57 protein-coding genes and 1 pseudogene (1 of these 58 only partly in view) are annotated in these 56,262 nt (G+C 67.5%); 22 read left to right on the top strand and 36 right to left on the bottom strand.

The annotated features are described in order from the left end of the window. Positions 1-225, top strand: partial view of a M20/M25/M40 family metallo-hydrolase gene (locus IPK85_14100; protein ID MBK8248521.1) — the end only. Its footprint begins 711 nt before the window's first position; the window shows 225 of its 936 coding nt (coding positions 712-936); the start codon falls outside the window, past its left edge; its stop codon occupies positions 223-225. A 48-nt stretch (positions 226-273) separates the two neighbouring features. Here IPK85_14100 and IPK85_14095 read toward each other — a convergent pair whose 3' ends face one another. The 3 genes from IPK85_14095 to IPK85_14085 form a co-directional block, all read right to left on the bottom strand. Continuing rightward, positions 274-786: a hypothetical protein gene (locus tag IPK85_14095; GenBank protein ID MBK8248520.1), complete on the bottom strand. Its 513-nt coding sequence runs from the start codon at positions 784-786 to the stop codon at positions 274-276. Positions 787-946: 160 nt separating this feature from the next. Continuing rightward, on the bottom strand, positions 947-1,930 hold the full coding sequence (locus tag IPK85_14090; protein MBK8248519.1) for an electron transfer flavoprotein subunit alpha/FixB family protein: 984 nt from the start codon (positions 1,928-1,930) through the stop codon (positions 947-949). Then, a complete protein-coding gene (locus IPK85_14085; protein MBK8248518.1) occupies positions 1,930-2,682 on the bottom strand; it encodes an electron transfer flavoprotein subunit beta/FixA family protein in 753 nt (250 codons plus the stop codon). The genes IPK85_14090 and IPK85_14085 overlap by 1 nt, the downstream gene beginning before the upstream one ends. Before the next feature lie 271 nt (positions 2,683-2,953). On the opposite strand from IPK85_14085, the gene IPK85_14080 reads away from it, so the two are divergent. Genes IPK85_14080 through IPK85_14065 form a run of 4 tightly spaced genes read left to right on the top strand, consistent with a single transcriptional unit; the run spans position 2,954 to position 8,970 of the window. Continuing rightward, entirely contained in the window at positions 2,954-3,448 is a 495-nt protein-coding gene (locus IPK85_14080; protein ID MBK8248517.1) for an Hpt domain-containing protein, read from the top strand. Then, a complete protein-coding gene (locus IPK85_14075; protein MBK8248516.1) occupies positions 3,445-5,577 on the top strand; it encodes an EAL domain-containing protein in 2,133 nt (710 codons plus the stop codon). The genes IPK85_14080 and IPK85_14075 overlap by 4 nt, the downstream gene beginning before the upstream one ends. An 11-nt stretch (positions 5,578-5,588) precedes the next feature. Continuing rightward, on the top strand, positions 5,589-6,722 hold the full coding sequence (locus IPK85_14070; protein ID MBK8248515.1) for an FIST C-terminal domain-containing protein: 1,134 nt from the start codon (positions 5,589-5,591) through the stop codon (positions 6,720-6,722). Positions 6,723-6,726: 4 nt separating this feature from the next. Continuing rightward, on the top strand, positions 6,727-8,970 hold the full coding sequence (locus tag IPK85_14065; GenBank protein MBK8248514.1) for a response regulator: 2,244 nt from the start codon (positions 6,727-6,729) through the stop codon (positions 8,968-8,970). A gap of 93 nt (positions 8,971-9,063) precedes the next feature. On the opposite strand, the gene IPK85_14060 is transcribed toward IPK85_14065, so the two are convergent. From IPK85_14060 to IPK85_14045, 4 genes are all read right to left on the bottom strand, one after another. Beyond that, the gene (locus IPK85_14060; GenBank protein ID MBK8248513.1) at positions 9,064-10,230 is read right to left on the bottom strand and encodes an NAD-dependent epimerase/dehydratase family protein; all 1,167 of its coding nucleotides are present in this window, start codon (positions 10,228-10,230) and stop codon (positions 9,064-9,066) included. Between the two features lie 109 nt (positions 10,231-10,339). Beyond that, positions 10,340-10,744: a type II toxin-antitoxin system VapC family toxin gene (locus tag IPK85_14055; protein ID MBK8248512.1), complete on the bottom strand. Its 405-nt coding sequence runs from the start codon at positions 10,742-10,744 to the stop codon at positions 10,340-10,342. Further along, positions 10,741-11,034, bottom strand: coding sequence for an Arc family DNA-binding protein (locus IPK85_14050; GenBank protein ID MBK8248511.1), 294 nt, complete (start codon positions 11,032-11,034; stop codon positions 10,741-10,743). The genes IPK85_14055 and IPK85_14050 overlap by 4 nt, the downstream gene beginning before the upstream one ends. A 102-nt stretch (positions 11,035-11,136) precedes the next feature. Beyond that, the gene (locus IPK85_14045; GenBank protein MBK8248510.1) at positions 11,137-12,543 is read right to left on the bottom strand and encodes an aminopeptidase P family protein; all 1,407 of its coding nucleotides are present in this window, start codon (positions 12,541-12,543) and stop codon (positions 11,137-11,139) included. A 102-nt stretch (positions 12,544-12,645) separates the two neighbouring features. On the opposite strand from IPK85_14045, the gene IPK85_14040 reads away from it, so the two are divergent. The 7 genes from IPK85_14040 (at position 12,646) to IPK85_14010 (ending at position 19,705) form a co-directional block, all read left to right on the top strand. Next, positions 12,646-13,149: an L-2-amino-thiazoline-4-carboxylic acid hydrolase gene (locus IPK85_14040; GenBank protein MBK8248509.1), complete on the top strand. Its 504-nt coding sequence runs from the start codon at positions 12,646-12,648 to the stop codon at positions 13,147-13,149. After that, positions 13,146-13,934, top strand: a complete 789-nt coding sequence (locus IPK85_14035; protein MBK8248508.1) for an SDR family NAD(P)-dependent oxidoreductase — start codon at positions 13,146-13,148, stop codon at positions 13,932-13,934. Before IPK85_14040 ends, IPK85_14035 begins: the two co-directional genes overlap by 4 nt. Further along, positions 13,931-14,455, top strand: coding sequence for a GNAT family N-acetyltransferase (locus IPK85_14030; protein MBK8248507.1), 525 nt, complete (start codon positions 13,931-13,933; stop codon positions 14,453-14,455). Before IPK85_14035 ends, IPK85_14030 begins: the two co-directional genes overlap by 4 nt. 153 nt (positions 14,456-14,608) lie before the next feature. Then, on the top strand, positions 14,609-17,008 hold the full coding sequence (locus IPK85_14025; GenBank protein MBK8248506.1) for a TonB-dependent receptor: 2,400 nt from the start codon (positions 14,609-14,611) through the stop codon (positions 17,006-17,008). A gap of 11 nt (positions 17,009-17,019) precedes the next feature. Next, positions 17,020-17,865: a DUF4249 domain-containing protein gene (locus tag IPK85_14020; protein ID MBK8248505.1), complete on the top strand. Its 846-nt coding sequence runs from the start codon at positions 17,020-17,022 to the stop codon at positions 17,863-17,865. Between the two features lie 125 nt (positions 17,866-17,990). Further along, positions 17,991-18,968: a hypothetical protein gene (locus IPK85_14015; protein MBK8248504.1), complete on the top strand. Its 978-nt coding sequence runs from the start codon at positions 17,991-17,993 to the stop codon at positions 18,966-18,968. A gap of 2 nt (positions 18,969-18,970) precedes the next feature. Continuing rightward, a complete protein-coding gene (locus IPK85_14010) occupies positions 18,971-19,705 on the top strand; it encodes a hypothetical protein (GenBank protein MBK8248503.1) in 735 nt (244 codons plus the stop codon). 102 nt (positions 19,706-19,807) lie between these two features. Here IPK85_14010 and IPK85_14005 read toward each other — a convergent pair whose 3' ends face one another. Beyond that, positions 19,808-20,803 (bottom strand): hypothetical protein, encoded by a 996-nt coding sequence (locus IPK85_14005; protein ID MBK8248502.1) that lies wholly within the window; start codon positions 20,801-20,803, stop codon positions 19,808-19,810. A gap of 163 nt (positions 20,804-20,966) precedes the next feature. Here IPK85_14005 and IPK85_14000 point away from each other — a divergent pair, with 163 nt between their 5' ends. Beyond that, entirely contained in the window at positions 20,967-21,422 is a 456-nt protein-coding gene (locus tag IPK85_14000; GenBank protein MBK8248501.1) for a hypothetical protein, read from the top strand. Here the strand turns inward: IPK85_14000 and IPK85_13995 are convergent. The 7 genes and pseudogenes from IPK85_13995 to IPK85_13965 all read right to left on the bottom strand — a co-directional run bounded on the left by IPK85_13995 (position 21,419) and on the right by IPK85_13965 (position 29,076). Then, complete coding sequence (locus IPK85_13995) at positions 21,419-22,522, bottom strand: lipid A deacylase LpxR family protein (GenBank protein MBK8248500.1); 1,104 nt, start codon at positions 22,520-22,522, stop codon at positions 21,419-21,421. The genes IPK85_14000 and IPK85_13995 overlap by 4 nt on opposite strands. 42 nt (positions 22,523-22,564) lie before the next feature. Continuing rightward, positions 22,565-23,741 (bottom strand): annotated as a pseudogene (locus tag IPK85_13990) (acyl-CoA dehydrogenase family protein). A 15-nt stretch (positions 23,742-23,756) separates the two neighbouring features. Next, a complete protein-coding gene (locus IPK85_13985; GenBank protein ID MBK8248499.1) occupies positions 23,757-24,116 on the bottom strand; it encodes a hypothetical protein in 360 nt (119 codons plus the stop codon). Beyond that, complete coding sequence (locus tag IPK85_13980; protein MBK8248498.1) at positions 24,113-26,611, bottom strand: penicillin acylase family protein; 2,499 nt, start codon at positions 26,609-26,611, stop codon at positions 24,113-24,115. Before IPK85_13980 ends, IPK85_13985 begins: the two co-directional genes overlap by 4 nt. Positions 26,612-26,656: 45 nt before the next feature. Then, positions 26,657-27,343 carry a SprT-like domain-containing protein gene (locus IPK85_13975; protein MBK8248497.1) on the bottom strand — a complete coding sequence of 229 codons (687 nt, stop codon included), beginning with the start codon at positions 27,341-27,343 and terminating at the stop codon, positions 26,657-26,659. A gap of 49 nt (positions 27,344-27,392) precedes the next feature. Continuing rightward, complete coding sequence (locus IPK85_13970; protein MBK8248496.1) at positions 27,393-28,409, bottom strand: NAD-dependent isocitrate dehydrogenase; 1,017 nt, start codon at positions 28,407-28,409, stop codon at positions 27,393-27,395. 10 nt (positions 28,410-28,419) lie between these two features. Further along, positions 28,420-29,076, bottom strand: a complete 657-nt coding sequence (locus tag IPK85_13965; GenBank protein ID MBK8248495.1) for a hypothetical protein — start codon at positions 29,074-29,076, stop codon at positions 28,420-28,422. A 131-nt stretch (positions 29,077-29,207) separates the two neighbouring features. On the opposite strand from IPK85_13965, the gene IPK85_13960 reads away from it, so the two are divergent. The 4 genes from IPK85_13960 to IPK85_13945 all read left to right on the top strand — a co-directional run bounded on the left by IPK85_13960 (position 29,208) and on the right by IPK85_13945 (position 33,055). After that, complete coding sequence (locus IPK85_13960; GenBank protein MBK8248494.1) at positions 29,208-31,274, top strand: carbon starvation protein A; 2,067 nt, start codon at positions 29,208-29,210, stop codon at positions 31,272-31,274. 2 nt (positions 31,275-31,276) lie between these two features. Then, on the top strand, positions 31,277-31,480 hold the full coding sequence (locus IPK85_13955; protein MBK8248493.1) for a YbdD/YjiX family protein: 204 nt from the start codon (positions 31,277-31,279) through the stop codon (positions 31,478-31,480). 3 nt (positions 31,481-31,483) lie between these two features. Further along, the gene (locus IPK85_13950) at positions 31,484-32,083 is read left to right on the top strand and encodes a DinB family protein (GenBank protein MBK8248492.1); all 600 of its coding nucleotides are present in this window, start codon (positions 31,484-31,486) and stop codon (positions 32,081-32,083) included. Positions 32,084-32,200: 117 nt separating this feature from the next. Beyond that, on the top strand, positions 32,201-33,055 hold the full coding sequence (locus IPK85_13945) for an alpha/beta hydrolase (GenBank protein MBK8248491.1): 855 nt from the start codon (positions 32,201-32,203) through the stop codon (positions 33,053-33,055). Positions 33,056-33,062: 7 nt separating this feature from the next. Here IPK85_13945 and IPK85_13940 read toward each other — a convergent pair whose 3' ends face one another. Both IPK85_13940 and IPK85_13935 read right to left on the bottom strand, forming a co-directional pair. Beyond that, positions 33,063-33,560 carry a hypothetical protein gene (locus IPK85_13940; GenBank protein MBK8248490.1) on the bottom strand — a complete coding sequence of 166 codons (498 nt, stop codon included), beginning with the start codon at positions 33,558-33,560 and terminating at the stop codon, positions 33,063-33,065. Between the two features lie 100 nt (positions 33,561-33,660). Beyond that, positions 33,661-34,845, bottom strand: coding sequence for an MFS transporter (locus tag IPK85_13935; GenBank protein MBK8248489.1), 1,185 nt, complete (start codon positions 34,843-34,845; stop codon positions 33,661-33,663). 54 nt (positions 34,846-34,899) lie between these two features. Between IPK85_13935 and IPK85_13930 the strand changes: the two genes are divergently transcribed. Together IPK85_13930 and gluQRS are read left to right on the top strand one after the other, a co-directional pair. Continuing rightward, positions 34,900-36,075 (top strand): M20/M25/M40 family metallo-hydrolase, encoded by a 1,176-nt coding sequence (locus IPK85_13930; GenBank protein ID MBK8248488.1) that lies wholly within the window; start codon positions 34,900-34,902, stop codon positions 36,073-36,075. Beyond that, positions 36,072-36,902, top strand: coding sequence for a tRNA glutamyl-Q(34) synthetase GluQRS (gene gluQRS / locus IPK85_13925; GenBank protein MBK8248487.1), 831 nt, complete (start codon positions 36,072-36,074; stop codon positions 36,900-36,902). Before IPK85_13930 ends, gluQRS begins: the two co-directional genes overlap by 4 nt. Here gluQRS and IPK85_13920 read toward each other — a convergent pair. Genes IPK85_13920 through IPK85_13905 form a run of 4 tightly spaced genes read right to left on the bottom strand, consistent with a single transcriptional unit; the run spans position 36,899 to position 39,396 of the window. Next, on the bottom strand, positions 36,899-37,342 hold the full coding sequence (locus IPK85_13920) for an OsmC family protein (protein ID MBK8248486.1): 444 nt from the start codon (positions 37,340-37,342) through the stop codon (positions 36,899-36,901). The genes gluQRS and IPK85_13920 overlap by 4 nt on opposite strands. After that, the gene (locus IPK85_13915; GenBank protein MBK8248485.1) at positions 37,339-37,794 is read right to left on the bottom strand and encodes a DsrE/DsrF/DrsH-like family protein; all 456 of its coding nucleotides are present in this window, start codon (positions 37,792-37,794) and stop codon (positions 37,339-37,341) included. Before IPK85_13915 ends, IPK85_13920 begins: the two co-directional genes overlap by 4 nt. Before the next feature lie 12 nt (positions 37,795-37,806). Beyond that, entirely contained in the window at positions 37,807-38,121 is a 315-nt protein-coding gene (locus tag IPK85_13910; protein MBK8248484.1) for a TusE/DsrC/DsvC family sulfur relay protein, read from the bottom strand. Positions 38,122-38,136: 15 nt separating this feature from the next. After that, positions 38,137-39,396, bottom strand: a complete 1,260-nt coding sequence (locus IPK85_13905) for an NAD(P)/FAD-dependent oxidoreductase (GenBank protein MBK8248483.1) — start codon at positions 39,394-39,396, stop codon at positions 38,137-38,139. Between the two features lie 181 nt (positions 39,397-39,577). On the opposite strand from IPK85_13905, the gene IPK85_13900 reads away from it, so the two are divergent. After that, positions 39,578-40,429, top strand: a complete 852-nt coding sequence (locus IPK85_13900) for a tryptophan 2,3-dioxygenase (GenBank protein MBK8248482.1) — start codon at positions 39,578-39,580, stop codon at positions 40,427-40,429. A gap of 111 nt (positions 40,430-40,540) precedes the next feature. Here the strand turns inward: IPK85_13900 and IPK85_13895 are convergent, their stop codons facing one another. The 11 genes from IPK85_13895 to IPK85_13845 form a co-directional block, all read right to left on the bottom strand. Further along, complete coding sequence (locus IPK85_13895) at positions 40,541-42,781, bottom strand: hypothetical protein (protein MBK8248481.1); 2,241 nt, start codon at positions 42,779-42,781, stop codon at positions 40,541-40,543. A gap of 694 nt (positions 42,782-43,475) precedes the next feature. Further along, entirely contained in the window at positions 43,476-44,036 is a 561-nt protein-coding gene (locus tag IPK85_13890) for a DUF937 domain-containing protein (GenBank protein ID MBK8248480.1), read from the bottom strand. 87 nt (positions 44,037-44,123) lie between these two features. Then, complete coding sequence (locus IPK85_13885; GenBank protein ID MBK8248479.1) at positions 44,124-45,230, bottom strand: NAD(P)/FAD-dependent oxidoreductase; 1,107 nt, start codon at positions 45,228-45,230, stop codon at positions 44,124-44,126. Positions 45,231-45,342: 112 nt separating this feature from the next. Continuing rightward, positions 45,343-46,323 (bottom strand): NTP transferase domain-containing protein, encoded by a 981-nt coding sequence (locus IPK85_13880; protein MBK8248478.1) that lies wholly within the window; start codon positions 46,321-46,323, stop codon positions 45,343-45,345. Then, positions 46,320-46,697, bottom strand: a complete 378-nt coding sequence (locus IPK85_13875; GenBank protein MBK8248477.1) for a cupin domain-containing protein — start codon at positions 46,695-46,697, stop codon at positions 46,320-46,322. Before IPK85_13875 ends, IPK85_13880 begins: the two co-directional genes overlap by 4 nt. Before the next feature lie 85 nt (positions 46,698-46,782). Continuing rightward, positions 46,783-47,325 (bottom strand): F0F1 ATP synthase subunit delta, encoded by a 543-nt coding sequence (locus IPK85_13870; protein MBK8248476.1) that lies wholly within the window; start codon positions 47,323-47,325, stop codon positions 46,783-46,785. After that, positions 47,326-47,898: a F0F1 ATP synthase subunit B gene (gene atpF, locus IPK85_13865; protein ID MBK8248475.1), complete on the bottom strand. Its 573-nt coding sequence runs from the start codon at positions 47,896-47,898 to the stop codon at positions 47,326-47,328. Between the two features lie 93 nt (positions 47,899-47,991). After that, entirely contained in the window at positions 47,992-48,267 is a 276-nt protein-coding gene (gene atpE / locus IPK85_13860; protein MBK8248474.1) for an ATP synthase F0 subunit C, read from the bottom strand. Positions 48,268-48,428: 161 nt separating this feature from the next. Next, positions 48,429-49,391 carry a F0F1 ATP synthase subunit A gene (gene atpB, locus IPK85_13855; GenBank protein ID MBK8248473.1) on the bottom strand — a complete coding sequence of 321 codons (963 nt, stop codon included), beginning with the start codon at positions 49,389-49,391 and terminating at the stop codon, positions 48,429-48,431. Beyond that, positions 49,388-49,735 (bottom strand): hypothetical protein, encoded by a 348-nt coding sequence (locus IPK85_13850; GenBank protein MBK8248472.1) that lies wholly within the window; start codon positions 49,733-49,735, stop codon positions 49,388-49,390. The genes atpB and IPK85_13850 overlap by 4 nt, the downstream gene beginning before the upstream one ends. Further along, positions 49,732-50,022, bottom strand: a complete 291-nt coding sequence (locus IPK85_13845; protein MBK8248471.1) for an AtpZ/AtpI family protein — start codon at positions 50,020-50,022, stop codon at positions 49,732-49,734. Before IPK85_13845 ends, IPK85_13850 begins: the two co-directional genes overlap by 4 nt. Before the next feature lie 335 nt (positions 50,023-50,357). Here IPK85_13845 and IPK85_13840 point away from each other — a divergent pair, with 335 nt between their 5' ends. Further along, the gene (locus IPK85_13840) at positions 50,358-50,672 is read left to right on the top strand and encodes a hypothetical protein (protein ID MBK8248470.1); all 315 of its coding nucleotides are present in this window, start codon (positions 50,358-50,360) and stop codon (positions 50,670-50,672) included. 136 nt (positions 50,673-50,808) lie between these two features. Continuing rightward, positions 50,809-51,825 (top strand): MoxR family ATPase, encoded by a 1,017-nt coding sequence (locus IPK85_13835; protein MBK8248469.1) that lies wholly within the window; start codon positions 50,809-50,811, stop codon positions 51,823-51,825. A gap of 79 nt (positions 51,826-51,904) precedes the next feature. Here IPK85_13835 and IPK85_13830 read toward each other — a convergent pair whose 3' ends face one another. From IPK85_13830 to IPK85_13815, 4 genes are all read right to left on the bottom strand, one after another. Beyond that, on the bottom strand, positions 51,905-53,362 hold the full coding sequence (locus IPK85_13830) for an Ig-like domain-containing protein (GenBank protein MBK8248468.1): 1,458 nt from the start codon (positions 53,360-53,362) through the stop codon (positions 51,905-51,907). 549 nt (positions 53,363-53,911) lie between these two features. Continuing rightward, entirely contained in the window at positions 53,912-54,643 is a 732-nt protein-coding gene (locus IPK85_13825) for a hypothetical protein (protein MBK8248467.1), read from the bottom strand. Beyond that, complete coding sequence (locus IPK85_13820; GenBank protein ID MBK8248466.1) at positions 54,630-54,995, bottom strand: hypothetical protein; 366 nt, start codon at positions 54,993-54,995, stop codon at positions 54,630-54,632. Before IPK85_13820 ends, IPK85_13825 begins: the two co-directional genes overlap by 14 nt. Positions 54,996-55,303: 308 nt before the next feature. Further along, positions 55,304-55,765 (bottom strand): hypothetical protein, encoded by a 462-nt coding sequence (locus IPK85_13815; GenBank protein MBK8248465.1) that lies wholly within the window; start codon positions 55,763-55,765, stop codon positions 55,304-55,306. Between the last annotated feature and the right edge of the window lie 497 nt (positions 55,766-56,262).

Genomic DNA, 56,262 nt, shown 5'->3' with positions numbered 1-56,262 from the left:
GCCATGAGCAATACTGACTCCGGGCCCTTCCAGGACCTTATCGCGGCGGTCAGCCTGCGGGAGAATCGGCGCCTGTACGAGACGGGTCGTGGCGGCAATCCGCACTGGCACCGCCCCACCGACCTCTTCGTCTCCTTCTCCGACGCCGACTTCCGACTGGGCTTCAACGCGATGCAAACCACGCTTGGCGCCGTCGCCCGACTGGTGGACGCGCGCCTGCGGTAACCGCCAAGGCCGTCGGGGACCAGGCGCCTGGTCCCCGGCCATCAGGGCCTAACGAACGGTGAATCCGGTCAGCAGGCTCAGTCGAGTCCCGAACTTGGACGGCACGACCGACACGTTGAACGGGATGTTCATCGAGCCCGATCGCCTGGTGGCCCCCGCGGCGATGACCAGCGCAGAGCCCGCCGCCGACAGGTTGGGGCCGACACCAAACTCGAGTCCGCCGACGTGTCGGGCGCCAATCACCCAGTTGATGCTGGGCAGGAATGTGCCCTGGTCCAACCCACCAACCAGAACCACGAATTCCGACACGGCAGCCATCTGGCCGTCACCGGAGAGGAACAAGCGCTCGAACTGCCAGCCGAATTGGCTCATGACACCGTTCACCTCAATCCCCTTCTCCGCCAGCTCGGCGCGTGCGCGCGCCGGAACGAAGGTGGCGCCAAAGCGAGGACCCGAGAGCTGAGCCATGGTGGTCGGCCCGGGAAGCCTGGCATTGAGATCCTGACTCCAGAGGGAAGAGGGCGCAGCGGCAAACAGGACGCACAGGACGGCGATACGCATGGGATGATCCGTTGATGGGGTGAAGCCGGACGCCTGCTCCGGTCAATCCCATGATCGGGCCGGGTCCCCGTCCCACCCATCCGTCACCTGACGTAGGAACGAATCAGGCCCGGGCCTCCCACCTGGGCGCCCGGGCCTGACCCACCACCAGCAACACCCGTCAGGCGCCCTGTTTCGCGCTCTTGATGGCCGCCGTCAGCGCGGGAACCACCTCAAAGACGTCGCCCACGATCCCGTAGTCGGCCACCTTGAAGATCGGGGCCTCCTTGTCCTTGTTGATCGCCACGATACAGCGCGACGTCCGCATGCCAGCGAGATGCTGGATCGCCCCCGAAATGCCGACCGCGACGTACAGGTCGGGACTCACCAGTCGGCCCGTCTGTCCAATCTGGTCCGCATGCGGACGCCACCCTTCGTCGGTCACGGCACGTGTGGCACCAACGGCCGCATTGCCGAAGGCCGCCGCCAGCTCCTCCACCAACGCGAAGTGCTCGGCGGCCTTGAGTCCGCGCCCCCCACTGACAATCACGGGCGCCTCGCCGAGGTCCAGCTTCTTGGTGTCCCCGAGCACGGTTTCGGTGGTCGTCACACGCGCGGAGGGGAGCTCCGGCAACGCCACCGCCTCGACGGTCCCTGCTTTGGGCTGTTTGGCTGCGGCGACGGCACCTGGCCGAACGGCGAGCAACGCGGGCGAGGCGACCAGCTTGAGTGTCTGGATGACCTTGCCCGTGTATCCGGGGTGCGTCACCACCATCGCGTCCCCCCGCAGGGAGAAGGAGGTCACGTCGCTCGCCAGCGTGGTCCGCAGCCTCGCGGCCACGCGCGGCGCCAGGTCCTTCCCCTGCGCACTCGCGCTGAAGACGATCGCCCGGTATGTCGCGCTCCGTGCGCGCGACGCCACGAGGGCCGTGGCGACATCCGGCTGGTAGTGCACCAGGGACTCATGACCGCAGGCCACCACCACGTCCGCCCCATGTTCCCCGAACGACGCCGCCAGCGCCTCCACCCCGGCCGGCCCGGCAACCACCACGTGCACGGCTCCCCCCAGCTGGTCGGCCAGCTGCCGCGCAGCCGTGATCGCCTCGAAGGTCACCTTGCGCGGCTGTCCGCCACGCGTTTCTGCATACACCAGGACGTTAGTCATCAGAGCACCTTCGCTTCCGTTTGGAGAAGTCGGACCAACTCGGGAACCACGGCAGCGCCCTCCCCAATGATGCGTCCAGGGGGACGGGCCGCGGGAAGCTCCATGCGTTCCACCGTCAGGGCGACCGGACCGAGTTGCGCCGGCTTGACGTCAAGCGGCTTCTTCTTCGCCGCCATGATCCCCTTGAGCGACGGATACCGAGGGCGCGCAATGCCCTCATCGATCGACACCACCGCCGGCAGGGAGAAGGTCATCATCTCGCCGCCGCCCTCAATTTCTCGCCGGGCCGTTCCCTGCCCACCCGCCACGTCGAGCTTCGAGCACCCGTGGACCATCGGAAGGCCGAGCAGTTCCGCGACCATGAACCCCACGGCCCCATTGGCCGAGTCGATCGACATCTTGCCGAACAGGACAAGGTCGTACGCACCGCCCTGCAACTCGGCGGCCAGGGCGGACGCGATAGCGAACGGGTCGTACGGCACGACGTCGCACTTGAGTTGGGTCGCACGGGCACAGCCCATAGACAGCGCCTTGCGCAGCGTCTCCTGGACGATGTCCGGACCCAGCGACACGACGTGCACTTCACCGGCGCCGAGCTTCTCGGTCATCTGGAGGGCCGCCTCGACTGCGTAGCCGTCGAAGTCCGACATGTCGAACTTGAGCCCGGCCTCGTCCACCGCGGCGCCCGAGGCGGCAATTCGGAAGGTGCCGTCCATTTCGGGCACCCGCTTGATACACACGGCGATCTTCACCGTTGATTCCTCGCGAGAATGTGAAAAACGTTCCTCAAGATAACAGCGCCGAAGCCGGGGCTTGCCTTCGGGGGTCCGAATCCCGGTGGCCGGACTGTCCGTCCGATCCCTGCACGACATTTTGTCCTCCGCGAGCGTACGGCGACGCACGGCAATCAACAGGACACGACTGGTCGCGAAGAAAAACGAACCCTGCGACCCGCGCTCCGTCCAGTTCGTTCAGACAGTGACCGATAATCGTGTTACGCGGCCCGGAGCAGCCCTGCCATCCATGACGAAGGACCGAGATCCCGAACCAGCGGGCGCCACCCCCCCCAGCGGCCTGGAGGAGGAAGCGCCGCGCGCCCCGCAGACGTCCCTACCGGTGGCGGCGGGCACCCCGTCCGCATCGCCGAATCCCCTGGATCCGCGGGTCATCGCGGAGATCATGGATCTCGACCGCAGCGGTGCGCTCCTCAGGACCGCCTTCGGCATGTTCCTTGACGATGGCCCGCGCCTGCTCGGCGAGCTCCAGGCTGCCGCGCACGTTCAGGATCGCGACGCCTTCGCCTTCGCCGCGCATACGCTGAAGTCCTGTGCCGGGAGTGTCGGTGCGACGCGTGTGGCTGCCGCGAGCGGATCCCTGGAGCACGCCGCCCGACAAGGAGCCACCCTGGGACCAGCAAGCGCCATACAGGATCTGGAACGCCACCTCGGGGAGGCGCTCCAGGCGATGGCCGCTGAAAGCGGTCTCCCTCCAGCGCCGGTACGAGAGGACGGGGGATGAACGCGGCCAACGCCGAACTCGTACTCGTCGTGGACGACGACCGTTCGCTTCGGCTGTTGGCCTGCGCCACGCTGGCACAGGCCGGCTACCGCACGCTGAACGCCGCCAACGGCCACGAGGCGCTCGCCCTGCTCGAGCAACACCAGCCCGACCTCGTCCTGCTCGATGTGGTCATGCCCGGTCTTGATGGATTCGCCACCTGTGAGCAGATCCGCGCGGGTCGGAACGGCGACCGCACGCCCATCCTGATGATGACCGGCAGCGACGACGTGGCCTCGATCCATCGCGCGTTCGAGGCCGGGGCGACCGACTTCATCAACAAGCCGATTCCGTGGGCGATGCTCGCCTATCGGGTCCGGTACATGCTGCGCGCCGCTCGCGCGATGCACGCGCTCTCGCGTTCCGAAGCGCAGCTTACCACCGCACAGCGGGTGGCCCGACTCGGCCACTGGGAGTGGGACCTCGAAGGGAACCGGATGGTCCTCTCGGAGATGTCGCGCGCCCTCCTCTGTCCCCTGGGGCAGCGAAATCCGGGGAGCATGGACGAATTGGTGGACTGTGTGCATGTCGACGATCGGCCACAGATGGCCCTCGCCCTGCAACGCGCCGCCGCAGGCCAAACCGAGCTGGACACCGAAATCCGCGGCTGCCGCCCCGACGGGAGCGATACGGTGTGGCTCCGAGTCCAGGGGACCGTCCAGGCCAGCGAGTCGGGGTTGCCGACCGCCCTCAGTGGCACGCTGCAGGACATCACCGAAATCAAGAAGCGCGAAGCCGAGACGCGCTACCTCGCCTATCACGATCCGCTCACGGGGCTGCCGAACCGAGCCAGCATGCTCGAGGCGATCGATCGCGCCGTGGCCGGGGCCAGGCGCCACGGCCGGTTGGTCGGCGTGCTCCATCTCGACCTGGACCACTTCAAGCGAATCAACGAGACCCTGGGTCACGGTGCCGGCGATCGACTCATTTCGCAGGTGAGCGCCCGGCTCAAGAACAGCGTGCGCTCGGAAGACCTGATCGGCGTCGGTGGTGTCGAACACGGTGACGCGACGCTCGCGCGCATGGGGGGGGATGAATTCACCATCCTGCTCTCCGACGTGCGGAACGTCGCGGAGGCCATCGCAACCGCGCAGCGCATCCTGCAGGCGATCCGGGAACCGCTGCTGGTGGATGGGCACGAGGTGGTGATCTGCGCGAGCGTCGGGGTCGCGGTGTACCCTCTGGATGGCGACAATGCCCGGGCAATCATGGCGGCCGCCGACGCCGCCATGTATCTGGCAAAACGCGATGGGGGAAATGCGGCCGCGCTCTCCAACAAGCCGATGCGCCTCGCCGCGGAACACCGGATGAGCCTGGAGGGGGCGTTGCGGCGCGCGATCGAGCGCGGACAGTTCCTGCTGCACTACCAGCCCAAACTCGACCTGCGAGCGGGGCGCATCCTCGGCGTCGAGGCCCTGCTCCGATGGCGACATCCCGATCTCGGCCTCGTACCGCCGATGGAGTTCATCCCGGTCGCCGAAGAGGCGGGGCTGATCGAGGCGATCGGTGAGTGGGTCGTGCATGAGTCCTGTCGCCAGTTGCGCCGATGGCATGACGACGGCCACACCGATCTCTCAGTCGCCGTGAACCTGTCCGCACGGCAGTTCCGGCAGCGGACGCTCGCGGCGATGGTTCACGGGGCCTTGCACGGGGCCGGCATAGACGCCGAGCGCCTCGAGCTGGAGATTACGGAAAGCACGATCATGCGCGACATTGACCTGGCGCTCTCCACGCTGCATGAATTGCGCAACGAAGGCTGCCGTCTCGCGGTCGACGACTTCGGGACGGGGTATTCCTCGCTCGCCTACGTGAAGCGCTTTCCTGTGCACACACTCAAGATCGACCGCACATTTGTTCAGGGACTCCCCGGCGCGGACAACGACACCGCCATCGTCCGTGCCATCGTCACGATGGCGCACGGCCTGACCTTGGGGGTGGTCGCCGAAGGGGTGGAAACCGCCGCGCAACTTGCCAGTCTTACGGCGCTCGGTTGCGACGAGGTGCAGGGATATTTGGTGGGCCGACCGGTCCCCGCCGAGGACATTCCCATGGCCCTCCGCGCGGCCCACGAGCTTGCCACGACCCCCTGAGGCCATCCAGCATGCGAGCCGCACAATTTCACTGGAGTCCGGCCACCGGATGGTCCACGTCGCCGGCGGCCGACCGCGACGCCCAATGGCTCCTCGTCTTCGGCAACCCCGATGCCCTGCGCGATGCATCGTGGCGACATGCCGTGCTGGGCGCCTTCCCCTCTGCCGTCGTCACGGGGTGCAGCACCGCGGGTGAGATCGCTGGCACGCAGGTGGTGGATGCAGGATTGACCTGCACTGCCGTCCATTTCGATCGGACGCACCTCTACGCCCACGCGACGGAGGTGCACGATGCTGCGGATTCGTACGCGGCGGGCCAGGTGCTCGGGGAGCACCTGCGCGCCGACGACCTGGTCCACGTGATCGTCTTCTCCGATGGCCTCCGGGTGAACGGCAGCGACCTCGTACGCGGCCTCACCTCCGTCCTGGGCCCCGGGGTTGGCGTCACCGGAGGGTTATCCGCCGACGGCGACCGATTTCGCGAGACCCTGGTGCTCCTGGGTGAGCGGTGCGAGCCCGGGCTCGTCGTGGCGGTTGGCCTCGGCGGGCCGGCGCTCCGCGTCGGCTGCGGATCCCTGGGTGGGTGGGATCCATTCGGACCGGAGCGACTCATCACCCGCAGCGTCGGCAACGTCCTGCACGAGCTGGACGGGCGTTCGGCCCTCACGTTGTACGAGACCTACCTCGGCGACCATGCCGCCGACCTGCCCGCCAGCGCCCTGCGGTTTCCGCTCAGCGTGCGCGCCAGCCAGAAGGAACGCCCGGTGGTGCGTACCGTCCTTGCGGTTGACTCGTCCGCCGGCACGATGACCTTTGCTGGGGATGTGCCGCAGGGAGCGTACGCGCAATTGATGCGCGCCAACGTCGACCGACTCGTCGACGGGGCCGCCGGGGCAGCGCGCACCAGTGGCATCCCCCTGGCCGGCTCCGCCCCTCCCCTCGTGCTCCTGATCAGCTGCGTCGGGCGGCGACTGGTGCTGCAGCAACGCGTCGAGGAGGAGGTCGAGGCCGTGCGTGATGTGTTCGGCCCGGGCGCCGTCCTCGCGGGGTTCTACTCGTACGGGGAGATCTCCCCGTTCACGCCAACCGCCCGGTGTGAGCTGCACAACCAGACCATGACGGTCACCACCTTTCACGAAGACTAGGCGCATGCACTCGCTCCTCGCGCGCCAGCTGCGGAAGGTTGGTCTGGACCCCATGAGTTCCGTGTCGGAGTTCGTGCGGCTTGTCGACGCGGCCTATGCCCAGTACGACGACGAGCGACGCATGCTGGAGCGCTCCCTCGAGCTGAGTTCCCGCGAGCTGCTCGGGGCGAATTCCGACCTGCGCGCGCTGCTGGGGTCGCTGCCGGACTTGTTTGTCCGGATCGACGACCGCGGCATCGTCACGGACCTGCAGGGAGCGGCGCCCCAGGACTACTTCCCGCATGCAACCGCGATCGTGGGGCGGGCGTTTGCGACCCTGGTGGATGTCGACTCGCGAGCCGGCGTGGACGAGGCCATCGCCGCCGCGCGCACCGATGGCGAGCAGCGCACCATCGAGTTCCAGGTCACCGTCACGGGTGGCGCGGTAGGCACGTTCGAGGGGCGGTTCATGCGAGTCTTCGAGCATCAGGTCATCGCCCTCGTCCGCAATATCACGACCGTCAAGGCTGAGGCCCGGGCGCGCGAGGAACGCACCGCGCTCCTCTTGCGACAACAGGCCGCCCTCCATGAGCTCGCAGCAGCTGAGGACGAAGGCCCCGCGGCGACATTCGGTCGCGCCTGTACCGTCGCGGCGCGCACCCTGGGCGTGGCCCGCGCGAGCATCTGGTACTTCGACCCGGCCCGCTCCGAGATCCGGTGCGCCTGGCTATACGCCGACGGGATCCTGCACGACAACCCGGGCACCGTGCTCCGGCGCGACGACTACCCCCGCTACTTCGCGGCCATCGAGACGCAGCCCACCGTGGCCGCCACCGACGCCCGGCAGGACCCCCGCACTTCCGAGTTTGCCGATGGCTACCTCGGGCCGCTGGGCATCGGGGCCATGCTCGATTGCGCGATCCGTGTGGGCGGCAACGCCGTCGGGGTGTTCTGCCTCGAACATGTCGGTCCCCCACGCTCCTGGGCGCTCGAGGAGCAGGACTTCGCCTCAGCGGTCGCCTCGTTCATCGCCCTGTCGCGCTCCATTGAGCAACGCAACGACCTCGAGGCACAGTTGCGCCACTCCCAGAAGATGGAGGCGGTGGGGATGCTGGCCGGCGGGGTGGCGCACGACTTCAACAACCTGCTCACGGCGATCCTGGGCTTTGCGGAACTCCTCCGCGCCAACACGCGGCTCGACCCGCTGGCGCACTCTCACGTGAGCGAGATCGTCCTGGCCGGCAAGCGCGCCTCGGAACTCACCAGCCAGCTTCTAGCCTTTGGCCGCAAACAGCCGCGTGCCCCGCGCGTGATCGGCCTGAATGCGGTGGTCACCGAGGCGAGTCGCATGTTGCACCGCGTCGTGAGCGAAGCCGTCACCATCCGCCTCGACCCGGCGCCCGCGGAACTCTTCGTGCGCGCCGACCCCAACCAGATCGAGCAGGTCCTGATGAACCTCGTGGTCAACGCGCGCGACGCCATGGAACGCGGGGGAACCATCCAGGTGCGCATCCGTTCACGCCACGTGGAGACCGAATCGACCGGGCCTGGGCCCAATCTCGCCCCCGGCAACTGGGCCATCCTCGAAGTGGAGGACACCGGTGCCGGAATGTCCGCCGAACTGCTCAGCCGGGTGTTCGAACCGTTCTTCACAACCAAGGGAGTCGGTGAAGGCACCGGCCTGGGGTTGTCCATGGTCTACGGACTGGTCCAGCAGAATGGGGGACATGTCGAGCTGGGCTCGGTCCCGGGAAGGGGCACCACCGCCCGCGTCTATTTGCCTCTCGAGACCCGTCCACCCGCGGCAGCCGCCGAACCCACACTGCACCCGACCGTTGAGGCGCGTCCGTCAGGCGGCTCCGAGACCGTGCTCCTGGTGGAGGATGAGGCCATTGTCCGTCTGCTGGCCGTGGAGCTCCTCCAGCGTCTGGGATACCGCGTCCTGGTGGCCGCGCGGCCAAGCGAAGCCCTCCCGATTCTTGCCGACGAGGCCGAGGAAATCGACCTGCTCATTACGGACCTGGTCATGCCGGAGATGAACGGCGCCGAGTTGTACCAGGCCGCCGCGCGCGCGCGACCGGGTCTCCGGGTCATGTACATGAGCGGTTACGCCCCAGACAAGATCCTCCGCGAGACGGTGCAGAAGCCGGGGACCTTCTTCCTCGCCAAGCCGTTCACGATGCGACAACTGGCGGATCGGGTGCGAGACACCTTGCTGGCCGACGCCCCGTCGGAGGGCTTGAGCGCAGCCGGACGAGACGCCCGCTAGGCGCGGGTACGGCCCACCGAACGTCCTGGTTCAGCCCGGCCGCGCCAATGAAAGCGCGGCCGCTCGCGTCCCCCGCTCACACGACCTGCGTCGTTAGCGGTTCGGTCGCTCTCTCCACGCCTTGAGGACGGCGGCCTCCTGTTCGGCCTTTGCCCCGGCGCGAAGCACCTGCTGGGCCGCCGGTCGCGCGTGGTGAAACGCCAGCGTGGCCATCGCGGTGTCGGCCAGCGTGCGGAAGGTCAGGCCGGCGGCTACCTCGCGTGACAGGTCGAACCGGGCGAAGCCCTCAAAGCCAGGCGTCGGCGGACGCCACACCGGCATTTCCTGGTACGCCCGGATGTTGTGCTGCGCCAGGAACTCCCGCGGAACCCATGTCCAGCTCAACGGGGCCGTCGTGACCGCGGCAATGCCGTACAGGAACTCCGCCATGGAGCGCCCGTTGAGCGGACCGACCCCCATGAACGTGCCGTAGGTCTTCGCCTCGCACAGGCGCACCGACCACTCGCAGAGGTCCCGCACGTCGATCACCTGCACGCGATCGTTATCCGGGTTCCCCGGCGCGAGGATCTCGCCACCACGCTCGATGCGCACCGGCCAATAGGTGAACCGATCGGTCTCATCGCCCGGCCCCACGATCAATCCCGGACGCACGATGGTTGTGCGGTTCCCGAAAGCCGCCGTCGCTTCCGCCTCCGCCAGCGCCTTGGCCAGCCCGTAGGGATACGGCTGCCCCTCCTTCCAATTCGGGGTATTCTGTTTGTTGAGCAGCGGCGCCTTCACTGTCGCCGGCACCATGCTCAGGTCGGAGAAAACCGAACGCGTGGAGATAAACAGGTACTGGTCCGATGCGTCCTTCAGCAGTCCGGCCGAGTTCCGCACCCAATCCGGCGCATCGGCGCGTGACGCCGAGTTGTCGATGACGGCGTCCCACTTTCGCCCCTTGAGCGCGTCGATCTTGTTCGCCGCGCGATCGCCCGTGAGTTCCTCGACCCCCTTAAACATCCCCGGCGCGCTGCGCCCTCGGTTGAAGATCGTGACCTCGTGCCCCCGCTCCACGGCATACCGCACCATGTGCGGGCCGATGAAGCCCGTCCCTCCAAGAATGAGCAGCTTGATCTTGCGGCGCGGTTGTTGAGGCGCCCCGAGCCGCGACGGATCCGCCGCGAGGGGCTGGGCCTGAACGGATGCTCCGGCCCCGAGGGCCAACGCGCCACCGGCGGCAGCAGCAGAGGTAACGAGGAAGTCTCGGCGAGTGGCCATGGAACGTTCCGGGCTGGGGTGTGGATGGGAACGTACCCCCGAGCGCGCTGGTCGGCGAGCCGTGCCCCGGAGGAGCGCGCTCGCAGGCTCTGGCCTGTTGTGTGAGGGGTCAGCCTGCGAGCAGGCGCTCGGGATGCGCGGCCCGGCGCGGGAATGCCTTGAGAAGCTGCACGTCAAACGTTGCCAGGACGCAGTCAAACATCTCGGCCGCCGCGACGTACTCGCAGTCGTACGTGGTACACCGCGAGCCCTCGGCAAGCCGCAGGACGCGCGCCGGCTCCGGATCCACCTGTCGCTCGCCCACCAGCTCCAGGGCAAGGACAAGCGAGGCCTCGGCGTCGGCCAGGCGCCATTTGCGGGCGCGGACTCCCTTCAGCAGGACACTCATCAACTCGGATACAACGAGCGACGGCGCAATCCACTCGGGATCGAACCGGTGCAATGCCTCGGCGACTTCCGCGGACTCCCCGGGCACGACGAGCGACGCCACGACATTGGCGTCGACGACAATCATGCCCGGCCCTCGCGTCGCGCGTCATTCATCTCCGCGAGGGTGAGGCGCCCACCACGCGCCTCCAGCCGGTGCCGTTGCGCGCGGGCGCGGGCGAGCAGCTCCTCGGTGTCCCGGGGGCCGCGAGCCGCCAGCGCAATGCGCAGGCACTCAATGACCTCACCGTTAACACTGCGGCGCTGTTCGGCGGCGCGCGCCTTCAGGCGGTCGTACAGGTCGTCAGGAACGTTGCGAATCGTCAGGATAGCCATGGGAACCCTCCTGACTGCATTATGACTGCACAGTGCTGTCATGTCAACCTCAGGGGTTCGTCTTGGTGCCCCATGATCGCACCCTCGGGTCTACGCGCCGGTACCCCCTGATTGCCACTGGTATCATCCTGTCCCCGGGAGCGATCAGACCCGCAGGTAGCTCCATTCCTTCGAAAACGGGATGCGGCTCATCAGCACGGCTCCGTCCTTCTGTACCAACAGCCGGTCGCTCGGGTTGATCCCGATCCCGTTGGCTTCGTCGTAGAGCCCCGGTTCCACCGAGAAGGTCATCCCTTCCTCAACGACCGAGTGGTCGCCCAGCGCGAGGAACGGTGGCTGGTGCCCCACAAAGTTCTGCCCCTGGCCGTGGCCCGGCCGATGATAGATGTTCGCCTGCATTCCCTGCTTGATCTGATACGCATGCACCTTGTGCGCGATGTCCGAACAGATGGCACCGGGCTTCGTTTCCTCCACCATGATCTGCACGGTATCGGCGACGACCTGCCACATCTTGTCATGCGCCGGCGTGGACGGGAGGAGGATGTAGTTGCGATACCCTTCCCCGCCGTAGCCGCCCAGCAGGATGTCGCAGTTCACGTAGACCGGCTGCCCGCGCCGGATCCGGGCATGGAAGAACTGGTTGGGATGGGGATACGCGGTCGCGACTCCCGTACGCACGTAGTGTCCGGTCACCTCCATCCCGACGGCCGAGTGCGGTTTTCCGTCCCGCGCAACGTCGCGCATCATCAGGTTGATCCCGAACTGGGACAGGGCTTGCCCCACCTGGTAGTCGGTGGCACTGGTCCCGTGCTCGAGGATGTAATCCCGTGCAAACGCGTGCACCCGGTCGAAGTACCGATATGCCCGCTGGGTGAGGGCAATCTCCTCCGGGGTCTTGATGACCTGCATCCGGAGACAGGCGTCGGACAGGTCCACCGCCCGTGCGCCGGGGAGCATACGATCGAAAGTGCGTTGCGCCGACGGCGTCAGCTCGCGATCCAGCCCGATCTCCTTGCCGGCGAGGCCTCGGTCGGCAAGGTGGCGGAGGGTCCACTCCCAGAGGTCAACACGGGGGCTGCGCAGGGGCAGCTCTCCGCGGTTTGGGAATGCCCCCTCGGCGTGGGGATAGCAGAAGTAGTACGTGTTCTCCGTGCACCACCACGAGGTGATCAGGTCACGGTCGATGGCGGGGGAGAACCAGTACACCGTGTCGGCTTCGTCGGTGGGCATCAAGGCCCAGGTGGTGCGCTCCCCCGAGCCGCGAAAGCAGCCGGTGAAGTACACGAGGTTCACGTCGCTCTGCAGCAGGATGGCGTCGACCCCGCGTTCCCGTGCGGTGGCGCGCAGGCGCCGTGATTGCCCCTGGTACCAGGCCAGCGGCAGGCGATCGACACCGCGGGGGGCGGGCTCCGGCTGTCTTGGATTGTCCACCAGCAGGCGCTCGGACCCGCGCCGCGCCTGCTGTTCATCAGCCAGCAGTGCCTCCGTCGCGAGTGAAGAGGCGGTCAGGCCGACGCCGACACGACGGACGAACTCCCTGCGGCTGGACATGGGGCAGACTCCTGGGCGCGTGGTCGCCCAATCTGCCTCGCGAGGCCGTGGCGCGCATCGGTCGGGGCCAACGATCTTTCGGCGTCCCTTTGCCACTCCCCCATGAGCCGCCCGACGGACGCGGAACTGAATGCCATCGGTGTGCTGCGACGGCGCACCATCGAGGCCCGAATCGTCGCCCCGCTGGTCGAGGCGATGGCCGCCGAGTTCGGGCGCAAGCGCGTCCTCGAGGTTACGCGACGCACGATCATTGAGCTGGCGCGGCAACAGGGGGCGGGGCTGGCCGCCGCGTGTGGCGGCAACACCCTGGCACACTTCGCCGGCACGCTCGACCGCTGGACCGCCGACGATGCGCTGCACACGGAGGTCCTCGAGGCGTCGCCCGAAGCGTTCAGCTACAATGTCACGCGGTGCCGCTACGCCGAGATGTACCGCGAGTTGGGGATCCCCGAGCTGGGTGCGATCCTCTCCTGCAACCGTGACGCCGCCTTGATCGAGGGCTTCAACCCGGAGGTGCGGCTCACACGCACCCAGACCCTCATGGGCGGAAGCTCCCATTGCGATTTCCGGTACCAGCTGGCACGCCGCCCCGCAGGCGACGCGTGACGCCGCGACCGCTCGCGTGCATCACCGGCGCCACCGCCGGGATCGGGCTCGAGTTCGCACGCCAACTGGCGGCGCGCCAGCACGACCTCGTCCTCGTCGCCCGGGACGGCGCGCGCCTGGCGGCGACCTGCAAGCAGCTGCAGCAGGAGTTTGGCGTCCACGCGACGCCGCTGGTGGCGGACCTCTCGGCTCCTGCGGGCCTCGCCGCCGTGGTCGACCGTGTCCGCTCTCTGGCGTGCGACGTCCTGGTGCATAACGCCGGCTTCGGGACCAAGGGCCTCTTGCATGTCACCGACGGCCCCACCCAGGCCGCGATGGTGGCCCTCCACGTCACGGCCACCGACGCCCTCATGCGGTCGGTGCTCCCCGGCATGCGCGAGCGCGGCCGCGGCCACCTGGTTGCGGTCTCGTCTGTCGCGTCGTTCACCCCGAGCGCAGGCAACGTGAACTACAGCGCCACCAAGGCTTACCAACGCGTCTTCATGGAATCCCTGGCGCTGGAGCTGGCGGGAACTGGAGTCACCGCACAGGCGCTCTGCCCCGGCTTCACCCATACGGAGTTCCACGCGCGGGCTCGCATGAACATGAGCGGAATTCCCGGCTGGTTATGGCTCCCGGCGCAGCGCGTCGTGAAGGAATCACTGGACATGATGCGGGGATCTTCCGCGGTGTGCGTCCCCGGTCGTCGCTGGCGGCTTATCACCTTCCTGCTCCGACACCTGCCACTCGCCCTCCTCCGCCGCGGCGCGAGGCGCTACGCCGGTACTCGCACGGCGGCCCCATGATGCCCGCCATCCCCCGCCTCGAGACGCCCCGTCTGGTCCTGCGCCCCTTTGGCAGCGACGACCTCGACGACCTCGCGACGATGCTCGGCGATCCCGCCGTCATGAAGTTCCTCGGCGACGGTACGCTGCGCGACCGCGCCGACAGCTGGCGACAACTGACCAGCATCGTGGGACACTGGGCCCTGCGTGGGTTCGGCCTCTGGGCGCTGGAGCGGCGCGAGGACGGGGCATTCCTGGGATGGGCCGGGCACCTGCAACACGAAGGGTGGCCCGGCTTCGAATTGGCGTATTCCCTTGTCCCTCGCCACTGGGGTCACGGATACGCCCGGGAGGCCGCCGCCACGGCGCTGGGGTATGCCCATGAGGCGCTGCACCGGGACGCGGTCATCAGCATCATTCGGCCGGACAATGCGCGATCGATCCGGGTGGCGACGGCGCTCGGGGCCATCCGTGACCGAATGGTGACGTTCGCGGGTGGGGAGGCGGCGATCTACCGGTACCCGGCCCCCGCGCGTCGTTAGGTCCGGCGGAGTGGTTGTTTCTCAACGCGAACGCCGGAACCGGGCGGGCCGTCCGCCGTAGGGACGCCGGAACAATCGGGGGGGGCCAAGTGTTCCCTCACCGGCACCTTGTCTCTCGCCCTGCCCGCCGTCGCGGGGCCCAGCCGCTGCCTGATGTCCCTGTCACAACTGAAGTCCCTGGTGCGCCGGACGTCCGGCGCCCTCGCCCTTGCGGCCTGGCCCCTGCTCGCCCCCGCCCAGGCGCCCCCAGCGTCGGTCCAGCTCTCCGGGTACATCCGCCACGCCGAGAGCCGCGAAGTGGTCCGGTACGCCGTGCTCGCGGCGGATGGCGACAGCGCGAGGGGGCAGAGCAACACCGATGGGTTCTACTTCCTCAAGCTCGCTCCTGGCCAGCATCGCCTCCGGATCCGCGCCCTCGGCTTCGCCCCACTCGACACCACGGTCACGGTGACCGCCCCGACGACGGCGGACTTCCTCCTGGTTCCCCGGGTGGTTCAGCTGCAGCGGGTGGAGGTCGCGGCTGACGAACAGAAGTCGGACGTGGATCCCACGACGGCGGAAATGAGTGTGGCCCGTCTCGACCTCCAGACGATCCGGCAGGCGCCGGCCGCCCTCGGCGAGGTCGATCCCTTGCGCAGCATCACCCTCCTGCCCGGGGTGTCCCGATCCAGCGACTTCTCCACCGCGTTCAGCGTGCGCGGCGGCAGCAGTGACCAGAACCTGATCCTGCTGGACGAGGCCACGATCTACAACCCGGCGCACGTGCTCGGCTTCCTCTCGGTGTTCAACGCGGATGCCGTTGCCGACATGACGCTGCACAAGGGCGCGATTCCGCCCCGCTTTGGCGGCCGCCTGTCGTCCGTCCTGGACGCGCGCCAGCGCGAGGGCAATGCGCGCGCCTACGGTGGCACCGCGTCGATCGGCTTGCTGTCGAGCCGCCTGCTGTTCGAGGGCCCGTTGCCGCGAACGCGCGGGTCGTTCCTCGTGGCGGCGCGGCGCTCCTACGCCGACCTCTTCCTCAAGCTCGCGCCCGACACCTCGGTCCGCGACACCCGGGCATACTTCTACGACCTCAACGCCAAGGCCAACATCCCGTTAGGCACCACCGGCACCCTCATGGTCTCGGCGTACGCCGGGCGCGACCTGCTGAGTCCCTCGAAGGACTTTGCCGCGGGGTGGGGCAACGTGTCGGGCACCCTGCGGTGGAACCAGATCTTTCGCTCCCGCCTCTTCTCCAAGGCCTCGTACACGGTCGGGAGCTACGACTACCTGCTCGGATTTGCCTTCCTCGACTCACGCGTGGACTGGACGTCGCGCATCACGAGCCAGGAGCTGCGCCTCGAGGAGTCCTACCACTTCTCTGAACGCAACATCCTCGAGTTCGGCGTGGAGGGTGCCGCACAGGCCATGCGTCCCGGGGACCTCGTGCCGAGGGACACCTCCGCCGTGAGCCCGGTCCGCGTCACCACGCGGCACGGCCTGTCGGGCGCGGCCTACATCGGCCATGTCGTGGACCTCGGGCCGCGCGTCACCGTCCACTACGGATCGCGCTACTCCTACTTTGCGCGTGTTGGGCCCGGCACGACCTACCAGTATCCCGGCGGACGTCCCGTTATCTGGAACGACGCCCTGCACCGCTACGAGCCCGTGCTCCCCGTCGACAGCACGCGCCAGGCCTCGGGCATCATTGCCGATGCCGGTGGATGGGAACCGCGCCTGTCGGCACGCCTTGGGCTCTCGCCCACGTCATCCCTCAAGGCGAGTTACGCGCGAACGCGCCAATACCTGCTCCTCGCCACGCGCACGAACGCGCCGACGCCGCTCGACGTCTGGGAGCCGATGGGACCCTACACGCGGCCGCAGCGCGCCGACCAGGTAGCCGTCGGTTACCAGTCCACCCTGCGTGATGGCGGCTACGAATTCTCGGCCGAGTCGTACTTCAAGCGATCGTACAACGTGCTGGACTTCGTGGAGGGATCCGACGTGATCCTCAACCCGCAGATCGAGACATCGCTGTTGCAGGGCATCGGTCGCTCCTACGGACTCGAGCTGTTCCTGCGCAAGCAGGTGGGTGACCTCACGGGGTGGGTGTCGTACACGTTGAGTCGCGCCGAGACGCGCTTTCGCGCTGGAGAGAACGCGGGGATCAACGACGGCGCCTGGTTCCGCGCCCCCACGGACAAGCTGCACGACCTCGCGATCGTTGCGGTGCGCCCGGTATGGAAGCGTTGGACCCTGGGAAGCACCTTCACCCTCGCCAGCGGTCTCCCCGCCACCTATCCCGTCTCCCGCTACGTCGTCGATGGGTACGTGATCCCGGAGTACGGCCCGCGAAACAGCGCGCGACTGCCGATGTATCATCGGCTCGACCTCAGCCTCACGCGCAACGGGCGGAGGAGCGAGCTGCAGTTCGGCGTGTTCAACGCGTACAACCGCTTCAACGCCCAGAGCATGTCGTTTCGCCAGGCGGTCGCCGACCCCGTCCGTACCGAGGCTGTCCAGTTCTCGGTGTTCGGCATCGTGCCGAGCATCTCATACACCTTCAAGTTCTGAGGGAGGTCGCCATGCTACGCTATCTCCTGCCCTGTGCGCTCCTGCTCACCGCATGCGAACGTGTGGTGGAGGTCGACGTGGACGAGGGCCCGCGCCGCCTCGTGGTCGAGGCGCGGCTCGAGCGGATCCTCGGGAACGTGTCGGGGGCACAGGCGATTCGCCTCAGCACCACGGGCTCGTACTTCAGCAACGCGCTCCCGCCCGCCGCGCGCGGGGCGACCGTCCGGGTCACGGACAACCTTGGCAATGCCTTCCCGTTCGTGGAGTCGTCAACGCCCGGCACCTACGTGACCACGGCGCTCACCGTCGAGCGCGGGCGCACGTACACCCTGCGCATTGACTGGGAGGGCCAGCGGTTCGAGGGCGTGGAGCAGACCATGTCCGTCACCCCGATCGATTCGCTCTACTTCGAGGCCCCCAAGCCGGGGCGCTTTTCCGGCGAGGATGGGGTCCGTGCCACCATCGACACCCGGGACCCAGGCGGCGAGAAGAACTTCTACCTCTGGGACCAGTTCGTGGACGGTCGGCGGCTGCTCGGGCCGGACTCGTCGTTCAAGCTGCGCATCATTGCCCCCGATGATGCCGTCGACGGCAAGCCCGTGCTCGGCTTCCAGCCGTACGAGGGGATCGACATCGCCGTGGGATCCAGTGTGCTGGTGCGCCAGGTCGGGATCTCCGAGTCCACGTACCGATACTACTTCGCGCTCTCCGACCAGGTGAGCGCCGACGGCTCGGTCTTCTCCGTGCCCCCCGCGAGCATCCGGGGCAATGTCGCGAACCTCTCCAACCCTCGGCAGCCGGCGCTTGGCTACTTCTACGTGAGCGAGGTCTCGGAAGCACGGGCCGTAAGGCGGTAGGGACGACCGCTCGACGCCGCCCCTCGGCGCACACGGGCCCGACTGAAGCCCGGGGCGCGTGCTCCGTGGTGCACGCGGAGGATCCGAGCTTGCCACCGTCGCTGGCGTCTCGCATTCTCCGGTTCATGACTCCCCGACTGATGCGCCTCCTGACCGCGTGCCTGGTTGCCCTTCCCCTCGCGGCCCAGCCGCGCACGGCGGACCCTATCGCGCGCGGCCTGAGGCTCGACCAGTTCCCCCGGGTCATCAAGCTGACCGACCGGGTGTACGGCTATGAGGAGATCCGGCAACCGGGATTCACCACCGTCAGCCTCTTTGTCGTTGGGGATCGTGGCGTGCTCGTCGCGGACGGCCAGGGAAGTCCCGCGGCGACGCAACGAATGGTGGAGGAGATCCGCAAGGTGACGCCGACCCCGATCCGGTGGTATGTGGTCGGCTCGGACCATGGCGACCACACCGCCGGGAATTCCGTGCTGCCAGCCGGGATCACCTACATCGTGCATCCCACCTCGCGTGCGCAGCTCGTGCGGGATTCCGCATCCGCCGCCACGTCCCACGCGCGAGCCGTCGCTGAGGCGGCGGCGCGCGGAGCGAGCGCACCCGAGCCGCGCCGTGTCGTCGTTGCGCCCACGGCCATGACGAGCGACCGGGAGCGCGTGGACCTGGGCGGAGTCGTGGTCGACGTGATGTTCCTCGGCCGGGCACATACCGGTGGCGACCTGATGGTCCACCTCCCGCGGGAACGCATCCTCTTCATGTCGGAGGCGTTCCTCAATCGCGTCTTTCCCGCGATGCGCTCAGCGTACCCCTCCGAGTGGGCCGCGATGATTGACCGGGCACTGGCGATGCAGGACACCCGATTCATCCCCGGACACGGGTTTATCGAGGAACCTGCCGTCTCCCGCGAGGAACTCTTGGAGTTCCAGCGCGCGCTCCGGGCGGTCATCGCCGAGGTGAAGCGCCTGCACGCCAAGGGCCTCTCGGCCGAGGAGGCGGCGAAGGAGGCGCAGTGGGGACCGTACCACGAGTGGTTCCTGCGTGACCAACAGGCCGTCGTCGCCATCCGCAAGGTATACGAGGAGATCGAGGGGAGGCTGCGTTAGGCATGCGCGTGACGTTGATGGCGACGGCGACGCTCCTGGCGCTGGCCCCCATCCGGGAGGTCGCGGCGCAGGCCGTCACGACCCCACCGGAGGTCAGGCAACTCGTCACCTTCCTCTTCCTCCCGGGCAAGTCCGCCGAAGCACTCGGCATCTACGAGTCGTCGCTCGCGCCGATCTACCGCGACACACCGGAGCTGCTTCGGTTCCGGGCCTTTCGAGAAGTGGAGAGCCCGGAGCCGCTCGACCTCGTGATCGCCAGCAGCTACGCCGGGATGGAAGGGATGGAGCGGGCCGCACCCTCGCTGCGACGCCAGGGAACGGACGGGCGAACGGCCCTGCACTGGTATGGGGCCTTGTCCGCGCTCAGCCAGCACCACCACGACCAGTTCGTGGAGATGGTGCCGACGTTGAGCGATGCCGCGCACGATGCGGATGGACTGGTCGCCTTCGAGTACCTGCAGGTCGTCCCCGGGCGATCCGCTGACCTCGAAGCCGCGATGCGTGCGGAACGCGCTCGCCTGCCGCGGGGAGCACAGGCCTCAGTGCAGTGGAGTGAGACGGGGCGGATGCTGGTCGCGGACCGCTGGACCCACTTGCGCATCCACGGGATGCGCGGCCTGGCGGATTGGCAGCTCTACCTGGTGCGACGGAAACAGGCCGCCCCGGCGCTCGACCCCTTGGTGGCGGCGCGTAAGGTCATCCTCGTGCGTGGCGTCCCGAGCCTTGCCATTCGTTAGGCAGTCATCGCGGAACCTGTCACTCCGCGCCGCAAAGGCCGGAATGCAAACTGCCGGAGGCCCGAAGGCCCCCGGCAGTTTGCGCGCGTAACGGAACGGTCGTTACGAGCAGCTCGGACGTCCGCGCGGAAGCGCCATCGTGCAGTTCTGGGTGACGCCGTCCTTCGTGATGGTCACCTTCGCCGTGGCCGTGCCGTCATACGTGATCACCTCACGACGTGTGGTGCTGGTCGCGGCGGAGCCGGCAAACGTCACGGTGGCCTTCATCGTCCGGATGACGGTCCCAGCCGTGGGGTAGGTATTGCGGCCGCTCTGGACCGGAACCACCAGGCCCGTGGTGGTGTCCGCCGCGCTCCGCGTCGCCGTGAAGTTGCCGCGACTCGAGGTGCCGGTGGCCGACTCACTGCCCTGCGCCGTCCCGTTGATGGTGCGCTGGGTGCTCGGCGACGCCAACCCAGTCACCGTGCGGTTGGACGAGTGATTCACGGTCGTCGTCGTGCTGAGGATCGTCGTCGTGTCGCCGGCGATGCGCCCAGCGTGGTGCGGGCCGCCGCGACCGCGCGAACTCGAATCCCGGGTCCACGTGGCCGTGCCCGTACTCGCAGACTGCACGTTGACGCTGTTCGTCGTGAGGGTGTCAAAGGCCTGCTGCACCGCGCCGGCGGCGGTGGTGTATTGCATGGACTGACTGCGCGTCACTCCGCCCCGCGTCACGGGATCGCAGACAAAGCGTTGGCTCGCGGTGTTGAAGGCGCCGGTGCAGGTCACATGCCCGCCGAACCGTCCGCCGAATGGTCCCTCATGACCGCGCCCGCGCCCCGGGCCCATCGCGCCGGCGTACGCGTCGCCCAATCCTCCGCCCATGAGTCCCCCACCAAAGGCCGCGGCCCTCATGCCGGGCAAGAACATGCTGGGCACACCGTCGGAATCACCGGAGTACGAGCTGCTGACCTCGGCAAAGCCGAGCGGGACCGTTGCGAAGGCGGAGCTGAGCGCAGCGCTCGACAGGAACCGCTCCCGATCCACCTGGAAGGGGTCCGTGCAGGCGGCCGCAAGCAGTGCCGCCGCCACGAGTGGGACAGATCGCGTGGGCTTCATGGGTGTTCGATATGGGCTGTGACCAGTGGGGCTGGTCGGGTGGGCGGGGGGATGCCTTCGCGACACACGTCTTGGACGGCACCCTAGGTGCACCCGTTAACGCCGGGAACGAATCCGCCGCGACCGGGCTTGGTGGGGGCGCACGCCTTACCGATACCCTGACATGCTGCGCCGACTCATTGCCGCCCTGCTGTTCCTCCCGGTTGCCGCCACCGCCCAGCCCGTCAACACGGATAGCAGCGGCCTGGCACTGAAGGGATACGACCCCGTCGCGTATTTCACGATGGGTCATCCCATGGTCGGGGACCCCCGGTTTACCGCGACCCACGAGGGGGCGACGTATCGTTTCGCGACCGCTGCTCACCGCGACACGTTCCAGAAGGAGGCCGCGAAGTACGCCCCGCAGTATGGCGGCTACTGCGCCTTCGGGGTGGCCGGGGGATACAAGGTCAAGATCGACCCTCAGGCCTTCTCGGTTCGCGAGGGCAAGCTCTTCCTCAACTACGACAAGCGCGTGCAGGAGCGCTGGCTGGCCGACATCCCGGGGTTCCTGACGAAGAGCGAGGCCAAGTGGGGCGGCTTGAAGGACAAGCCACGACGCGACAAGGTGGGATCCTAGCGGTAGAACTCCCAGCTCGCACTCATCGTCGAGTAGGTGTGATGCAGGGGACCGGTTGTGTACTGGCGCGACCGGGTGGTCGCTTCCCAGGTCAGGAGCACGCGATGCATGCGCAGGCCGGCACCGAAGGTGTAGTCCCGCACCCCGGGCACGCGATCCACGCGACGCTCATCCCCGAGGATGCTGCCGTCGAGTGAGAAGTCGCGGGCGACCCAGGCGGCGCGCCCCCCGGCGCTGACCCAGTATTCGAGTGGGGTGCGCCCGACCCAGCGCCGCGGGTCAAACGGGTGGGAGAGATTGTAACCGAGTCGGAGCCGTGCGCCCGACTCGACGGCGGTGCGCACCGTGCCGAGAGTGGCCGAGGCTTGGGGCACCAGGTCAAGGAAGGCCTTGGTCCCCACCCGACCTCGGAGCGCGAGGAGTGCGTGCGAATAGCCCACCTGAAGGCCCGGCTGAAAGCCGACCTGTGTTTCCCATCCGCGAGCACGCGTCGTGTAGCTCGCGTTGATTGTATGCGCGATTTGTTGGGAGAGTTGCCCAAGTGCCGGAGGGCCGGTCACTCCGACGACGGCGTCGAGCTGCCGAAGGGAGCGACGGGAAACGGAGCGCCCGGTGAGTCCCGCCCAGAGCCACCCGGCATAGGGGCGTTCGTCGCGCCAGCTGGGGGATGAGAAGGGAGGGCGCTGGAGGTTGGGCGTGTACATCTCCTGGCCGATGGCGATACCTGTGGTGAGGCAGCGACCGGTCGAGGACGTATCGGCCCCGCAATCCGGGGTAGCTGGCGCGAGTCGCCGTCCCCAGAACGTCCCGCGAAGGGTCTCGAAGCTGGCCACGACGCCGTTGGAGAATTCCTCGTCGGACCGGTGCCCGGGGTGAATCCAGAAGTTGTAGGCGTCGTTCTCGAGCCGGAGTCGCGGGAGCCAGGGGGAGTTTCGGCGCGCGGTTGTGCCAGGCGCGTTGGCTACTGGTCCGGCATTCGCGGAATCCCGAGGGACCTGGGCAGCGCCGGGGCTGGCGAGCAGTGCGCTCGCCAGCAGGAGTGCAGTGATCCTGCCGAGGTTGGGGACAGGATGATGACAGGGAATGCGCGGGGCCGTCATATCTTGAAATCGGGGGGGGGCCCCCCGCCCCGACCACCGCCATCAATTGAAGGCGCTGAGGCCCGTCACGGCCTGCCCGAGAATCAGCGAATGCACGTCGTGCGTGCCTTCGTAGGTGTACACGCTCTCGAGGTTCGCCATGTGGCGCATGGCCCCGTACTCCGCCAGGATCCCGACCGCGCCGAGCAATCGGCGCGCCTCACGCGCCACGTTCGTCGCAATGTTCACGTTGTTCCGCTTCGCCAGTGACACCTGCTGCGGCGTGAATGTCCCCGCATCCTTGAGCCGACCCAGGTGCAGCGACACCAGCTGCGCCTTTACGATTTCCGTCAGCATGTCGGCGAGCCGCTCCTGCTGGATCTGGAACCCGCCGATCGGGCGATCAAACATCACGCGGTTCTTCGCGTACGCCAGGCACTCCTCGTAACACGCCATCGCCGCGCCCATCGCCCCCCAGGAGATCCCGTACCGGGCTTGCGTCAGGCACATCAGCGGTGACTTGAGTCCCCCGGACTTGGGGAGGATGGCATCCGCGGGGAGATGCACGTCCTGGAACACCAACTCGCTCGTGTCCGACGCCCGCAGCGACAGCTTGCCCTTCTGGTCGCGAGCGGTGAAGCCCGGCGTGTTCGTCGGTACCACAAACCCACGGATCGAGCTCGCCTCAGGATCCCCGTTGGTCTTGGCCCACACCACCGACACGTGCGCCTGTGACCCGTTGGTGATCCACATCTTGCCGCCGTTCAGTATCCAGCTCCCGTCCGCCTGCTCCTTGGCCATCGTGATCATCCCCGAGGGGTTGGACCCGAAGTCCGGCTCGGTGAGACCGAAGCACCCGATCACCTCGCCCTTGGCCATCGCCGGCAGGAGCCGCTGCTTCTGTTCCTCGCTCCCAAAGGCGTAGATCGGGTACATCACGAGCGCGCCCTGCACGGAGGCAAACGAACGGATGCCAGAGTCACCGCGCTCGAGTTCCTGCATGATGAGCCCATACGCGACATTGTTCAGGCCCGCGCATCCATACGCTTCGGGAAGGTTCGCCCCCAAAAAGCCCTGGGCCCCCCATCTCCGGAATCAGTTCCTTCGGAAACCGCCCGTCCACGTAACACGCCCCGATGATCGGGAGGACGCGGTCGTTGACCCACGCGCGCACGGAGTCACGCACCGCGCGCTCCTCCTCGGTGAGGGCGCTATCGATATTGAAGAAGTCGGATGTCATGGCGGCGGAATCTAGTCAGCGACGGCCCGGGACCCTATCCGGCCCCGCGGTCAGGTGTGCCCCGAGATACGCCGCCGGGCCGGCCATCGCCGACGGAAAGAACAGGGTCGCCAGCAGGGGCACCAGGGATGGCAGCTGCATGGCGCTCGCCAGGTCGGCCCCAAATCGGCCGATCGGCGCCCCACCGAACGCCAGGATGGCGAGGTACCCGCCCCACGCCACCGCCGCGGCCGCCATCGCGACCAGGGCCGGACGAGCCGTGTCGCGCGCCACCACGCCGTACACACACGCGATCACCGGGATCACCCACCACTGCACCAGCACGGTGCCTAACGCCATTCCCACGACCAGGATGACAAAGCGAATCGCGGTCATCGCGACCCCCCCGCGCCCGGCGAGGGCGCCAGGGTGAGCGCCGCCCGGACCTGCGCCGGCGCGACCGAGTCGAGGGCCGGCGGGGTATAAAGCAGCTCGAGGTCGCCACGCTGCCAGAACCGCACGCGGTCGTCATACCGCGCGCTCGCGGGGTTGCCACTCTGCCCGCCCGGATAGGTGCCTAACGCGCGTACGCGGTCCCCCAGCTCCACGACCATGCGCCAGCTGGAGCCGAAGCCGCTCGACGATGACGGGTTCAACGTGCCTGGTCCGGATTGCACGGCCAGCCCCCGCCGAGAGAATCCACCGAGGCGCAACAGATGCTCCAGGTTCGCGGCCCCACGTTCGCCCCACGCCCAACGGCCCGCACCCGGCGGGCCGTATCGACGGACCAATGTGTCGTAGGCCGCTTCCAGCGACGCCACGAGGATGTCGTCGCGCTGCTCCACCCGTCCGGTCGTCTGGCGGTCGTCCCACCAGGTACTTGCACTGTCGAACATCAGGCGCAGCAACACGGTTCCGCCCGGCGTGGCGACCCGGGACGTGTCCCCCGCCGGTACCAGCTCATCCCAGGTCCGGCGCGCCACCTCGCGCATCGCCTGCTCAAACAACACACTGCCGGTATTGTCCACCGTGTATCGTCGATCCCACCGCGTCAGGACCGAGTCGGCCCCTGTCAGGGCCTTGGACATGGCACCCGCCGCGCGTCGGCCCCGCGCGGCGTGCAGGAACCGCGGGACAAACAGGTCGGCGCGTACGCTGCCAGGATCGGTCTGGAAACGGCGCATCGCGTCCAGCGTGACCGAGCTGTCGGCTCGCAACAGGGTGTTGATCTGCAACGCACGCCAGGCGTCGTACCCGGCGTCCGGCCCGAGATATCGGCCCTGGACGGCGGGATCGATCGGCTGCTGGTTGGCCGACGCCAGGAAGCCCTGCGAGGGATTGAGCGCCTGCGGGTAGTCGGACACGGGCCAGAAGCCCAACCAGTCGCTCCCGCTCGCCGAGCCATCCCGGATGACCAGGCCGGAGCCATGGTCGGGCCGAATCGGGTAGTGTCCCGTGGACCGGATGGCGATGTTCCCCGATCGGTCGGCCACCAGAGCGTTTTGTGCCGGCACGAAGAATCGCGTGGCCAAGCTGTCGAGAAAGGCACCGGCCGTGCGCTGCCGCGCGGCGAGGGCAAAGGCCTCCACCACATCGCCAGGCTCCAGCGCGGTCCATCGCATCGAGACCCAGTCCGACCCCAGGGGACGCATCGGCCCCCGGTGCGTGAAACGCACCGTATCCACCCGGAAGACACGCCCGCTGGGATCCCGATACGCTTCCTCGCGCAATTCGATGTCCCGCCACTGCTCGTCCACGAGGTAACGCACCGGGCGCACGTGATCATCCACCGTTTCGCGGTAGAAATCGAGCACATCCGCCCCGGTGTTCGTCAGCGACCAGGCCAGGTCGCGCGTGAAGCCGATCAACATCCCGGCGGATCCGGGAATGGTGACCCCGTACGTGTCCAGCTGCCCGGGCACCACGAGATGCGCCTCGTACCAAATACTCGGCAGCGTGAGTTCCAGGTGGGGATCCCCGGCCAACAGCGCCTTGCCGCTCCGCGACCGCGACGGAGCCACCGCCCAGTTGTTCGAGGCAAAGATCCGCGAACCGTGGCCATCGGCGTCCGCGGTGGGTGACCGGGGCAGGAGGCGGCCAAGCGCAACGGCCTGGGAATCGGGGGCCCCAGGTCCGGGGATCGGCAGCGTGTCGAACGTCGCCATCCCGCGCCCAGTGGGCTGGATCGGCTCCTGCACGGGACTGACCACCGGAAACAGCGCGTCGGCGGCCGCCGGTCCGACCAACCCCTCGGCCAGTTGGCGCTCCCGCTCGTTGGGACCGTAGCTCAACGTCCACGCCATGCGCGCCGCGAGGGCCAGGACGTTGCGGGGCGCCCACGGGACCGGCTGGCGCCCGAGCAACTTGTATTCCACCGGCAACGCGGCCGCGTCTACTGTCGCGATGTAGGCGTTGACCCCGTCGGCATACGCCTCCGCGTACCGTCGCGTGACGCCGTCCGCCGGCAACGCGGCCCACGCACGTTCCACGGCCCGGGCCATCCCCAGGTGCCGGGGCACGCTATCCAGCGGCAGCGCCCGGGCACCGAGTAACTCGGTCAGGGTGCCGGCACCGGCCCGCGCCTGCAGATCCAGCTGGAACAGGCGGTCACGGGCCACCACATACCCCAACGCCCGAATCGCATCTTCCTCTCGCGGCGCAAAAATGTGCGGCACTCCGCGTGCATCGTACCGCACCTCGACCGGTCCACCCAGACCAGGAATGGTCGCCGACGCCTGCCTGGGAAGCTCGGCGGTCGCGACCGCCCCCCACGCACCACGCACCGGATCCAGCAGGGGTCCCAGGGGAGGCAGCGGGCCAACTCCACGTCGGCCGATCCACAGCACCCCGAACAACAGGGCCGCGGCCCCCGTCAAACGCAGCAATCGCATAGGGCGCGAAACTTCGCGGTGTCGGGGCACCACGGAAAGGGTCCGCTACGCGCCGATCGCCCGCCTGGCACGGGCGACGGCCCCGACGGCCCGGGCCTTGGCGCGAAAGGCGGCCCGATGGTCCACCGGAAGACCGCTCTCCTCCTGCCACTGGTGGACCATCTCGTGCAGCAGCGTGTCCAGCACCTCGTCCCACCCGTGCCGCCGCAGGTGCCGACGGCTGATCACGATCTCGGCGGTCCCATGCGAGGCGGCCAGCGCATAGTGGCCCAGCCGCGTCCGCATCCGACGTGAAACCCGCACCTTGAGCGGCTTCAATGCACCGGCAAAGCGTTCGTCGTTGAGTCGCGCATGTTCGCGCGTCAGGCGTTCACACGCCGCCCGGTCGTCCGGATGGATCGCGTCCTGCCGACGCGCTGGAGTGGCGCCGCGAGGCACCGGGTATTCGAGAATCACCTTGCGCGCGAGCCGCCGGGTGAGTCCCCTCCCCTGCACGAAGCCAACGATCGCCTGGATCACCTCGTCCGGCGCATCCACAAACGCCTCATGCACGCGCAGGACGTCGGCCTTCCAGCTCACGTAGACCGACCGATTGCGCGTCAGGGTCACCCGCGAGGTCCCGCGCAGGCCGGCCGCACGCAGGCGGGCGTCGAGCCCCTGCGCGCGATCGAAGGACAGCTCCAGCTGCCCCGGATCGCGCCCCGTCAGCCGCGCGAACAGCGAGCGGAACATCGACCCGCACTTCGCTGCGCCGTCACCTCACCGCACGCCACTGGCCTCGTCACCCGATGCGGGCCACGACAGCATCGGCAAACTCGCGTGTGTTTGCCGTGCCACCCAGGTCACGTGTGACCGTGCGCCCCTCGCGAATCACCGACTCCGCCGCCGTGCGAATGCGCGCGGCACGATCGCCATCCCCGACGTGTTCGAGCATCAGACACGCCGCGAACAGGAGCGCCGACGGATTCGCGACCCCCTGCCCCGCGATGTCCGGCGCGGTCCCGTGCACGGCCTCGAAGATCGCCGCGTCCGGTCCGATGTTGGCCCCAGGCGCGAGGCCAAGTCCGCCCACAAGGCCGGAGAGCAGGTCAGAAAGGATGTCGCCGAAGAGGTTGGTCGTCACGATCATGTCGAACGACTCAGGTTTCATCACGAGTTGCATCGCGCAGGCATCGACAATCCGCTCGTCGTACGCCACCCGCCCGTCGTATTCCTTCGCCACGGTCTGGCCCACCTGCCGGAACAGCCCCTGTGAATACTTGAGGATGTTGGCCTTGTGCACGAGCGTGATCTTCTTGCGCCCGTGCTTGAGTGCATACTCGAACGCGTAGCGAATCACCCGCTCGGAACCCAGTCGCGTGATGAGGGCAATCGACTGGGCCGCGGCCCGATCGTCGTCACCCACACGGATGTAGTGCTCGAGCCCGGAGTACAGGCCCTCCGTGTTCTCGCGCACCAGCACGATGTCGACATTGTCGAAGCGACCGCCGGGGATGATGTCCCGCGCCGGGCGCACGTTGGCGTAGAGGTCAAAGGTCCGCCGCAGCGCGACGTTCACCGAGCGATAGCCATCGCCGACAGGCGTCTCCAGCGGCCCCTTCAAGGCGAGGCGCGTCCGTCGGATCGACTCGAGCGTCGCTTCCGGCATCGGGTCCTTCACCGCGTGCACCGCGGACATCCCCGCCAGCTGCGGATCCCACTCGAAGTTCGCCCCCGCCGCCTCGAGAATGCGAAGCGTCGCGTCAGTGATATCGGGTCCGATGCCGTCGCCGGCGATCAGGGTGCATGGAATAGCCATCGAAGTCCCCTTAGCGCGGCACGACCAGGTCGGCGGCGCGGTTGATAAGGTCGGAAAGAACGCCCGGGTTCCAGGAAGCCTGCGGCCCGGCCGCCACGTTCCCCACCCAGGCGACCTGGGCGAGTCGAACGTCAACCACGGCCACGGTCAGGCGTGTCCCATCCAGGCGAAGCTCAAGGTCGGTGGGAAGCATGGTGTACCGCACCCCGCTTGTCCCCGCGAGCGCACGCAGTTGCGACGCCAGCGGCTCGGAGAGGTTGCGATCCGGGGTGCGCATCGCCGCGCGCACGGCCAGCGCCGGCCGCAGCGTGGACGGATCCACCAGGTAGGTCGGATTACGCCGTGCCGTTCGCGCGACCTGCGCCGCGTAGATCCACGTGGTGAGACCCCGTTCGCGAAAACCGTGCTCCAGCAGGGAGTCCGTGAGGGTGCGCAGCTTCGCGTCACCCCCGGCAGACGTGCGCCACCCCATCGTGTCCGCCACCGGATGAAGGGTGACGGGGAGCACCATCAGGGACTGCCCCGCGAACCGCGCCAACACGCCCGGCACTGCGGTGGGAACGGAGGGGACGGGGGTGTTGGACGGCGCGGGCCCCCCTCCCCCGCACGCCAGCAGGGCACTCGCCAGCACGAGAGGGAAACCGGGGAAAGCGCGAGGGATTGGCACGCCGGAAAGGTAACCGCACCCTCCAACAGGGTGCACCGCGTTGGTTGACCGCACCGGTACCAGGGTCCAAGTTCTGCCGCTTCGGGGCCCGACCCCTCCGCCGCGCCCTCCCCACGTTCCTGCCCCTCGTTATGCAGCGCCTGCTCAAGTCCCTCGGCTGGCTCGCCCTCGTCGCGCTCGGCACCGCGTCCTTCGCGGTCCTCGCGCTCCGGCGTGGCGAACCGGTCAGTGCCGCCTGGCTCGTCACGGCCGCGGTCTGCTTCTACCTGGTGGCGTACCGGTTCTACAGCCGGATCATCGCCTCCAACGTCTTCGCCCTCGATGCCACGCGGCGGACGCCGTCCGAACGACTCAATGACGGGCGCGACTACGTCCCGACGAATCGCTGGGTGGTTTTCGGGCACCACTTTGCGGCGATCGCCGGCCCCGGCCCCCTCGTCGGCCCGACCCTCGCGGCACAGTTCGGCTTTCTTCCCGGGGCGCTGTGGATCGTGATCGGCGTCGCGTTAGGCGGGGCCGTCCAGGACTGCGTCATCCTCTGCGCCTCCATCCGGCGCAACGGCAAGTCGCTCGGACAGATGGCCAAGGAGGAGATCGGGTCCACCGCTGGCATGACCGCCCTCGTCGCGGTGCTGGGGATCATGGTCGTGCTGATCGCCGTCCTCGCGTTGATCGTCGTGAATGCGCTCGCCGAGAGCCCGTGGGGCGTCGTGACGGTGGGGCTGTCGATCCCCATCGCGCTGCTGATGGGCGGCTACATGCGCTGGATCCGGCCGCACAAGGTGCTGGAAGCGACCGCGATGGGGCTCGTCCTCCTCGTCGTGGCGCTTTACGTCGGCAAGTGGGTGGCGGGCAATCCCGACCTGGCGCCGATCTTCACCCTGTCGCGCCAGGCCCTCGCCCTGTGGATCATGGTGTATGGGTTTGCCGCCAGCGTGCTCCCGGTCTGGTTGCTCCTCGCCCCTCGCGACTACCTCTCGGCGTTCGTCAAGATCGGCGTCGTCTTCGCGCTGGCGATTGCGATCGTCGTCGTTGTCCCTGACTTGCAAATGCCGGCGGTCACGCAGTTCGTGGACGGCACCGGGCCGGTGTTTGCCGGGAAACTCTTCCCGTTCTGCTTCATCACGATCGCGTGCGGTGCGATCAGCGGCTTTCACTCGCTGATCTCTTCCGGCACCACGCCGAAGATCCTGGAGCGTGAGCCCGATGCCCGGTTCATCGGGTATGGTGCCATGCTCACCGAATCGCTGGTCGCGACGCTGGCCCTGATTGCCGCGTGTGTCCTGACCCCTGGCACCTACTTCGCGATCAACGCGCCACCGGCCGCCATTGGCACCACCGTGGAAAGTGCGGCGCTCGCGATCCAGAACTGGGGATTCACCCTGGACCCGGTCGCTTTCCAGCAGCTGACCAACGACATCGGGGAAACGAAGCTCCTGTCGCGCACGGGCGGCGCGCCGTCCCTCGCCGTCGGCATGGCCTCGCTCTTCTCCCAGTGGATGGGGAGCGGCTCGCTCGCGCTGTGGTACCACTTTGCGATCATGTTCGAGGCGCTGTTCATCCTGACCACCCTCGACGCCGGCACGCGCGTGGGGCGCTTCATGCTGCAGGACCTGCTGAAGAACTTCTCTGCCCCGCTTGGCCGCACCGAGTGGTACCCGGCGATCGTCCTCACGTCTGCCATCTTCGTTTCCATGTGGGGATACTTCCTGTACCAGGGCGTGGTCGACCCGTTAGGCGGCATCAACTCGCTGTGGCCGCTGTTCGGGATCGCCAACCAGTTACTGGCCACGGTGGCGCTGTGTGTCGGCACCACGGTCATCATCAAGATGGGGAAGGCGAAATACTCGTTCCTCACCCTGTTGCCGCTCACCTGGCTGGGCATCGTGACGATGACGGCGGGTTACCTCAAGATCTTCTCGGCAGATCCCAAGCTCGGGTTCCTCTCGCACGCCCGACTCATCGCCGAACAGGCGGCCGCCGGAACCTTGCCCGCCTCGATCGGCACCGCGGCGAACGCGTCCAAGGTGATCTTCAACGACCGGCTGGACGCCGGCGTCGCGGCCTTCTTCATGATCTCGGTGGTCGTGATCCTCGTCGCGTCCGCGCGTGAGTGGCTCGCCGTGCTGCAGGGCCGCAAGCCGATCGGGTCGACCGAAACGCCCTACGAGCCACGCGTCGCCATGGCGGGGGATTGACCATGAGCCCTCGCCCCACCCCCATCGCCGAGCGACTGCAACGCGTGATTCGTACGGTGCATCGGATCATCGGGGCACCCGACTACACGGGATACCTCGCCTACATGCGGCGTAACCACCCGGGACATCGTGTGATGTCCCGGGAGGAGCACGCACGGGAATGCCTCGACCGTCGATACACCCAGATGGGCAATCGCTGCTGTTAAGCTGTGCGAGATCTCTTCCATGGCACCCTGCAGACGGAGCGGCTCAAGACCCTCTCTGTCTGGTCCCACTTCACGGACGAGGACCTGCCGTGGCGCCCCGATGGACGCGCGCGTTCGGTGCTCGAGCAGTTTGTGCACCAGTGCCAGTCTGAGGACGGCTGGTTCACGAAGATGCTGGGGATCGAGACCGGGCTTGCCGTTCTCCCGTCAGCGGAGCAGCGCATCGACTTCCTGAGGCACTATGCGGAGGCGTCAGGCCGTCGACTGGCGGCGATCGGTGAACGAGAGGATGACTGGTTCGCCGGAGGTACGTCGTTCTTCGGGGAGCCGCGGAGCCGGGCGTGGGTCCTCATGCGCCGCATCTCGCACACGTCGCATCATCGGGGGCAACTGACCGCGTACCTGCGCATGCTCCATCGCGACCTGTACTCCAACTACGGCCCAACGGCAGACACCGGCGGGCTGCCCGCGCACGGTGCGCCGGTGATTTACCGCTACGCGTCGGTCGACGAACTCCTCGCGCGGGAGTCCGACGGTGGCGTCTGGCCCGAGCTCCCCGGGAGCGCGTCCGCGCCCGTGACGGAACGACCTGGCACCACGTGAGGGTCGCGCGGCCCTTGGCCGTACCCCAGAGGCGTGCAACGGCCCTCCGCTGAGTCGGACCACCCATCCGCTCCGCGCCCGCCGTCGTATCTTTTCGACACCCCTCCCGCGGCCCACATGCGACGTCTCCTGGCAACCGTAGGCACCCTTGGCGTCGTCGGCTACGGCGGCGCGATCGGCTACCTCAAAGTCAACGAGATCGACCTCGTCTATCACCCCGCCGAACGTGCCGTCACCGCGCCGGCTCCCGGGCGCGGCCTCAACCACCAGATCGTCACCTATGCGTCCTCGGATGGCACTCTCCTGAATGCCTGGGTCATCCGCGCCGACTCCGCGAACGACACCGGGTTCTGGATGCTGATCTGTCACGGGAACTACGGCAACATCGGGTACGGAGACCGCCCCGAGTTCTACGATTACACCAAGACGATCGGGCTCAATCTCCTGGCCTTTGACTATCGCGGCTTTGGCGAGAGCGCCGGGGAACCCGAGGAGCGTGGGCTGTACGCCGACGCCGAGGCGTCCTATCGCTACCTCGTCGACTCCCTCGGCGTGCGACCGGAGCGCGTGATCCTGTTCGGCCACTCGTTAGGTAGCGGTGTCGCCACGGAACTCGCCACCCGGGTGCCGGCGGCTGGCTTAGTGGTGGAAGGTGGCTACACCTCGGTGCCGGACCGCGGCGCGGAACTCTACCCCTGGCTCCCGGTGCGGGCGATCGCCAGCCAGCGTTTCGCGTCGATCGACAAGGTCGCCGCGCTTACGCTTCCCAAGGTGTACCTGCATTCCCCGTCCGACGACGTCATTCCCTTCAGCCACGGCGAACAGGTCTTCGCCGCGGCGGCCCACCCCAAGCGCTTCGTCAGCGTAGAGGGTGGGCACATGGATGCATTTCGCGTAGATCGCGCCAAGTACTTCGGGGCGATCCGGACGCTGGTGGACTCCTTGCGGTCCCCCAGCGCCGTCGCGCCCTGAAGACACCCTACATCGGTTCGTCGGCCGTCGGACCGTACATCCCCGGGAACTTCACGTCGAGCAGCCGCAGGTAGACTGACAGCTGCGCCCGATGATGGATCATGTGGTTGAACACGAAGCTCCGGATCACCGCGATTTTCGGCATGGTCATGTACACCGTCTCGCCGTTACGCATCGTCCACGGTTCCATGTACGTCGTGTCGCTTGCGCCCGCGAGCACATCGCGCGCCGCCTTCGCCTTCGCCTCGAACGCCGCCACGTTCTCCGCGGCTGTCGTGAACGGCGTGGGCTTGTAGTCGAACTTCGCGAAGTCCAACTCCGGGAAGTTGATCGTCACCGCAGCCCAATCCGGAAGTTCGGCGATATGCGTCGCAATCCGTCCCAGCGTCATCGACTTGGCGTGCGGCGCCCAATCGCCCTTTCCGTCCGGTACGACGGAGAGCATCCGCACCGTGTTGGCAACCTCATGATCCCACTCTCCCAGCAGCGACTGACCGATCGACATTGTGACCTCCAGAAGGTGACCCGAACAAGGACCGAAGATGGTACCGCTCGCGGGGGAGGCCGCAAGGGCCGCGGCGGCGGGGCAACGGCACGGATTGGTATCAACGAGACGCCGTGTCAGCGCAGGCCTCCCCCAGTCGCCGCGGCAGGGAGATCGCAGCCAGGAGCGCGGCGAGCCCTGCCATGGCCGCGCCAAAGGCGAAGGCAACTGACGCCCCCCTCCACTCCCAGAGGGCACCGAACAGCAGGGACGCCGGCAGCGCACTGATCCCCACCACGAGGTTGAACCACCCGAACGCCCACCCCCTCTCGTGCGCGCCAGTCAGGTCGGCAACCAGCGCCTTCTCGGTCCCCTCGGTCAGGCCGTGATAGACGCCGTACAGCGCCATCAACCCCCAGATCGCCGGAGCCGTCGCCGCGAACCCGAAGCCGAGGTAGACGAGCGCATACACCCCCCAGCCGGCGAGCAGTAGCGGTCGCCGGCCCACCCGGTCCGACAGCGCGCCCCCAGGGGTCGCCGCCAGGCTCTTCACCACATGCAAGAACGCCCAGAGCAACGGCAGCTGGGCCACCGGCACGCCCGCTTCCTGCGCACGCAGCAGCAGAAACGCGTCGGTCGAATTGCCTAACGTGAACAGCGCCAGGACGCCAAGGTAGCGCGCCAGCGTGCCGCGGGGCGCCTGCCCCAGCCCCCGCACCACCCCACGCGGAGCGCCGGGCACCTCCACGATTCCGACCAGCGCAACGACCACCGCCAGCGCCGCGGGAATCGCGGCGAGCAGAAACACCGTGCGCAACCCGAGTCCCCACCAGCTCAACAGTGCAAAGGCCACCAACGGCCCGATCACGGCGCCCGCATGGTCCGCCGCCCGATGAAAGCCGAACGCGCGCCCGCGTGCCTCGGACCCTACCGACGCGGCGATCAACGCGTCGCGTGGCGCGCCGCGTACCCCTTTTCCCACACGGTCTCCCACGCGAATCGCGAGCACTTGGCCGACACCGGTCGCCAGCCCGGTCAGCGGACGCAGCACGGAGGCCAGGGCGTATCCGGCGACGATCAACGGTTTGCGACGTGCTATGCGATCAGACCACTGACCGCTGAGCACCTGCATCAGCGCAGACACCGCCTGGGCGATGCCCTCCAACGCCCCCACGGCCACCGCCCCTGCGCCCAGCACGCTGGAGAGGAAGACGGGAAGCAACGGGTAGATCATCTCGCTCGACGCGTCCGTGAGGAGGGACACGGCCGACAGGACCAGCACGTTGCGTCCGAGGCGACGAGACATGGTCAGAAAACTACCCTCGCTTGCGAATGTCCCGTGCCCCGCCCACAATGGCGCATGCCCACACCCGGCGCCGCGCAGCTCGTTGAATCCGCCCTCCCCGGGTTGACCCACGATGATGCGACCACCCTCGACACCCAGGTGGCCCTCGCGGCCATTGCGTCACCAACCGGCGCCGAGGGACACCGTGCCGACGCCGTGGCCACGCACCTCGAAGCGCTGGGACTTGGGATCGAGCGGGACGACGCCGGCAACGTGTGCGCGCGCATCGGGGCGCGCCGCGATGCCCCGGTGGTGGTGTGCGCTCACCTCGACACGGTCTTTCCCGTCGAGACAGTACTGGCGCCGCGACGCGACGGCGATCGCATCGTCTGCCCCGGCATTGGCGACAACGCCCGAGGACTCGCGGTCCTCCTTGCGATGGCGCGATATCTCACCCGCGAACAGGTGCGCCCGGCACGACCCATCCTCTTCGCCGCCACGGTCGGCGAGGAGGGCGCTGGCGACCTGCGCGGGGCGCGCCACCTGTTCACCCACACCTGCCCCGACGCCCACGCCGCCATCGCCGTCGATGGTCCCGGCGACACGGGGATCGTCACCGACGCCATTGGCGTCCACAGACTCCAACTACGGATGACAGGTCCCGGTGGCCATTCCTGGACCGCCCACGACGCCCCCAACCCCCTGCACGCCATCTCGCACTGCGCCGCGGCCGTCGCGGCACTCCCGATCCGGCGGGCACGACGCACATCACTCACCATCACGCGGCTGCACGGCGGCGAAGCCCTCAATGCCGTTCCGCGCGAGGCCACCGTGGACATTGAGGTGCGCGCGGCGGACGAACGGGTGGTCCGCACGACCGTCGCCGCCATCGAACACGAGGCCCGCGCTGCCCTCGATGCCGAGAACACGCGTCGCGGCCCGATGCACGCGCCCCTCGCCCTGGAAATCACGACGACCAGCCGTCGCCCCGCAGGCCGGACCGACCCCGGGCATCCCCTGGTGCGCCATTGTATCGCGGCCACCGCCGCGATCGGTCACCGCGCCGCGTTCGCCATGGCCTCGACGGACGCCAATATCCCGATGTCGCTGGGGATCCCCGCCGTCACGTTAGGCGGCGGCGGGTCAGGCGGCGACGCCCACACGACCCTGGAGTGGTACGCCAACACCGACGGTCCGCACGGCGTGGCGCGCGTCCTCGCCGCCCTCCTTGCCACCACCGGCATCGCGTGAGCTACCGCGGTCGTCTCGCCCCAACCCCAACCGGCGGCCTCCACCTCGGCCACGCCCGCACCTTCCACGCCGCCTGGCAGCGCGCGCGCCGCGTGCACGGGCACCTCACCCTGCGCATCGAGGACCTCGACCACCTGCGCTGCCGCCCGGAGTACACAGAGCAGCTCCTTGGCGACTTCGCCTGGCTCGGCCTCGACTGGGACGAGGGCCCACTCCATCAGTCGCGGCGTCGAGAGGTCTTCGTGGATGCGTGGACGCGGCTGCGCGACGTTGGAGTCATCTATCCGAGCGCCGTGTCGCGCAAGGAAGTTCGCGATGCGGCGCACGCCCCCCACGAGGAGGAGGAAGGGGCCGAGCCGATCTTCCCACCGGCGCTCCGCACGGCCCCGGGCGAAGAGCGACGCTATGCGTCGCCAGCCGGCGTCACCTGGCGGTTCCGCGTCCCGGACGGTCGGGCCATCACGTTCGAGGATGTGCGCTGCGGGCGGCGCACCTACACCGCCGGCGTCGACTTCGGCGACTTTGTCGTCTGGCGCAAGGACGATGTCCCGGCGTATGAACTTGCAGTGGTCGCCGACGACGCAGCGATGGGGATCACCGAAGTCGTGCGCGGCGAAGACTTGCTCAAGTCCACCGCACGACAGCTGCTGGTGTACGAGGCGCTGGGCGCCACGCCACCGTCGTGGTGCCACGAGCCCCTGGTGCGCGACGCGGACGGGCGGCGCCTCGCCAAGCGACATGCCCCACTCTCGCTGCAGCACTTTCGCTATCTCGGGATGACCGTGGCCGACGCATGGGCCCTGTCGGGGATCCCGAAGGACGACTAGCCCGCTGCGCCGACCGTCACGTCCACGGGAATCCCGTGGCGCACACTCTCCGTGACCACGCAGAAGTCCTCGAACAGCTCAAGACAGCGCGCCATCCGCGGCACGTCCTCGGGCGCCACGTCCGGGTGCAACGTGACCGCGATGTGCCCCACGCGCAAGCGCCCCCGTTCGTTGCGGGTCATCGTCCCACGGGCCTCCACCCGCAACGCGCGTACCGTCACCCGGGACTTCCCCAGGCAGAACAGGAGCGAGGAGCCCAGGCAACTCGCCATCGCGGACGCGAGCACCCGGGATGGGTTCGGGCCACCCCCCTCACCGAGCGGTGGCCCCTCATCAATCACGAACGGCGCCACCCCGGGCAGTTGCGCGTCCACGGCAAACCGATACCCTCGCTCCAAGGTGAGGGTGACCGCGAAGCCCTCCCCCTGGGCCTCACTCATGTGAAAATGATCTGGCCGCCATCCGCCATCCGGTAAAAGTCGCCAACGGTGATGATCGCCTCGACTTCGTCGATGAAGTCGCTGCGCTGCAAGTCAAACATATCCACCGACGCCTTGCAGGCGTACAACTTCGCACCGGAATCCGCGATCATCGTGACAAACTCCGGGATCGGGGGAATGTCCAGCGCCTCCATCTTCTTCTCCATCTGGTGCGTCACCAGGGCCGACATCCCCGGCAACCCACCCACCATCGTCGGGATCCCCAGCCCCGGGTTCCCCACGGTGGCCACCTTGAGGTGTTCGTACTTCGCCTTGTTGATGGCGTCCATCCCGAAGAAGGTGAAGAAGAGGTTGACCTCGATCCCCTCCATGCGGGCGCCATTGGCCAGGATCAGCCCGGGATAGACCCCCTCGAGCGATCCCTTCGAGATGATGATCGACACCTTGTCCATGATGGGCTCCGTTCAGATGCAACCGTGAGGCTTCGGGATGCCGGCGATGCGCGAGGCCATCTTGGCCGGCCCCTTCGGGAAGAGCAGGTACAGTTCCTTGATCGGCACGCCGGAGTCCTTGCCCAGCGAGCGGATCGACGGCGCGGCCCCGGTCGACAGGAAGCGCTCACGCATGAAGTCGCACACCACCCAGTGGCGCTCCGTCATCGTCACCCCCATCTCGCGAGCGATCGCCTCGCCAATGGCGCGGGTCCACTGCTCCGGCTTCTGCAGGTACCCCTCGGCGTCGACGTCCAGGGTGGTGTTCTCAAGTGTCATCGTGGTCATGGCGGTTCTCCAGGGTCAGGCAACCGATGCGGGGACGTGCTTCCCTCGCATGGACATGCGGGTGGGGATACCCGGGATCTCGTGCCCGGGGAGGAGCAGGTTCCAGTAGATCCACTTGAACGCCATCTTCCCCATGTGGTTCAGCCGGCTTTCCCCAAGCAGGGTCATCGGGCCGATGGGCAGCGGGTAGTGGCCGGGGAGCGGCTCGGTCTCGTAGTTGAAGTCCAGGAGCAGCGCCTGGTCGAACCCGGTCTCGACAAAGCAGTTCGCATGGCCATCGAACCCCGGGTCGAGCGCCTCGCCCGCGAGGAAGTGCGCGATGTTCGCGTCCAGCACCTCGGACTCGAAGTGGGCGACCGATCCCGCCTTGGACGTGGGCAGGTTCGTGGCGTCGCCAATGGCGAAGATGTCGGGGGCCACCGTGCTTTGCAGCGTGTTCGGGTTTGTCTTCACGAACAGGTTGTCGTCCACCAGCTCCGGGGTGGCCTTGAGGTACGCCGCCCCTTGATGCAGTGGGATCGTGACCAGGAGGTCGAACGGGATTTCCCGCCCGTCCCAGCTTTCCAACACCTTGCGCTCGTTGTCCACTCGCCCGGCGTTGAACTCCGGGACCAGCCCGATCTGCTTCTTCGCCAGCAGGTGGCCGATATGCTGCGACGCCACCGGACGGGTAAAGGCGCCGTCGAGGGGCGTCGCGTAGGTGATGTCCACCACGTCGCGCATCTTGCGCATCGTGAAGTACCAGTCGGCCAGGAAGGCAAACTCCAGCGGGGCGACCGGGCACTTGATCGGCATCTCGACGACGTTCACGACGAGCTTGCCGCCGCGCCAGGTGGACAACTTCCGCGCCAGCGCCGTCGCGCCTTCCATCGTGTAGAAGTCAAAGACCGCGTGCTGCCATTCCCGCCCCACCAGTCCCTCGGTCTCTTCCGGCGCGATCCGGGTGCCGGTGGCGATGATCAGCACATCGTACGGCAGGCGCGTTCCGTCCTTGAGGAGCACGGCATGGTCGTCGGGCACGAGCTGCTCGATCGCTCCCGCCTTGTAGGTTACCTCGTCGTGCAATTGCATCCCACGCGGGCGCACGATGTCGTCCGGCCGGTAGATTCCAAAGGGTACAAACAGCAAGCCGGGCTGGTAGATGTGGCGGGGATCTTCATCGACCACCGTGATCGAGGTGCTCCCGGCCGTGACCTCCTGCGCGTAGCGACGCCGCAGACGGTTGGCCATGATGGTCCCTGCCGTTCCGCCGCCGAGGATGACGATGCGAGACATAGGCCGCCTCCAGGGGTTCGGGACCGGAGCCCGGTCCCTCGCCAAGATGGGCCACACGGGAGCGCCTCCGGCGTCAGGCGCCGTCACCCCACCGCGTCAGGGACTCCTTGACGCCGCCGTCCCTCCCGCACGGACGATCCCGCAGGGTACCTTCCCCACTGCCCTTATCCCCCCTGCAGTCATGACGAGCCCTTCCGAGGCCAGCGGACCGGTGGTCCCAGGCGCCGAGCACGCGCACGCCTCCTTCGCCGGGACCTTCACCTACTCCGGCTACCTGCACCTCGAGCAACTCCTCGGCGCCCAGGTCCCCGTCACGACGGCCCACGACGAGGTCCTGTTCATCACCATCCACCACGTGCAGGAAGTGTGGATGAGCCTGATCATCGCCGAGCTCGAGGCGGCGATGACGCGTCTCGCCACCGGGGACTTCGCCCCCGCCATGAAGATGCTCGCCCGCGTCTCGCGCGCCCAGGAGCAGATGGGGAATGCCTGGGAAGTCCTCAAGACGATGACCCCGTCCGACTACCTGGAGTTTCGCGACTCGTTAGGCCGGGCGAGCGGGTTCCAGAGCTGGCAGTATCGCAGCATCGAGTTCCTCCTCGGCAATCGCCAGCGCTACCTGCTGCGCCCCTTTGCCGAGCACGCGGAGGCCCACGCCAGGTTGCTCAAGATCCTGGAGTCCCCATCGATCTATGACCTGGCCCTGCACGCGTTGGCCAAGGAAGGGCTGCTCGCCCCCACCGCGCTCCGCACCAGCTATGACGCCCAGCCGGTGAGCCAGCCGGACATCCGCGCCGCCTGGCTCGCGGTGTATCGCGACACGGCGAAGTACTGGGACCTCTACTACCTCGCCGAGAAACTCGTCGACGTCGAGGACAACTTTCGGCGCTGGCGGTTCAACCACGTGACAACGGTCGAACGGCTCATCGGACACAAGGTCGGCACGGGCGGCACCACGGGCGTAGGGTACCTCCGCAAGGCGCTGGATGTGGTGCTGTTCCCGGAGTTGTGGGAGTTGCGCACGGAGTTGTAGTCGGGCGATGCAAACGTCTGCGGCTCAGCGGCGGGCCATCTGAACAGAGCTGTTCCGCCCGGTTCGCTGCGTGATGTCCTACCGCGGGCCCGGCGGAACAGCCAGTTCTCCTTACTGCACAGTCAGCACCCAGGGCACATGGTCGTTGGCCGGCACGTGATCCCAGTCCAGCCCACGCACCCTCATCGTATTCTGGTGTACCCCGACAGCGGTGGCGTTGAACAGCATCAGGAACTCGTAGGAACCGCCAGACGCGATAGGTCCAACGTTGCACTGCAGCTGTGTGCCGACCACCGAGCAGTCGGCGCCGGAACGGTTCGCCGCAAAGGTCGCCCCCGCCATTCCCGGGAACGACACCACCGAACCGGTCGAAGCGCCCGGGCCGAGGTTTGTCACGCGGAAGCGTTTCTCGAATTGCGTGCCGGCCACGACCGGGTTGTTCAACGACACCATCAGCACCGTCAGGTCAACGCCGGGATCGTTGTCCGTGATACTCACGAGGGTGGTGCGAGCCAGTGGACCCAGTGGTGGTCCGCCCGCAGTTACAATTGGGACGATACTGTCGGTGTGCGGACCTTCGCTCAAGGCATCGTCCACAGCGGTGAGCGTCACGCGTCGCGGAAGGGCGAAGTCTGCTGCCGTAAACGACAGCGCGGAGGGAGTGACGCTGACGTCACCGCCGCTACTCACCAGCGTCGCCAGCACATCGTTCGTCCTGACCGGAATGCCGAGGCAGGCATCGACAGTCTTTGCGCTCCCACCCTCGGTGACGGCAACGTTAGGCGCAAGATCCAGCGAGGCATCGGGATTGTATCCGGCCAACCAGGTGGTGTCAGCGGCATGGTGGACTCGCCAAGCCCGGCCCGCCGCGACCGGAAGGCTGGTCGTACCAGGGTAGACGATGCCTGAGCTGGGCACCCCGGACGTGAGGAAGATCGGCACCAGCTGGCCACAGGTGCCCGCCGAGGCGAGATAAGTCGATGCGGGGCGCGCGGTGATAGTGCCGCGATACTCGACGTACGCTCCCACGACAATCTGGTCTGTCACCCGTTGCGATACGACGTCGGCGACCACTGCACTGCCGGATTGCAGCCAGAGAGAATCGATCTGCAGTGACGCCACGAGTGGGATTGGAAGCTGCTCGCCGAGTGCGGTGCCCGGCGCGATCGTGCCCCCAAAGGCTGATACCGATCTCACATATCCGCCACCACGGAGTGCTCCCCCAAACATGTACAAGCGGCCCTGCTGCCGACTACCCGCGAGCGCGACGTATTCACCATCATAGAGGTATGTTATGAGGAGGGAGTCGACGGTGCCGTAGTTGCGAAACACGGAGGGCGCTGGCGCCGAGAGTCTCAAGTAAGCTCGCGAGCTTCCCGTTCCCGTCAGCGTCCCGTGATTGTCCAGGGCCGGAGTGTGCGGCACGAGGTACCACTGCTCTGCTCGCCCCAGCAGTTCCAGGCGCCCACGATTGATGATAGGGTTGGGGGATACATAGTCCAGCTCATTCGCGATACCGAACGGCTCGTCCGCTTCAAACCGCAAAGTGCCTTCGATGACAACGGGTGTGTTCGGGGGCGCGTTCGCCGCCGGGAGGTGCCAGAACGAGTCATACAAGGCGATACTTTTGACCGTAAGGTCGAGCCCGAGACCGACGTTGCCGATAAGGGAATCACCAGTGACGATCATGGTCACAGCTCCGCTGTGCCCTGATGACGCAAGAACCAACGTCAGTCTGTTCGACTCGACAACCACGGGAACGCCCTGTTGCGGTTCGAGCGCCCCGTTGGTCCAGACAAAACGTCCTGAGTCCGACCCGTACGCTTCTCTGAGCAAGAGCCGGTTCCCACGAATGGTGCCATCGCGATGCTCAAACAGTGCGTCGATGTAGGTCAAGGTCTCCCGCGACAGGGAGATCTCGCCGTCATTCAGAAAATGCACCACCTCCAGCGTCGGGTCCCACGGGACGTTGGCGTCGAGTTCCAGAAGGCCGCGATTGTGCAGAACGCCGATATCGTTCAGGCCGCTACGTCCCTTCAGGCGTAGTTCGCCGTCGACCACTACGGAGTCGGCGGCAAGGTGGATCTCGTCTCGCAGCACAACGCCCGCGCCTGCTCTGACCTCAACGCTCCCGCCGACGATGAGGTCAGCCCCTGGGGAGGTAAACGCAACGTTGACGCCTGAGGTCAGCAAGATCCCTCGCACCGTCGCGCTGTCTGGAAGCGTAACGGTGTAGCTCCCGGGGTCCACAAAACACACCGTCGTGCCTGCGGTCGGTATCGCGCTTGGTATCCATGCAAACCGGTCGTTCCAGTCGCCGTCCACCGGAGCAGCCCAATTGCGGTCGCACACGATTGGAATGGCCCCGGTCGGTCCGCTGGTACTCAGCTGCTGACTGGGCTTGTCAGGCGACGGCTTCCTGGGCGCCGCCGGCCCCTCCGCACACCCCACCGCCGCTGTCAGCACAGCGGCCACAGCCATTCCCCTGGTCAAGCTCGCGATCTGCATTGTGCCCTCTCCGTCGTTGAGTATCCCCTTGCACTCGAGGGATGGCGACGGAAAGGCCGAAAACTGGACATGGTGGTCTCGGAACGCGCCGCGAGCCACAGGAGGGGGCTGAGGAGACCCAACGGCAGAATGAATGCGATGGGCGAGAGCGCGAGCGTCGCGCCAAGCAAGGAGATGCCCAGCACCCAGGGAAGGCGCGCAGGTTGGTCTCGCGCGTCTCGGCGAGCGCAGCGTCGGTCGGGTAGGTCGCCTGACCCTCGGATTGGACGGTGCTCAGGGCGTCCGGCTCGAGACTCCCGCCCCTTCGTCGCCACCCATCGGGGTACTGACGCCTCGACGTCACCCCACCGTACGCGCCGCGCGCCCCACGGTCGACACCCCACGCCACGCAACCGGCGCGCGCGATGTCGTTGGCAGCGCCATCAAAGCCACCGTCGCCGCTCGCCGCGCCGTAACAACCGCTCGATGTGGCGTCGACGCAACCACGCGTGGCCGTTGAGGGCCCCAGGCCATCGCTGGCCGGGGCCCACATTCCCATCTACTTCTTGCCGAGCATTCCCATGATGTCGTCGAGCGGGTTTCCGTCCCCGTCGCGGTCAAGCATCGCGGCCAGGCCACCCATCGCGCCGCCACCACCGCCGCCGAGCAGCCCGCCGAGCAGCCCGCCAAGACCACCACCGCTGGACGGCTGCGCCGGCGCCGCCGACTTGGCCATCATCCCGGCCGCGGCCATCGCGAGCATCGGGAGCATCTTCTTGAGGAGGCCGGTATCGAGCCCCGAACTCGCCGAGGCCTTCTGGGCGACCGCGCGGCTGACTTCCTTCGAGCCAAAGATCTGGCCAAGGACGTCGTTGCCCTTCGTCACGTCGGTTGGGCTCTGCGAAAGCAGGTTCTCGAGCAGCCCCGCACCTCCCAACTTGCCCAACACGCCGCCCAGCCCCTCAACCCCGCCCGCCGCGGCCGCCTGCTTCTTGAAGCCACCCATGATCGAGGGAAGAAGCGCCGCCGCCCCACTCGCCGCCTGCGCCTCGTTCACACCGAGTTCGCGGGCGATCGACGACAGGCCCCCTGCCTGCGCGATGAGGTCCGTGATGTTCATTTACATCCGCCTGAGGAAAGGTCCGTTCACGCCGAGGTGACGTGATTACGGGAAACTAATGCCAGAGGGACGTTTGGCACCCCCGGATCATCCCGCGCGCGCGATCGCCTCGGCCGCCAGGCGGGCGTCCAGCCGGATGTTGGTCAGCCCGCCCGTATGGTCATAGTTGTGCCCGACGAACCAGAGCCCCGGGTGGTCGGCGCTCGTCACGCGGTCCGTGCGCATGGCGAACCCCTTGCCATCGCGACGCACCGACGTGCCTAACGCGTCCAGCGCGGCCTCGAACCCGGTGGCGAGCAACAAGACATCGGTGGGAATCTCCGTCCCGTCCGTGCACCGCACCCCGGTGGCCGTCAGGGAGCGGATGGCCCCCAGCTGCACGCGCACCAGTCCTTCCCGGATACACTCGACGAGGTTGAACCCGATCAGCGGGATCGCATCGAGCACGGAATGCGGGGAGCGCGGCAGCACGGGCGGCCCAAACCGCCGTTCGATGCGCTTCTGGACACGGGCGAAGATGACTTCCTGGGCGGCACGAGGGAGCTTGCCGACCAGGTAGCGCACGTACTGCGCGGGGAATGGGCCAATTTGCTTGGGCACCACGTTTTGCCCCGATCGCACGACGACCGTGACCTGCGCGCCGTGCCGAGCCAGCTCGCTCCCGATCTCCCCGCCGGAGTTGCCTACCCCAACCACCGTGACGCGGCGCCCCTCGAAACCAGCGGGGCGCCGGTACTCGGATGAATGCATGATGCGGCCGGTGAATTGCTCCTGTCCTTCCAGCACAGGAATCCGGGGACGTGTCACAATCCCGGTGGCCATGACGACCCGCTGAACGTCGGCCACCTCGCCGTCGCGAAAGGTCGCGCGCCAGCCGTCCTCCCGGTCCAACCGAACGAGCTCACGCCCCGTCTCGGCCGCGATCCCCTTGGCTCTCGCGTACGCCTTGAGGTACTCGACGAACTCAAGGCGCGTCGGGAAGAGCCCGCCCAGCCGACCGATCGACATGCCGGGCAATCCCGACATGTGCTTCCCGGTGTGAAGTACCAGGGAGTCGTAAAGGTTCTCCCAGACCCACGCGATGCGGTCCCCCCGCTCAACCAGTCGGTAGGGCACGCCACATCGCGAGAGCTCAGCTGCCGTCGCGAGCCCCGCCGGTCCAGCGCCAACGACAAGGACGGAAGAACGGTTCACGGTTCACGATTTCGGGAGAGACGGCAGACGGCAATCGTTGTGCTCTCCGCGCTCCAGCACAAGCCCTGGCCTTCAGGCCTCAGCCACCGGCCAGGAGCCGCCGGCCGTCAGCCTACTCCGCCCTCACCTCCGAATGACTCCCGATCGTGACTTCGCCCTTCACCCCGGCAAGCACCACCTCGTCGCCGATGAGCGAATTGGTCAGTTCGCACCGCGCGATACGCGTCTTGCGCCCGACCACCGTATCGGAGAGTCGGCTCGACTCCACGACACACCCGGCCTCCAGCGTCACGTTCGGCCCGACCACCGAGTTCGTGATCGTCACGCCGTCCTCGATGTACACCGGCTCGACGATCGTGCCGCCGATCCCGGCCGGCTTGCGGGCGCGCCCCTTTTCCAGCACGACGCGGTTGGTCTCGAGCAGCGTGTCCAGCTTTCCCGCATCGTACCACCCGGCGACGTCGATCACCTGGATCTTCGCCCCGTGGTCGATCATGTACTGGAACGCGTCGGTCAGGAAGTACTCGCCCTTGTTCTTGGGCTGCGTGAGGACGTGGTCGATCCCCTCATACAACAGCTTCCAGTTCTTGATGTAATAGAGTCCGATGTTCGCGCGCTTCGAGATCGGCGTGCTCGGCTTCTCGACGATCTTCGTCATGTAGCCGTCGGCGTCGGTGACCACCACGCCAAAGCGCTGGTAGTCCTCGACCTCCTTGGTCCAGATGATCCCGTCGGCATCCGACGACTGGACCACGGAGAGATCGGCATCGAAGATCGTGTCCACGAAGATGATCAGGACCGGTGCATCGACATACGGCCGTGCCAGCGCGACCGCACCGGCGGTCCCGTCCTGCACCTGTTGCTCGATGAAGACCCCCGGGATCGGGAACGCCGTGCGGGCGTGCTCCTCGACCTTGTCCTTCAGGTGCCCGGTGATGTAGACGACCTGGTCGACATTGCCGAGTTTGGCGACGTCGTCCATCACGTAGTCCATGACCGGCTTGCCCGCCACCTTCAGCATCGGCTTGGGCGTGATGTGCGTATGGGGGCGAAGGCGCGTGCCCTTCCCCGCCAGCGGGATGATGACCTTCATGGTGTGCTCGTTCCCTCGCGTCCGTAGCGGTCCTTGAGGCGCACGACGTCATCCAGCTCCGGCGTCGAGGCCTCCAGCACGTCACAGTCGGTGACGGCTTCCATGTAATGCACCGTGCCGGGGGTGATCCGGAAGGAGTCCCCGGTCACCAGGCGCTGGTCGCGCAGCTCGGTATCCCCGGGCAGCTGCACCCAGTAGCGCATCTCCCCGGTGAGGAGGTGCACGGTCTCGTCCTTCACATCGTGGTATTGCACCGAGAGCGAATGGCCGGCCTTGATATGCAGCACCTTGCCGCAATACCGGTCCGTGAGAGCCCAGATCAACTCATGGCCCCACGGCTTCTCGACGCGCTTGACCGGAACTCGTCCACTCATGGCGTTCCCGATTTCGGGTTATCCCACGGACGCGGGGACCCTGTGTCGTTCCCGGGCCCCTTCACTGGCGCTGGAGAGATAGCGCTCAGCGTCCCGCGACCAACTTGCCGCGCAGCAGCGACAGCTTCGTCCGGACCGAGCCGTCCATCACGGTGTCGCCGACCTTGACTACGAGCCCACCGAGGATCGCCGGGTTCACGCTGAGGTGCGGCACGACCGTCTTGCCAAGCTTCGCTGAGAGCTGGGCGGCAATCGCGGCCCGCTCCGTGTCCGATGTCTCGCGCGCCACCGTCACGTGCGCATGCACCCGCCCCGCCTGCGCGTCCACCAGCGCCGCGTATTGCGTGGCGATCTCCGCGAGGAGCAGCTGGCGCCGGTTGTCGATCAACTTGCCAACGAAGCGCAGCATCGTCAGTGGGATCTTGCCGGCAAAGGCCTTCTCGATGACGCGCTTCTTGTCCGTCGCCGCAACCTGCGGGGCCGCGAGGAAGTTCTGGAGGCGGACATCGCTCCCCACGGCGTCCGCGAGCCCACCGATCAGGGAGCCCCATCCCTCGGTCGCGCCGGCCTTGGTCGCCAGCGCGAGCAGGGCCTCGGCGTAGTTGCGGGCGATCGTTGCGTCGCGCATTTACCGGCCCTGCGCGGGAATCGAGGCCAGGAACTCCTCGACCAACTTGCGGTTGCTTGCGTCGTCCAGGTTCTTCCCGATCACCTTGCCGGCGCCGGCCAAGGCCAGGTCCACCGCCTCGCGGCGGAGTTCGGCGATCGCCCGCACCTTCTCGCTCTCGAGCTCGCGGCGCGCGCGGTCGAGCATCTCCTGCTGCTGCGTCTTCGTCTCCTCGAGCATCGAGGTCTTCAGCTTCTCGGCCGTGGCGCGACCGTCGGCGATGAATCGCTGCGCCTCGGCGCGGGCCGCATCGAGCGCCGCCTGCTGGTCGGCGAGCAGCTTGGACGCCGCCTCGCGATCAGCCTGGGCCTTGGCGATGGCCGCCTCGAGGGCCGCCTCACGGGCCTCGACGGCCTCGAGCAGCGGCTTGTAGGCGAACTTCGTCAGCACGACCATGAGCAGGACGAAGATCACCAGCGTCCAGAACATCAGGCCGCCGGCCGGCATCAGCAGGTTGGTCTTTTCGCCTTCCGCGGCGAGGGCCAGCGTCGGCGTCAGGGCGAGGGAACCCAGGGCAACGATCGTGCGAAACATGGGGATCATCGAAAGAGTTCGCTCCGGACCCCCAGCATCAGGAAGCTGAGTGCTGGGGGCTGGAGCTGCGAAACGGGTTGCTGCTGGCTGCGCTTAGAACTTGCCCTGGATGAGGAACGCGATCACGATGCCGAACAGCGCGGCGCCTTCGATGAAGGCCGCGAGGATCAGCGCCGCGGTCTGGATGCGGCCGGCCGCTTCGGGCTGGCGCGCCATTCCTTCCACCGCCTGGCCACCGATGCGGCCGATGCCGAGACCGGCACCGATCGTGGCGAGACCGGCGCCGAGGCCGGCACCGATGAGGGCGAGGCCCGTGTTGTTGTTGGCGACCCCTTCAGCAGCGGCCTGCAGCAACGGGAAGATCGACATTGCGAGAACTCCGAGTAGTGAAATGGTGCTGGCAGGTCCTCCCGCGGCCGCCAGTGTGCCGCTGTCCGTCAGTGAGGGTCACCCCTCAACGGACCTTCGCCGAACCTTCGCCCGGCTACGCCACCAGCGGGATGGGGCCCGCCGGCGCTGGTGCAGAAGTGCTAGTGGTGCGACTCCCGGATCAGCCCGATGAAGACCGACGAGAGCAGGGTGAAGATGAATGCCTGCAGGAACGCCACCATCAGCTCGAGCAGGGACAGCGCCACCGCCATCGCGACCGGCGCCACCGCCACCGCATACGAATTGAAGGTGAAGATCAGCCCGATAAACGCGAGCAGCACGATGTGGCCGGCGGTCATGTTCGCGAAGAGACGGATCGCGAGGGCAATGGGCTTGGTGAACTTGCCGATCAGCTCCACCGGCGACACCACGATGAGCATCAGGACCCGCATCACCATCGGCAGGTCCTTGTTCCAGTAGAAGATCGTGCTGAGGTAGCCGGAGCCCAGCGCGCGCATCCCAGCGACTTCGGTCGTGATGAAAGTCATCAGGGCGAGCGAGAACGTGACCGCGATGTTCCCGGTCGACGTTGAGCCGTAGGGGATCAACCCGAGCAGGTTCGCCGTGAGGATGAAGAAGAAGCAGGTCAGCAGGTACGGGACAAAGCCGTTCCCGTGATGGCCCACGTTCGGCAGGATGACTTCATTCCGGATGTACAGCACCATCGCCTCGACGCCGGCCGCGAAGCCCTTCGGCCGACCCACGGCGTGGGTGTGCCGCCGATGCGCCCGTGCAGCCCCGATGAGGAGGGCGCTCACGATGAACGCTGCGAGAAAGAGGAAGACGACGTGCTTGGTCGGCGAGAGGTTGAGCGTCAGCGGGCCGACGTGGATGTCCGGCCAGAGCGCCTCACAGCCGTGTTCACCGACATGCCGCCCCAGGCAGATTTCCTTGTAGAACGGCGGGGCGAACCACGGCAGCTCCATGTGGTAGCCGTCCGTGATATGCGGGGTGATGATGTCGACCTTGGCGGCGGCGCCTTCGGGCGCATGCTCCTGCGCCACCAGCGGCGATGCGACCAGGCCCAGCCCAAGGGCGAAAACAACGGAGCGAAGTGCGCTCATGACTTCAGGAAAAGTGGTTCAACCAGCGTCGTCACGAACAAGAACACAGCCAAACTGATTGCTGCCGGCTCCAGCGGAAGCCCGGCGAGCCGCGGCCCCAGCACGGCAAAGGCGACCAGCGCCACTGCCCGCACGAGCGCCCCTGCCCCCCACGCCGCCATCACCTGCGCAGGACCCATCCGCCGAATGATCCCCCAGGTGATCCCCTGCACCACCAGCGCCACCACCGCCGCCACCAGCACCGCCCGGCGCCCTGCTTCAAACGTGTAGGCCATCCAGAGCACCGCCCCGGCCAGCCCGATGAGCACCACGCTGGTGCCCGCAAACCGCGCCCCGCGACTCATGACCCGCCGCGCCCTGACCGGCGCCCTTCCTCTCGTGCCAGGTCCGCCATCAGCCGTCGATACATGCTGAAGAACGCGGCCCCCGCTCCCACAAACACACCCAGAATGAGCCCGATCGGCCCAGACCCCAACCGCGCATCGACCCACTGCCCCGCGTACAGGAAGAGCAGGATCGATCCCGCGAACTGCAGTCCAATTCCGGCGTATTTCCAGCCATTTCGCGCCTCCCGGGCGGCGTCCGCCGCCTCGTCCTTCTGGGGTCGAAAACCGGGGGGCTCAAGGGGCATTTTCCGGGGCGGAATCTAGGACTTTGTGAAATTTTTCGCAAGCGAACCTCCCACCCATCGGATAAGCAATCCTCAACGTGAGCATCCCGGCCTCAAGCGTATGGAGACCAAAGGGTTACACATTGCGAACTATTGACTTCTCGTTAGGTTGTGGATAAGTTCTCCCCTGTCGGTTTCGTGACCCCGCCCCCGTCGGATCTGTGCTCCCCAAACTGGCCCCCGCCCTCCTCCTCGCTGCCCTGACCGCCTCTGCGTGTGGTCCTCGGCCGCCGGTCGGCGAAGCACACGCCAGAAAGCCCGAATCGGGGAGCCGGTCCCTCACCTCCGCCGTCGACGTGGACGTCACCGAGGGGGTCGCCCTCGCCCTCAGCGTCCGGAACGAGGCGGGCAAGAAGGTCGAGGTCGCCTTCCCCTCCGGCCTCACCCACGACTTCGAGGTCCAGGACTCGGTCGGGCGCGTCCTCTGGCGCTGGAGCGAAGGACGCCTCTTCACCCAGTCCATGCAGAACCGCATCCTCGAGCGCGAGGAGTCCATCGTCTACAAGGCCGAATGGGCCCCTGAGGACCTCCACGGCGAGTTCGTCGCTGTCGTGTCCCTCAAGAGCAGCTCGCACCCGATCGAGCACCGCTCGAAGTTCGTCCTGCCCTGACGGGCTCCCGCCGTCGCGCGAGCCCCGCGACGCGCCCCCTCCCCCTGCCAGCGGCCCGCCAACCGGGCCCGGCTCTTATCCCCCCGTGGTACGGCCATTACCTTCCGCCGACCTTGGACCTCCAACCTGACCTGTCGTGGGGACTTCCGCAGAACGACTGAATGACGCGCGTGACCTCGAGTTGCTCAAGAAACTCGCGGTGGCTCGCAAGACACTGAAGGAGCAGATCGGGCGGAAGATCGTCGGCCAGCACGACGTCGTTGAGAACCTCGTCTGCGCCATCCTCGCCGGTGGCCACGTCCTCATCGTGGGCGTGCCGGGCCTCGCCAAGACCCTCCTGATCCAGACCCTCGCCGAGGCGATGGACCTGCAGTTCTCGCGCGTGCAATTCACGCCCGACCTCATGCCGGGCGATATCACCGGCACCGAACTCCTCGAGGAAGACCACGCCACCGGTCGCCGCGTCTTCAAGTTCGTGAAGGGCCCGGTCTTCGCAAACATCGTCCTCGCCGACGAAATCAACCGCGCCCCGCCAAAGACGCAGTCCGCCCTGCTCCAGGCCATGCAGGAAAAGACGGTGACCGTGGCAGGCCAGACGCACCGCCTCCCGCATCCGTTCTTCGTCCTCGCGACGCAGAACCCGATCGAGCAGGAAGCGACCTACCCGCTCCCCGAAGCGCAGCTCGACCGCTTCATGTTCGAGCTCAAGGTCGGCTATCCGTCGTTCGAGGAAGAAGAGCGCATCGTCAGCACGACGACCGGCGCGAAGGAGCAGATCGTCGAGCCGGCGCTGTCCGGTGCCGAGGTCGCCGAGTTGCAGCAACTCGTGCGGCGCATGCCCGCCCCGCCCACCATCATCAAGTATTGCGTGGGGCTCGCGCGTTCCACGCGTCCGTCGGAGCCCACCGCGCTGCCGAACATCAAGAAGTACGTGAACTACGGGACGGGGCCCCGCGCCTCGCAGTACCTGGTGCTCGGCGCCAAGGCCCGTGCGGCGATGGAGGGACGTGCCGTCCCGGATATCGACGACGTGCGCGGCGTCGCCCACAGCGTGCTCAAGCACCGCCTGGTGCTGAACTTCCAGGCCGAGGCGGAAGGGTTCGCCGCGGACAAACTCGTGACAGAGGTGCTGGCGCAGTACAAGGGCGCCTAGACGGGTCGAGCGGGCCGGCGTTCACCTCGCCGGCGAAACCGAGGGGCGCCGCACACCGTGTGTGGCGCCCCTCGGCGCGTCAGGGTACGATCGTCACCGACTGGCCCGGGGACACCGTGACCTCACCGCCCAGGGCGGCACTCATGGCACGTACCGTTTGGATACCCGGCGTCGTTGATGACGTGGGATCCCACAACAGATTCTGCAGCCAGAACCGGATGCTACCCTGGTCCATGATGCCCACCAGGATCGGTGCGCCAATGGCGCGGTAGTAAGCATCCTGGTTCGTTGCATCCCCAAGATACAGTTGCACGATCGGCGCCGTGACCACCGTTGTCCAAGTGCGCGTGCGAGACTGGAGACTGACCGTGGCACTCGTGAGGGGATCGACGGTTCCGGCGATGGAGACCTGTGTCTTCCCTGCTCCGTAGTTTGGCGGATCCAGCGTCACATCGCCGAAGCCGTTCGGCGTGCCAGGGAGGAATCCGAAGGCCGCGGTGCCCCACGGACCGAACGAGCCGCCGGCGTACTGCGCGCGCACGCGGAATTCCCACCCGTCCAGCCGCCCCGCGTCCACCTTCTGCCCGCAGGCCGCGAACGTCGTGCTCGTGCCGTTGACGACCGCGTTGAGGAGGACGGTCCCAGTGGCTGGGTGCTCGACCCGTAGCTCGTGTCCGATCAGGGGGATAAAGCCCACGCCAGCGGTCCACGACAGCGGCATGACGAATCCATAGCCGGCCACCGGATCATAGCTACACCCCGAAAGCGGATTGTCCTGTAACACGCGCACACCGGACGCCGGCGTCAGTGGTACCGGGGCAACCTCGGCCGCAGCTCCAACGGTCACGAGCATGCTATCACGCCGACTACCGACCATCACGACCGCCCACGTGGCCCCCGGCCCGACGGCCGTGACCAAGCCGGTCGGTGATACCGTGGCAACACCAACATCGTGCGTCCAGAAGAGCCTCGCCATCGCTGAGGGACGGCCACTGATATCGTTGGCCGTGGCGGACAGCTGGAGCTGCTGCCCCACCGTAAGGCTCGCGCTCGATGGCGAGACGCGCACACTCCCCAACATGCCGTGCTCGATGCGAAACGCAACGTTGAGGACATCGCCATTGACCACCGGCACGAAGCGCGTGCGATCGACCCCGGGGATCTCGCGCGGATGCGCGACCACAAACGCATCCGCGTAGCCAGCGACGAAGGCGGGACCCACCCCCGCCGCAGGGGTGACGACCACCGTCATCCGATAGACGCGATTGCTCGGGATGCGGCAGGGTCCGGTGTTGCATTGCGTCGTCTGCCAGCGCGCCACGTAGGCTGGTATGGATCGCTCGACGAACACGCGCCCCGCAGGTCCTCCTCCTGTCTCGAACCTCGCCGCCACGCGCCCGCTTTGCAGCTCAACGACCTCGACCGCCACCGTCGCGGTTTCGTCGATGGGACCGCTGTTCCCGGGGACCGGCACGATGGGAGGCAACCAGAAGAATCCGGGGTCGCCTCCGCGCGCCCCGTCGAGGATCGCACGCATGGGAAGGGGCACGCCCAAGGGACCGCTTGGCGCATCCGGTGAACAGGCAGTGAGCATCACCGCGCTGCACACCCCAAACACCATGCCGTTTCGCCATACCGCGTGCATGTCGCCACCTCGACAAGAGACGCACCCAAACTGACATGCGCCGTTCCTGTCCGCCAGCAGCGTCGCGAGCCCTTCTCACGACGTAGCGCGCGTTCCTGAACCAAGGCAGGCCACCCAACTCCCGCGAGCGTGAGGTCGATCTGAGTGGAGGCTCCTCAGGGCGCTGCACAGCACGGGTGGGAATGCCCGGAGGCAAGGTCTCACTGCCCCGGGCACCCCGTGAGTCTCAGCCCCGACTACTGACCGGATCAGGGACCAGGCCGCATGGTGATGCCGGCGCTGGCGGAGCGCCTCCGGTCCGCGGGAAGGGATTGTCCCATCTCGCGACGCGCAATCCCGTAGCGGCCCACTCCGGCGCCGACGGCCAATCGGCCACTCCGGCCAACCAATTGAGTGACCCGCGCGGTAGCACCCTCGCCACCCGTGACCGATCTTGTGCGCCTACCGGAGCACGATTCGCCGCACGTTGTTCGATCGCTCACGGTCGATACGACGGATCCAAGGATCGATCTCAACCGACCCCGGCATCGCAGACAGCGCCATGGACAGACTCGCGCCGCCGCGGGTCGCCACCACGGTGCCCCGATGAAGGACTGAGTCTGCGCCATCGCGCACCGCTACGTCGAACCGCTGTCCCTCAGCGGGTGCGTCACGCTCGCCGTCATCCGTGAGCCGCACCCGCACGGCATGGAACTCCGCGCGAAGTAGATATCCGTCGGGACGTGGCTCCACCCATGCCGAGTCCACCCGCAGGTCGTACAGCACCCGTTCGGTGAACCACTCGTCCACCAGCGATCGAGCGCCTTCCGTGACCGCCTCTGACCGCAACAGCGCGTGCAACTGCGGCGCCGTAGCTGCGCCGTGTGGTCCTCCCTCCGTAACCAAGAGTGTGCGAAGCGCACGCGCGACGGCGGAGTCGCCCAGCGCACCGCGCAGCGATGGGCTAGCCGCAGCACCCTTGCCGTAGTAGAGATAGTCCTGACCAGACGCTTCGACGAGCGTCGGCTCCGGTTCGGCGTCCCACACCCGACCGGAGAGGTAGCGGTCGTGGTCGTACGCGATGAGCTGCGGGAGTGCGCCGGCGCCTCGCGTGTGCTCGACCGCCAACTGCTCCGAGTACTTGGCGAGCGTCTCCACGATCGTCGTGGCGCCCCGTACCTCAAGCGGACTCACGGCGTAGCCCCACCATTGATGTGCCACCTCGTGCGCGACGCGTCGGGTGAGGAGGTCCGTCGTCGTCGCGGGCGTCGGTAAGGACACCTCGGCCTTCATTGAACATGAGCATGCCGCTCAGGGCGAATCCGGCGAACGGCCAGCGACCGGGGACCTCGATGAGTCGTAGGTTCTTGTGCGGGTACTGGCCGAAGCGGGCGTTGAAGATGCGCAACGACGCAGTTGCCGCGCCCACGAAGCGTTCGGCATTGCGCCCGTGGTCCGGGTGGTGCCAGAACTCCACGAGCACGCCGTCCGCGCTGTCGCGCCGTAACGCGTACTCCGCCGATGTGAACGCGAAGCGGGCCGGCATAGGGTCGTCCACCCGGTACTCGAAATAGCTGCAGTCCGCTGCTTTCCACGACCGGACCAGCGCACCGGGACCGAGCGCGGTCTGCCCGGACGTGTGGACAGCGTGGCCCGCAAGGTGAGCCACGCATCCGGCTGCGCCTCGGCACGAGCGACGCGCGTGAGAGAGTCGATGGCCACGTGGGGCGACAGACCCGCCGACGCGGGTGGGAGGCCGCGCCGGGCGCGCTCGCGCGACTCGCCCAATTCGTACGAAGCGCGATAGCCGAACGACGGCATCGCCACGAGCATCGCGACGTAACTGCCGTTGGATCACACATCAGGGTTGTAGCCGCCGGCGCGAATTCCGTCCGACGCGATGCTGAACGAGTACTCGATAGTCGTGCTGTCTCCCGGCTGCAGCGGCGACACGAACGCGAACCCGCACGCCGAAGCGCGGATCGTGATGCACCTGCGTTCCTTCGCGCACGGCGACGCGCGTCGCGCGCTTCGCGTCGGATGGTGAGCCACACGGTGTCGATGGCCGATGACGTGCGGTTGCCTCCAGAGCGCGCCGCGGATGTCAGCTCGCCGAGCCCTCGGGGTGAAGTCGACCGCGATATCCACGTGGGAGACCGAAGGCTGAGGCGTGCCGAACAACCGACGATACGCACGCTCGTAGTCCACGCGCCACGCGACATTCGCGTCGCTGCTTTCCCAGGCTTGCCGCACGTTGGTCTGATAGAAGACCGCGCCGCCTGTGGCCACGGCAGGCCCGCCAGCCACGACCGTCATGCACGTCGGGCCGGCGCACCGCCGCGAAGAAGTGCGTCCATACGGCTACGTCCGCCGGGGCGCCGGCCTCGAGGCCATACCGCCCAGGCCATCGCGGTGGGCAACAGCCACGGTCGTCAGTACAGCATGAACACTGCGAAGCTCGTAGCCGCCGCCCGTAGCCGTCGAACTCTGAGAACGACATCTCGGGTGCCGACGCGAAGCGCAGCAGCAGGTGTTCAATCCGACGAGCGGACCCGCCGACGCCAGTGCGATGAAGCAGCACGGATAGCAGCATGCCGACCCACCGGTTCCCCCAAGCACCTGCACGGCCACTGCCAAGGAGCGCCGTGAGTGCCAATGGGTTCCCGACGTACCAGAACTGCGACGCATACACCCACGGATCGATCGGCGGCCGTCGCCCGCTAGCTGCACCGCCGCCGCCACGGTAGCCCCAGGGCGAGGAGGGCCGTGGGCACGAGCACGAGTGCGAGCAACTTCGAAGAGAACGAATACGC

The sequence above is a fragment of the Gemmatimonadota bacterium genome (assembly GCA_016712265.1).
GTDB lineage: Bacteria > Gemmatimonadota > Gemmatimonadetes > Gemmatimonadales > Gemmatimonadaceae > RBC101.
Note: the sequence above shows the minus strand (reverse complement) of the source record. Positions and strands in the feature narration are given on the sequence as shown.

Excerpts from the sequence above, each read along its gene's own strand:
- IPK85_14095 (MBK8248520.1), bottom strand. The coding sequence starts at position 786 with ATGCGTATCGCCGTCCTGTGCGTCCTGTTTGCCGCTGCGCCCTCTTCC.
- IPK85_14090 (MBK8248519.1), bottom strand. The coding sequence starts at position 1,930 with ATGACTAACGTCCTGGTGTATGCAGAAACGCGTGGCGGACAGCCGCGC.
- IPK85_14080 (MBK8248517.1), top strand. The coding sequence starts at position 2,954 with ATGACGAAGGACCGAGATCCCGAACCAGCGGGCGCCACCCCCCCCAGC.
- IPK85_14075 (MBK8248516.1), top strand. The coding sequence starts at position 3,445 with ATGAACGCGGCCAACGCCGAACTCGTACTCGTCGTGGACGACGACCGT.
- IPK85_14070 (MBK8248515.1), top strand. The coding sequence starts at position 5,589 with ATGCGAGCCGCACAATTTCACTGGAGTCCGGCCACCGGATGGTCCACG.
- IPK85_14065 (MBK8248514.1), top strand. The coding sequence starts at position 6,727 with ATGCACTCGCTCCTCGCGCGCCAGCTGCGGAAGGTTGGTCTGGACCCC.
- IPK85_14060 (MBK8248513.1), bottom strand. The coding sequence starts at position 10,230 with ATGGCCACTCGCCGAGACTTCCTCGTTACCTCTGCTGCTGCCGCCGGT.
- IPK85_14055 (MBK8248512.1), bottom strand. The coding sequence starts at position 10,744 with ATGATTGTCGTCGACGCCAATGTCGTGGCGTCGCTCGTCGTGCCCGGG.
- IPK85_14050 (MBK8248511.1), bottom strand. The coding sequence starts at position 11,034 with ATGACAGCACTGTGCAGTCATAATGCAGTCAGGAGGGTTCCCATGGCT.
- IPK85_14045 (MBK8248510.1), bottom strand. The coding sequence starts at position 12,543 with ATGTCCAGCCGCAGGGAGTTCGTCCGTCGTGTCGGCGTCGGCCTGACC.
- IPK85_14040 (MBK8248509.1), top strand. The coding sequence starts at position 12,646 with ATGAGCCGCCCGACGGACGCGGAACTGAATGCCATCGGTGTGCTGCGA.
- IPK85_14030 (MBK8248507.1), top strand. The coding sequence starts at position 13,931 with ATGATGCCCGCCATCCCCCGCCTCGAGACGCCCCGTCTGGTCCTGCGC.
- IPK85_14025 (MBK8248506.1), top strand. The coding sequence starts at position 14,609 with ATGTCCCTGTCACAACTGAAGTCCCTGGTGCGCCGGACGTCCGGCGCC.
- IPK85_14020 (MBK8248505.1), top strand. The coding sequence starts at position 17,020 with ATGCTACGCTATCTCCTGCCCTGTGCGCTCCTGCTCACCGCATGCGAA.
- IPK85_14015 (MBK8248504.1), top strand. The coding sequence starts at position 17,991 with ATGACTCCCCGACTGATGCGCCTCCTGACCGCGTGCCTGGTTGCCCTT.
- IPK85_14010 (MBK8248503.1), top strand. The coding sequence starts at position 18,971 with ATGCGCGTGACGTTGATGGCGACGGCGACGCTCCTGGCGCTGGCCCCC.
- IPK85_14005 (MBK8248502.1), bottom strand. The coding sequence starts at position 20,803 with ATGAAGCCCACGCGATCTGTCCCACTCGTGGCGGCGGCACTGCTTGCG.
- IPK85_14000 (MBK8248501.1), top strand. The coding sequence starts at position 20,967 with ATGCTGCGCCGACTCATTGCCGCCCTGCTGTTCCTCCCGGTTGCCGCC.
- IPK85_13995 (MBK8248500.1), bottom strand. The coding sequence starts at position 22,522 with ATGACGGCCCCGCGCATTCCCTGTCATCATCCTGTCCCCAACCTCGGC.
- IPK85_13985 (MBK8248499.1), bottom strand. The coding sequence starts at position 24,116 with ATGACCGCGATTCGCTTTGTCATCCTGGTCGTGGGAATGGCGTTAGGC.
- IPK85_13980 (MBK8248498.1), bottom strand. The coding sequence starts at position 26,611 with ATGCGATTGCTGCGTTTGACGGGGGCCGCGGCCCTGTTGTTCGGGGTG.
- IPK85_13975 (MBK8248497.1), bottom strand. The coding sequence starts at position 27,343 with ATGTTCCGCTCGCTGTTCGCGCGGCTGACGGGGCGCGATCCGGGGCAG.
- IPK85_13970 (MBK8248496.1), bottom strand. The coding sequence starts at position 28,409 with ATGGCTATTCCATGCACCCTGATCGCCGGCGACGGCATCGGACCCGAT.
- IPK85_13960 (MBK8248494.1), top strand. The coding sequence starts at position 29,208 with ATGCAGCGCCTGCTCAAGTCCCTCGGCTGGCTCGCCCTCGTCGCGCTC.
- IPK85_13955 (MBK8248493.1), top strand. The coding sequence starts at position 31,277 with ATGAGCCCTCGCCCCACCCCCATCGCCGAGCGACTGCAACGCGTGATT.
- IPK85_13945 (MBK8248491.1), top strand. The coding sequence starts at position 32,201 with ATGCGACGTCTCCTGGCAACCGTAGGCACCCTTGGCGTCGTCGGCTAC.
- IPK85_13940 (MBK8248490.1), bottom strand. The coding sequence starts at position 33,560 with ATGTCGATCGGTCAGTCGCTGCTGGGAGAGTGGGATCATGAGGTTGCC.
- IPK85_13935 (MBK8248489.1), bottom strand. The coding sequence starts at position 34,845 with ATGTCTCGTCGCCTCGGACGCAACGTGCTGGTCCTGTCGGCCGTGTCC.
- IPK85_13930 (MBK8248488.1), top strand. The coding sequence starts at position 34,900 with ATGCCCACACCCGGCGCCGCGCAGCTCGTTGAATCCGCCCTCCCCGGG.
- IPK85_13920 (MBK8248486.1), bottom strand. The coding sequence starts at position 37,342 with ATGAGTGAGGCCCAGGGGGAGGGCTTCGCGGTCACCCTCACCTTGGAG.
- IPK85_13915 (MBK8248485.1), bottom strand. The coding sequence starts at position 37,794 with ATGGACAAGGTGTCGATCATCATCTCGAAGGGATCGCTCGAGGGGGTC.
- IPK85_13910 (MBK8248484.1), bottom strand. The coding sequence starts at position 38,121 with ATGACCACGATGACACTTGAGAACACCACCCTGGACGTCGACGCCGAG.
- IPK85_13905 (MBK8248483.1), bottom strand. The coding sequence starts at position 39,396 with ATGTCTCGCATCGTCATCCTCGGCGGCGGAACGGCAGGGACCATCATG.
- IPK85_13900 (MBK8248482.1), top strand. The coding sequence starts at position 39,578 with ATGACGAGCCCTTCCGAGGCCAGCGGACCGGTGGTCCCAGGCGCCGAG.
- IPK85_13890 (MBK8248480.1), bottom strand. The coding sequence starts at position 44,036 with ATGAACATCACGGACCTCATCGCGCAGGCAGGGGGCCTGTCGTCGATC.
- IPK85_13880 (MBK8248478.1), bottom strand. The coding sequence starts at position 46,323 with ATGAAGGTCATCATCCCGCTGGCGGGGAAGGGCACGCGCCTTCGCCCC.
- IPK85_13875 (MBK8248477.1), bottom strand. The coding sequence starts at position 46,697 with ATGAGTGGACGAGTTCCGGTCAAGCGCGTCGAGAAGCCGTGGGGCCAT.
- IPK85_13870 (MBK8248476.1), bottom strand. The coding sequence starts at position 47,325 with ATGCGCGACGCAACGATCGCCCGCAACTACGCCGAGGCCCTGCTCGCG.
- atpF (MBK8248475.1), bottom strand. The coding sequence starts at position 47,898 with ATGTTTCGCACGATCGTTGCCCTGGGTTCCCTCGCCCTGACGCCGACG.
- atpE (MBK8248474.1), bottom strand. The coding sequence starts at position 48,267 with ATGTCGATCTTCCCGTTGCTGCAGGCCGCTGCTGAAGGGGTCGCCAAC.
- atpB (MBK8248473.1), bottom strand. The coding sequence starts at position 49,391 with ATGAGCGCACTTCGCTCCGTTGTTTTCGCCCTTGGGCTGGGCCTGGTC.
- IPK85_13850 (MBK8248472.1), bottom strand. The coding sequence starts at position 49,735 with ATGAGTCGCGGGGCGCGGTTTGCGGGCACCAGCGTGGTGCTCATCGGG.
- IPK85_13845 (MBK8248471.1), bottom strand. The coding sequence starts at position 50,022 with ATGCCCCTTGAGCCCCCCGGTTTTCGACCCCAGAAGGACGAGGCGGCG.
- IPK85_13830 (MBK8248468.1), bottom strand. The coding sequence starts at position 53,362 with ATGCGTGCGATCCTCGACGGGGCGCGCGGAGGCGACCCCGGATTCTTC.
- IPK85_13820 (MBK8248466.1), bottom strand. The coding sequence starts at position 54,995 with ATGCCGGCCCGCTTCGCGTTCACATCGGCGGAGTACGCGTTACGGCGC.
- IPK85_13815 (MBK8248465.1), bottom strand. The coding sequence starts at position 55,765 with ATGACGGTCGTGGCTGGCGGGCCTGCCGTGGCCACAGGCGGCGCGGTC.